The 57,374-nt window shown below is 68.7% G+C and carries 49 protein-coding genes; 24 read left to right on the forward strand and 25 right to left on the reverse strand.

What is annotated here, in order from left to right:
• The first annotated feature begins 95 nt into the window (after window positions 1-95).
• Complete coding sequence (locus KEG38_RS46040; protein WP_272427146.1) at window positions 96-3,362, forward strand: DUF4215 domain-containing protein; 3,267 nt, start codon at window positions 96-98, stop codon at window positions 3,360-3,362.
• 86 nt (window positions 3,363-3,448) lie between these two features.
• On the opposite strand, the gene KEG38_RS46045 is transcribed toward KEG38_RS46040, so the two are convergent.
• The 3 genes from KEG38_RS46045 to KEG38_RS46055 all read right to left on the reverse strand — a co-directional run bounded on the left by KEG38_RS46045 (window position 3,449) and on the right by KEG38_RS46055 (window position 6,750).
• A complete protein-coding gene (locus KEG38_RS46045) occupies window positions 3,449-5,674 on the reverse strand; it encodes an FG-GAP repeat domain-containing protein (protein ID WP_272427147.1) in 2,226 nt (741 codons plus the stop codon).
• Window positions 5,675-5,757: 83 nt separating this feature from the next.
• Window positions 5,758-6,039: a hypothetical protein gene (locus KEG38_RS46050; protein WP_272427149.1), complete on the reverse strand. Its 282-nt coding sequence runs from the start codon at window positions 6,037-6,039 to the stop codon at window positions 5,758-5,760.
• Window positions 6,040-6,384: 345 nt separating this feature from the next.
• Window positions 6,385-6,750 (reverse strand): hypothetical protein, encoded by a 366-nt coding sequence (locus tag KEG38_RS46055; RefSeq protein ID WP_272427150.1) that lies wholly within the window; start codon window positions 6,748-6,750, stop codon window positions 6,385-6,387.
• Window positions 6,751-6,866: 116 nt separating this feature from the next.
• Here KEG38_RS46055 and KEG38_RS46060 point away from each other — a divergent pair, with 116 nt between their 5' ends.
• From KEG38_RS46060 to KEG38_RS46070, 3 genes are all read left to right on the forward strand, one after another.
• Window positions 6,867-8,372 carry a MopE-related protein gene (locus tag KEG38_RS46060; RefSeq protein WP_272427151.1) on the forward strand — a complete coding sequence of 502 codons (1,506 nt, stop codon included), beginning with the start codon at window positions 6,867-6,869 and terminating at the stop codon, window positions 8,370-8,372.
• A 291-nt stretch (window positions 8,373-8,663) separates the two neighbouring features.
• Window positions 8,664-10,493 (forward strand): HTH domain-containing protein, encoded by a 1,830-nt coding sequence (locus KEG38_RS46065; RefSeq protein WP_272427153.1) that lies wholly within the window; start codon window positions 8,664-8,666, stop codon window positions 10,491-10,493.
• 378 nt (window positions 10,494-10,871) lie between these two features.
• Window positions 10,872-11,762, forward strand: coding sequence for a LolA family protein (locus KEG38_RS46070; RefSeq protein ID WP_272427156.1), 891 nt, complete (start codon window positions 10,872-10,874; stop codon window positions 11,760-11,762).
• Window positions 11,763-11,771: 9 nt separating this feature from the next.
• Here KEG38_RS46070 and KEG38_RS46075 read toward each other — a convergent pair whose 3' ends face one another.
• The 3 genes from KEG38_RS46075 to KEG38_RS46085 all read right to left on the reverse strand — a co-directional run bounded on the left by KEG38_RS46075 (window position 11,772) and on the right by KEG38_RS46085 (window position 15,100).
• Window positions 11,772-12,524: a glycerophosphodiester phosphodiesterase gene (locus tag KEG38_RS46075; RefSeq protein WP_272427157.1), complete on the reverse strand. Its 753-nt coding sequence runs from the start codon at window positions 12,522-12,524 to the stop codon at window positions 11,772-11,774.
• Window positions 12,521-13,498, reverse strand: coding sequence for a hypothetical protein (locus tag KEG38_RS46080; protein WP_272427158.1), 978 nt, complete (start codon window positions 13,496-13,498; stop codon window positions 12,521-12,523). The genes KEG38_RS46075 and KEG38_RS46080 overlap by 4 nt, the downstream gene beginning before the upstream one ends.
• A 186-nt stretch (window positions 13,499-13,684) precedes the next feature.
• Window positions 13,685-15,100: a serine/threonine-protein kinase gene (locus tag KEG38_RS46085; RefSeq protein WP_272427159.1), complete on the reverse strand. Its 1,416-nt coding sequence runs from the start codon at window positions 15,098-15,100 to the stop codon at window positions 13,685-13,687.
• Between the two features lie 101 nt (window positions 15,101-15,201).
• Between KEG38_RS46085 and KEG38_RS46090 the strand changes: the two genes are divergently transcribed.
• Window positions 15,202-16,155 (forward strand): hypothetical protein, encoded by a 954-nt coding sequence (locus KEG38_RS46090; RefSeq protein WP_272427160.1) that lies wholly within the window; start codon window positions 15,202-15,204, stop codon window positions 16,153-16,155.
• 10 nt (window positions 16,156-16,165) lie between these two features.
• On the opposite strand, the gene KEG38_RS46095 is transcribed toward KEG38_RS46090, so the two are convergent.
• The 3 genes from KEG38_RS46095 to KEG38_RS46105 all read right to left on the reverse strand — a co-directional run bounded on the left by KEG38_RS46095 (window position 16,166) and on the right by KEG38_RS46105 (window position 18,656).
• Entirely contained in the window at window positions 16,166-16,618 is a 453-nt protein-coding gene (locus tag KEG38_RS46095; RefSeq protein WP_272427161.1) for a PaaI family thioesterase, read from the reverse strand.
• Window positions 16,615-17,232 (reverse strand): TetR/AcrR family transcriptional regulator, encoded by a 618-nt coding sequence (locus KEG38_RS46100; protein WP_272427162.1) that lies wholly within the window; start codon window positions 17,230-17,232, stop codon window positions 16,615-16,617. Before KEG38_RS46100 ends, KEG38_RS46095 begins: the two co-directional genes overlap by 4 nt.
• A gap of 65 nt (window positions 17,233-17,297) precedes the next feature.
• The gene (locus KEG38_RS46105) at window positions 17,298-18,656 is read right to left on the reverse strand and encodes a DUF2330 domain-containing protein (protein ID WP_272427163.1); all 1,359 of its coding nucleotides are present in this window, start codon (window positions 18,654-18,656) and stop codon (window positions 17,298-17,300) included.
• 105 nt (window positions 18,657-18,761) lie between these two features.
• Here KEG38_RS46105 and KEG38_RS46110 point away from each other — a divergent pair, with 105 nt between their 5' ends.
• Window positions 18,762-19,997 (forward strand): acetyl-CoA C-acetyltransferase, encoded by a 1,236-nt coding sequence (locus KEG38_RS46110; protein WP_272427164.1) that lies wholly within the window; start codon window positions 18,762-18,764, stop codon window positions 19,995-19,997.
• Window positions 19,998-20,000: 3 nt separating this feature from the next.
• On the opposite strand, the gene KEG38_RS46115 is transcribed toward KEG38_RS46110, so the two are convergent.
• A complete protein-coding gene (locus tag KEG38_RS46115; protein ID WP_272427165.1) occupies window positions 20,001-20,831 on the reverse strand; it encodes a homocysteine S-methyltransferase family protein in 831 nt (276 codons plus the stop codon).
• Window positions 20,832-20,894: 63 nt separating this feature from the next.
• Between KEG38_RS46115 and KEG38_RS46120 the strand changes: the two genes are divergently transcribed.
• Both KEG38_RS46120 and KEG38_RS46125 read left to right on the forward strand, forming a co-directional pair.
• Window positions 20,895-22,820: a hypothetical protein gene (locus KEG38_RS46120; RefSeq protein ID WP_272427166.1), complete on the forward strand. Its 1,926-nt coding sequence runs from the start codon at window positions 20,895-20,897 to the stop codon at window positions 22,818-22,820.
• Window positions 22,817-23,974 carry an outer membrane beta-barrel protein gene (locus KEG38_RS46125; RefSeq protein WP_272427167.1) on the forward strand — a complete coding sequence of 386 codons (1,158 nt, stop codon included), beginning with the start codon at window positions 22,817-22,819 and terminating at the stop codon, window positions 23,972-23,974. Before KEG38_RS46120 ends, KEG38_RS46125 begins: the two co-directional genes overlap by 4 nt.
• On the opposite strand, the gene KEG38_RS46130 is transcribed toward KEG38_RS46125, so the two are convergent.
• Window positions 23,975-25,120, reverse strand: coding sequence for an ABC transporter substrate-binding protein (locus KEG38_RS46130; RefSeq protein ID WP_272427168.1), 1,146 nt, complete (start codon window positions 25,118-25,120; stop codon window positions 23,975-23,977).
• A 159-nt stretch (window positions 25,121-25,279) separates the two neighbouring features.
• On the opposite strand from KEG38_RS46130, the gene KEG38_RS46135 reads away from it, so the two are divergent.
• Window positions 25,280-25,783, forward strand: coding sequence for an acyl-CoA thioesterase (locus KEG38_RS46135; RefSeq protein WP_272427169.1), 504 nt, complete (start codon window positions 25,280-25,282; stop codon window positions 25,781-25,783).
• An 88-nt stretch (window positions 25,784-25,871) separates the two neighbouring features.
• On the opposite strand, the gene KEG38_RS46140 is transcribed toward KEG38_RS46135, so the two are convergent.
• Window positions 25,872-27,278, reverse strand: a complete 1,407-nt coding sequence (locus KEG38_RS46140) for a hypothetical protein (RefSeq protein ID WP_272427171.1) — start codon at window positions 27,276-27,278, stop codon at window positions 25,872-25,874.
• A gap of 46 nt (window positions 27,279-27,324) precedes the next feature.
• Here KEG38_RS46140 and KEG38_RS46145 point away from each other — a divergent pair, with 46 nt between their 5' ends.
• Window positions 27,325-29,136 (forward strand): hypothetical protein, encoded by a 1,812-nt coding sequence (locus KEG38_RS46145; protein ID WP_272427173.1) that lies wholly within the window; start codon window positions 27,325-27,327, stop codon window positions 29,134-29,136.
• Here the strand turns inward: KEG38_RS46145 and KEG38_RS46150 are convergent.
• The 4 genes from KEG38_RS46150 to KEG38_RS46165 all read right to left on the reverse strand — a co-directional run bounded on the left by KEG38_RS46150 (window position 29,035) and on the right by KEG38_RS46165 (window position 32,517).
• Complete coding sequence (locus KEG38_RS46150) at window positions 29,035-29,664, reverse strand: hypothetical protein (protein WP_272427175.1); 630 nt, start codon at window positions 29,662-29,664, stop codon at window positions 29,035-29,037. The genes KEG38_RS46145 and KEG38_RS46150 overlap by 102 nt on opposite strands.
• Before the next feature lie 628 nt (window positions 29,665-30,292).
• The gene (locus KEG38_RS46155) at window positions 30,293-30,553 is read right to left on the reverse strand and encodes a hypothetical protein (protein ID WP_272427177.1); all 261 of its coding nucleotides are present in this window, start codon (window positions 30,551-30,553) and stop codon (window positions 30,293-30,295) included.
• A gap of 70 nt (window positions 30,554-30,623) precedes the next feature.
• Window positions 30,624-31,790: a hypothetical protein gene (locus KEG38_RS46160; RefSeq protein ID WP_272427178.1), complete on the reverse strand. Its 1,167-nt coding sequence runs from the start codon at window positions 31,788-31,790 to the stop codon at window positions 30,624-30,626.
• Complete coding sequence (locus KEG38_RS46165) at window positions 31,747-32,517, reverse strand: hypothetical protein (RefSeq protein ID WP_272427180.1); 771 nt, start codon at window positions 32,515-32,517, stop codon at window positions 31,747-31,749. The genes KEG38_RS46160 and KEG38_RS46165 overlap by 44 nt, the downstream gene beginning before the upstream one ends.
• A gap of 338 nt (window positions 32,518-32,855) precedes the next feature.
• Here KEG38_RS46165 and KEG38_RS46170 point away from each other — a divergent pair, with 338 nt between their 5' ends.
• The 6 genes from KEG38_RS46170 (at window position 32,856) to KEG38_RS55865 (ending at window position 38,808) form a co-directional block, all read left to right on the forward strand.
• Entirely contained in the window at window positions 32,856-33,173 is a 318-nt protein-coding gene (locus tag KEG38_RS46170) for a hypothetical protein (RefSeq protein ID WP_272427182.1), read from the forward strand.
• 163 nt (window positions 33,174-33,336) lie between these two features.
• Window positions 33,337-34,824 carry a vWA domain-containing protein gene (locus tag KEG38_RS46175; protein ID WP_272427183.1) on the forward strand — a complete coding sequence of 496 codons (1,488 nt, stop codon included), beginning with the start codon at window positions 33,337-33,339 and terminating at the stop codon, window positions 34,822-34,824.
• Window positions 34,825-34,914: 90 nt separating this feature from the next.
• Complete coding sequence (locus KEG38_RS46180; protein ID WP_272427184.1) at window positions 34,915-36,006, forward strand: hypothetical protein; 1,092 nt, start codon at window positions 34,915-34,917, stop codon at window positions 36,004-36,006.
• Window positions 36,007-36,048: 42 nt separating this feature from the next.
• Window positions 36,049-36,984 (forward strand): hypothetical protein, encoded by a 936-nt coding sequence (locus KEG38_RS46185; RefSeq protein WP_272427185.1) that lies wholly within the window; start codon window positions 36,049-36,051, stop codon window positions 36,982-36,984.
• Window positions 36,972-37,760 (forward strand): molybdate ABC transporter substrate-binding protein, encoded by a 789-nt coding sequence (gene modA / locus KEG38_RS46190; RefSeq protein ID WP_272427186.1) that lies wholly within the window; start codon window positions 36,972-36,974, stop codon window positions 37,758-37,760. The genes KEG38_RS46185 and modA overlap by 13 nt, the downstream gene beginning before the upstream one ends.
• Before the next feature lie 157 nt (window positions 37,761-37,917).
• Window positions 37,918-38,808, forward strand: coding sequence for a type II CAAX endopeptidase family protein (locus KEG38_RS55865; RefSeq protein WP_272427187.1), 891 nt, complete (start codon window positions 37,918-37,920; stop codon window positions 38,806-38,808).
• A 4-nt stretch (window positions 38,809-38,812) separates the two neighbouring features.
• Here the strand turns inward: KEG38_RS55865 and KEG38_RS46200 are convergent, their stop codons facing one another.
• Both KEG38_RS46200 and KEG38_RS46205 read right to left on the reverse strand, forming a co-directional pair.
• Window positions 38,813-39,334, reverse strand: a complete 522-nt coding sequence (locus tag KEG38_RS46200) for a cyclic nucleotide-binding domain-containing protein (protein ID WP_272427188.1) — start codon at window positions 39,332-39,334, stop codon at window positions 38,813-38,815.
• A gap of 16 nt (window positions 39,335-39,350) precedes the next feature.
• Window positions 39,351-40,598 (reverse strand): metalloprotease, encoded by a 1,248-nt coding sequence (locus KEG38_RS46205; protein WP_272427189.1) that lies wholly within the window; start codon window positions 40,596-40,598, stop codon window positions 39,351-39,353.
• Window positions 40,599-40,770: 172 nt separating this feature from the next.
• Between KEG38_RS46205 and KEG38_RS46210 the strand changes: the two genes are divergently transcribed.
• Both KEG38_RS46210 and KEG38_RS46215 read left to right on the forward strand, forming a co-directional pair.
• The gene (locus tag KEG38_RS46210; protein WP_272427190.1) at window positions 40,771-40,989 is read left to right on the forward strand and encodes a Franean1_4349 family RiPP; all 219 of its coding nucleotides are present in this window, start codon (window positions 40,771-40,773) and stop codon (window positions 40,987-40,989) included.
• A gap of 109 nt (window positions 40,990-41,098) precedes the next feature.
• The gene (locus KEG38_RS46215) at window positions 41,099-42,952 is read left to right on the forward strand and encodes a prenyltransferase/squalene oxidase repeat-containing protein (RefSeq protein ID WP_272427192.1); all 1,854 of its coding nucleotides are present in this window, start codon (window positions 41,099-41,101) and stop codon (window positions 42,950-42,952) included.
• Here KEG38_RS46215 and KEG38_RS46220 read toward each other — a convergent pair whose 3' ends face one another.
• Entirely contained in the window at window positions 42,953-43,990 is a 1,038-nt protein-coding gene (locus tag KEG38_RS46220) for a hypothetical protein (RefSeq protein WP_272427193.1), read from the reverse strand. It lies immediately after the preceding gene.
• Window positions 43,987-45,378 (reverse strand): adenylate/guanylate cyclase domain-containing protein, encoded by a 1,392-nt coding sequence (locus tag KEG38_RS55870; RefSeq protein WP_272427195.1) that lies wholly within the window; start codon window positions 45,376-45,378, stop codon window positions 43,987-43,989. Before KEG38_RS55870 ends, KEG38_RS46220 begins: the two co-directional genes overlap by 4 nt.
• Before the next feature lie 467 nt (window positions 45,379-45,845).
• On the opposite strand from KEG38_RS55870, the gene KEG38_RS46230 reads away from it, so the two are divergent.
• From KEG38_RS46230 to KEG38_RS46240, 3 genes are read left to right on the forward strand one after another with little or no spacing between them, the layout of a single operon-like run.
• Window positions 45,846-47,030, forward strand: coding sequence for a GNAT family N-acetyltransferase (locus KEG38_RS46230; RefSeq protein WP_272427197.1), 1,185 nt, complete (start codon window positions 45,846-45,848; stop codon window positions 47,028-47,030).
• Between the two features lie 19 nt (window positions 47,031-47,049).
• Window positions 47,050-48,294, forward strand: a complete 1,245-nt coding sequence (locus KEG38_RS46235; RefSeq protein WP_272427199.1) for a carboxylate--amine ligase — start codon at window positions 47,050-47,052, stop codon at window positions 48,292-48,294.
• The gene (locus tag KEG38_RS46240) at window positions 48,291-49,073 is read left to right on the forward strand and encodes a metallophosphoesterase family protein (RefSeq protein ID WP_272427200.1); all 783 of its coding nucleotides are present in this window, start codon (window positions 48,291-48,293) and stop codon (window positions 49,071-49,073) included. The genes KEG38_RS46235 and KEG38_RS46240 overlap by 4 nt, the downstream gene beginning before the upstream one ends.
• Here KEG38_RS46240 and KEG38_RS46245 read toward each other — a convergent pair.
• The 5 genes from KEG38_RS46245 to KEG38_RS46265 all read right to left on the reverse strand — a co-directional run bounded on the left by KEG38_RS46245 (window position 49,026) and on the right by KEG38_RS46265 (window position 54,277).
• Window positions 49,026-50,408, reverse strand: a complete 1,383-nt coding sequence (locus KEG38_RS46245; protein WP_272427201.1) for a VanW family protein — start codon at window positions 50,406-50,408, stop codon at window positions 49,026-49,028. The genes KEG38_RS46240 and KEG38_RS46245 overlap by 48 nt on opposite strands.
• Window positions 50,409-50,525: 117 nt before the next feature.
• Entirely contained in the window at window positions 50,526-51,434 is a 909-nt protein-coding gene (locus tag KEG38_RS46250; RefSeq protein ID WP_272427203.1) for an SH3 domain-containing protein, read from the reverse strand.
• 70 nt (window positions 51,435-51,504) lie between these two features.
• Window positions 51,505-52,233, reverse strand: a complete 729-nt coding sequence (gene phoU / locus KEG38_RS46255; RefSeq protein WP_272427204.1) for a phosphate signaling complex protein PhoU — start codon at window positions 52,231-52,233, stop codon at window positions 51,505-51,507.
• A 23-nt stretch (window positions 52,234-52,256) separates the two neighbouring features.
• Complete coding sequence (locus KEG38_RS46260; protein WP_308216899.1) at window positions 52,257-53,042, reverse strand: phosphate ABC transporter ATP-binding protein; 786 nt, start codon at window positions 53,040-53,042, stop codon at window positions 52,257-52,259.
• A 29-nt stretch (window positions 53,043-53,071) separates the two neighbouring features.
• Window positions 53,072-54,277, reverse strand: coding sequence for an ABC transporter permease subunit (locus tag KEG38_RS46265; RefSeq protein WP_272427205.1), 1,206 nt, complete (start codon window positions 54,275-54,277; stop codon window positions 53,072-53,074).
• 619 nt (window positions 54,278-54,896) lie between these two features.
• On the opposite strand from KEG38_RS46265, the gene KEG38_RS46270 reads away from it, so the two are divergent.
• The 3 genes from KEG38_RS46270 (at window position 54,897) to KEG38_RS46280 (ending at window position 57,050) form a co-directional block, all read left to right on the forward strand.
• Complete coding sequence (locus tag KEG38_RS46270) at window positions 54,897-55,256, forward strand: hypothetical protein (protein ID WP_272427206.1); 360 nt, start codon at window positions 54,897-54,899, stop codon at window positions 55,254-55,256.
• A 465-nt stretch (window positions 55,257-55,721) separates the two neighbouring features.
• Window positions 55,722-56,354: a hypothetical protein gene (locus KEG38_RS46275; RefSeq protein WP_272427207.1), complete on the forward strand. Its 633-nt coding sequence runs from the start codon at window positions 55,722-55,724 to the stop codon at window positions 56,352-56,354.
• A 225-nt stretch (window positions 56,355-56,579) separates the two neighbouring features.
• Window positions 56,580-57,050 carry a hypothetical protein gene (locus KEG38_RS46280; RefSeq protein ID WP_272427209.1) on the forward strand — a complete coding sequence of 157 codons (471 nt, stop codon included), beginning with the start codon at window positions 56,580-56,582 and terminating at the stop codon, window positions 57,048-57,050.
• Window positions 57,051-57,374: the final 324 nt, after the last annotated feature.

A 57,374-nucleotide genomic window follows, 5' to 3' on the forward strand; every position in this document is an offset into this window, starting at 1 on the left:
ACGTGACGAACACGACGATGAACGGGAACGGCACCGCAGCCAGCGTGTACGCGGCGACGGGGTCGAGCGCGACGTTGAACGTCAAGAACTCGATCGTGACGAACAATTCGACGGGCGTGTACCGGCAGACGGGGCAGGGCACGACGAACGCCGTGGTCACGTATTCCAACGTGTGGGGGAACTCGACGAATTATTCGAGCGTGACGGCGGGGACGGGGGCGTTCAGCAGCAACCCGCTGTATACGTCGGCGCCGTCGAACCTGCGAATCACGTCGAACTCGCCGTGCCGCTTCGCCGGTGAGATGGGCGGTGACATCGGCGCGCTGCCGTACACGAGTGACCCGACGAGCGGGCTGCTCGGAACCTTGTGGACGAATACGACGCTGAACCTGGCGGGGTCGCCGTATTCGGCGACGGGCGATCTGACGGTGGCGCCCGGGGTGACGTTGACGATCGAGCCCGGCGTCGTGGTGCGGTTCGCGACGACGGACGCGATGGGGGCGGGGGCCGACACGACGGAAGTGGAACTGCTCGTGAAGGGCACGCTGAAGGCCGGCGGGACGGTCGCGCAGCCGGTGCTGCTGGAGTCGTCGTCGACGGGCACGGCGCAATGGTGGGGCGTGCATCTGTTCGCGTCGTCGACGGGGAACGTGCTGTCGAACGCGGTGATCACGGAGGCGTTTTACGGCCTGTGGATCCCGGACGGGACGCAAGCGATCGACGGTATCACGCTGCACACGAACTATTACGGCGCCTACTTCGTCCAGAAGGGCAGCGGTTCGCTCACGAATTCGATTGTCCGGAACAACTCGTACGACGGCGTGCGAGTGGACACGTCGAACTCCTCGACCGTCACGGTGAACGTGACGAACACGACGATGAACGGGAACGGCACCGCAGCCAGCGTGTACGCGGCGACGGGGTCGAGCGCGACGTTGAACGTCAAGAACTCGATCGTGACGAACAATTCGACGGGCGTGTACCGGCAGACGGGGCAGGGCACGACGACCGCCGGCGTCACGTATTCCAACGTGTGGGGGAACTCGACGAATTACTCGAGCGTGACGGCGGGGACGGGCTGCATCAGCACGAACCCGCTCTATGTCGGGGCGCCGACGAACCTGAAGCTCCAGCCGTCGAGCTTCTGCATCGACGTGGGCACGGCGATGGGCGCGCCGAACAAGGACATCGAGGGCACGATCCGGCCGCTCAACGGTGACGGCCTGAATGGCGCCGAGTTCGACATGGGCGCCTACGAATACGCGCCCGCCTCGGTCTGCGGCGACGGGGCGCTCGGCGCGGGCGAGATGTGCGACGACGGGGTGGCGAACGGGCAATACGGCAAGTGCAAGGCCGACTGCTCGGGCCCCGGACCGTATTGCGGCGACGGCCTGACGAACGGGCCGGAGCAATGCGACGACGGAAACGCGTCGAACAACGACGCCTGTCTCGCGACGTGCATGGCGGCGGCCTGCGGCGATGGGTTCGTCCGAACGGGCGTCGAGCAATGCGACGACGGGAACGCGTCGAACACCGACGGCTGCGTCATGGGCTGCAAGACCGCGGCCTGCGGCGACGGCTACGTGCAGGCCGGCGTCGAGCAATGCGACGACGGGAACATGTCGAACATCGACGTGTGCACGAACACCTGCAAGCCCGCGGCCTGCGGCGACGGTTACGTGCAGGCAGGCGAGCAATGCGACGACGGGAACACGTCGAACAACGACGCTTGCCTGAACGCCTGCACGAATCCGAGCTGCGGCGACGGCTACGTGCAGACCGGCGTCGAGCAGTGCGACGACGGGAACATGATGAACACCGACGCCTGCGTCATGGGCTGCAAGAACGCCGGTTGCGGTGACGGCTACGTGCAGGCCGGCGTCGAGACGTGCGACGACGGCAACCAGAACGACAATGATGCCTGCCTGAGCACGTGCCAGGCCTCGAAGTGCGGCGACGGCGTCGTGCAAATGGGCGTCGAGCAGTGCGACGACGGCAACATGAACAACGACGACGGCTGCCTGAACTCGTGCACGACCGCGAAATGCGGCGACGGGTACGTGCAGACGGGCGTCGAGCAGTGCGACGACGGCAACATGGTGAACACGGATGCCTGTCTGAACTCCTGCGTGCAAGCGAAGTGCGGCGACGGCGTCGTCCGCGCGGGCTTCGAGCAGTGCGACGACGGCAACCAGAGCAGCAACGACGCGTGCTTGAACACGTGCGTCACCGCGAAGTGCGGCGACGGGCAAACGCAGACCGGCGTCGAGCAATGCGACGACGGCAACGTTTCGAACACGGACGCATGCCTGAGCACCTGCGTGCAGGCGAGCTGCGGCGACGGCTTCTTGCAGGCCGGCGTGGAGCAATGCGACGACGGCAACGCGAGCAACACGGACGCGTGCCTGAATCAGTGCGTGCAGGCGACCTGCGGCGACGGGTTCGTCCAGATGGGCGTCGAGCCTTGCGACGATGGCAATGCGAACGATACGGACGCGTGCCTCGTCGGCTGCAAGGCGGCGAGCTGCGGGGACGGCTTCGTGCAATCGGGCGTCGAGGCCTGCGACGATGGCAACATGGTCGATGACGACGCCTGCCGGAACAATTGCTCGCTGCCGGGCTGCGGCGATGGCATCGTCGGGCCGGGCGAGGCCTGCGACGACGGCAACATGTCGAACACGGACGCGTGCCTCGGCACGTGCCTCTCGGCGAGCTGCGGCGACGGGTTCGTGCAATCGGGCGTCGAGCAATGCGACGACGCAAACACGAACGACACCGACGGTTGCGTTTCGGGTTGCAAGAAGGCGAGCTGCGGCGACGGGTTCGTCGAGGACGGCGTCGAGGCCTGCGACGACGGCAACCAGGACGACACGGACGGCTGCAAGAACGACTGCTCGTTGCCGACGTGCGGCGACGGCGTGGTGCAGGCGGGCGAGGCGTGCGATGACGGCAATGACGAGGACACGGACACGTGCCTGTCGACGTGCGAGAACGCGAGCTGCGGCGACGGGTTCGCGCAATCGGGCGTCGAGGAGTGCGACGACGGCAATCAGGCGGACGGCGACGGTTGCAGCGCGTCGTGCGCCGATGAGGGCCAGGGCGGCGCGGGCGGCGGCGGCGGCGCAGGCGGCGGCGCAGGCGGCGCAGGCGGCGCGGGTGGTGCCGGCGGCGCAGGCGGCGCGGGCGGCGACGGTGGCGCCGGCGGCGATGGCGGTTCGGCCGGCGCGGGCGGCGGCGTGACCGACGACGGCGGCTGCGGCTGCCGGACGGCGCCTGGTGCGGATGAGGGCCACGCGGGATCGCTCCTCGTGGTGCTCGGCGCGCTCGGCCTTGTGCTCGGGCGGCGGCGCAAGGTCGCGTGAAAAGGCGCGGGCCCGGAGAGGGCCCGCGTTGAAATGAAAAGGGCGGGCCCACGCGGGTCCGCCCTTTTCATTTCAGGCAGGGGATATCAGTTCGCGCTGTCGCACTCGACGCCGCCGAGCGTGGTGCCGTTGTTGTCCTCGAGGCACTCGTTCAGGCCGCTCTGCCCGCCCTCGTCCTTGTCGACCTCGACGTAGAACGACATGACGATGTCGCTCGGCATCAGCTTGTATTGCACGGTGACGAGCTCGTACTGGCCGGGCAGGAGCGCCTTCGTGGTGGTCGCCTCGCCGATGAACGTGCCGCTCGGGCCATCGCCTCGGTAAAACCTCACCTTCACGCCGGGCGGGACGCCGTTCGTGCCCTTGTTTTGCACGAACGCCCGGAGATCCACGAAGCCGTCCGTGCAGGGGGCGAGCGACGCTTCGAGGCTGACCTGCAGGTCGGGCGCATTGAAGACGCCGGCGCCCTGGTTCGACTGGCGGTAGTTGTTGAGGCCGAAGGGGCCGATCCAGCTCGCGGGCTCGGGGGAGGGCACGCTGCCGTTCGCGTTCACGTTCGTGAGGTGATAGGCGTGCTGGTTCCAGATCTTGCGCGTCCGGACCCAGTTGTCGCCCGCGTCGCCGTAGACGTAGACGCCGTGCCGCAGGCCGTTCATGCCGTAGGGGCAGCTGTTCTGGCTATTGAGGTCGTTCGCCGCGAGCACGACCTCGGTGTTGTTGTCGCCGTCGACGTCCACGACGACCGGGTACTCGTGAATGGTCGCCGACGGGTTCTTTTCCTCGTAGAGCGTATCCCCGGTCGCGCCGTCATAGACGCGGAAATAGCATTCGTCGTTGTAGACGACCTCGGCCGCGCCGTCGCCCTGGAAATCGAAGACGCTCGATCCCGTGCGGTTCGACGAGCCGTCCTGCGTCGTCTTTTGCCATTTCACGGACAGCGTAGCCGTCTCGCCGGCCTCGAACTCGAAGACGGAGTACGCCGTGCCGTTCGCCGCGGCGATCTCGGGCAAGCCGTCGGCGTCGAAATCGGCGATGGTCGGAGGGCCGCCGAGGCCGGTCCCGGGCATCGCGACGGTGGCGATGACCGCGCCGGTCGTCGGGTTCTGGACGCGCACGGTGCCTTGCGCGATGACGACGAGCTCGGGCTTGCCATCGAGGTCGAGATCCGCAATGGCGGGATAACCGTCGACGAGCGCGGCTTGCTCCCAGTACGTGGTGCCGTCGGCCCGGAGCGCTTTCTTGCCGCCCACGATTTCCTGCGGCATCACGCCGTCGAGGTCGGCGATGATGCTGACGGCGCCGTAGGTGCCGGTGTTTGCCCCGAAGAACGCGCCGCCGTTGAATCGGAGGACGCCCGCCGCATCGAAGACCGCGCCGCCGACGACGATTTCGGGTTTGCCGTCGCCCTCGAGGTCCGCGATCGCCACCGTGGCCGAGTCGAGGCCGACGTTCCAGGCCGTGGTGCCGTCCGTTTGCTTGGACGTCCACTTGACCTTGCCGTCGTGCTCGAACGCGATGAGCCCGCCGCCCGCCTTGCCGGTCACGATTTCCACGAACCCGTCGCCGTCGATGTCCGCCGCCGCCGGCGTCACGCGCGGCTGCACGCGGTTCGCGTCGGCGTACACGTCCACGTTCGCGTCCCATTTCTCGACGCCGTCCTTGCCATTCAAGGCGCGCAGGTAGGCCGTCTGGCTTGCGTTGAAGTTGTTGGACGTCACGATCACCACGTCCGGGGTGCCGTCGTTCTCCAGGTCGACGACGACGGGCATGTTGATGACCTGGCGGAACTCCGGGAAGATGGGACTCTCCGTCCAGGACCATTCGAGCACCGGCGTGAGCGGGCCGGGCGGCGGCTTGTATTCGCAGGTCGCGGAGCCCGGGGGCGGCTGCGGCAAGCACACGCCGAGCGTCGATTCGCAGAACTCGCCCTCGGCGCAATCGGCCCAGTCGAGGCAATTGCCGCCGGGTTGCTCGCATTTGTCCGCCACGCAGACCTCGCCTTGCCCGCAGCAAACGGAGAGATCGGCGCCGCAACGGACGTTCGTGGCGCAGGCCGGCAGGCAGGCGTCGATCACGCACTCCGAGCCCACGGCGCAGCAATCGCCGGCGCCGCAGACGATTCCGGACGGGCATCCCGGCACGAACACGCCGCCCGTCCCAGCGTCGCCGCCCGTTCCGCCCCCGGCACCACCCATTCCCCCCGAGCCCGCCGTGCCCGAGCTCGCGCCGGAACCCGTCGGCTCCGTGCCTCCGCCGCTGCAACCGGCCGCGCTTCCGAGGGCCAGGATCAGAATGGCTCCAAGTGCCTTCATCGTTCTCCGCATCTTCCGACCTCCTAAGAGGCGGAAGGAGAACGGGGAAGGAAGTGCGCGTCAAGACGCCGAAAGTACGTCCACTACGTTCGATCGCGGTCCGGCGGTGTGCCAGGAACCGGGGGCGTCGTACCCGAGAACGTGCTCGTGCGCGCGCGGGGTCGAATCGCCGCGAGTCGGGCGGCCGCGCCTTCGAGCGTGGTGGCGGCATCATGGAGCGCGGCGGCGGCGCCGGAGAGTGCGGCGGCGGCGTCGGAGAGGCCGGGCGCGGGTGGCGGCACGCTCGACGAGGGGCGCTTCGTGCGCGCGGGTTCGGCGCTCGGGGGCACGCTCGGCGGACGGCGGTTCGCGCCGGGCGTGGGCATCTGCGTGGAATCGGGCCGATGGGGTCTCTCGGGGGCTGGCGTGGCCCGCGGAGGCGTGACCCTTGGAGGGGATTGCGTCATGGGAAGTAAGCGCGAAGAGCGTCGTTGGGCCCGAAAAGGGTACGGGAGGAGGCGGGCCCCCAAGCTCCCCCGACGCGCCCGAGGCGCGCGTCATTGCGGAGCAACGCGTGTGCCATCCTGGAATCGTTCCTTTTTCGCGCAATCGTGGCGACGCGGAGACCGTGGATTTCGCGCCCGGCGGTCCGGAGCGTGATCGTGCCGTCCTGCACGCGCCGGCGATTGAGGCGCTTTTGGCTCAGCGTGCGCGTGGACGCCGCGTGGGATTCAGGGGTCTTCGTCGTCGGGGCGGCGGAGCCGCGCGCGCACGGGCGGCAGCGGGACGGTCGCATTCGGGACGGGGCGCTCGGGGGACTCGCGCTGGTAAGCGCCGATGGTCGCTCGGACGATCGGGGGAAGGAAGACGTGCTCGAGGTCGACGCTGGCGAGCGAGGCGGCGACGGTGGCGATGCGGTCGACGAGCGGGGCGCGTTCGTCCACGAGGATGAACCGTTTGCCGCGGATGACACAGAGCCCTCCGCGCCACTTCTTGCCGCCGTCGGAGAGCGAGGGGTCGAAGGACTCGGAGCGCACGGTGATACCCGCTTTGCGTGCGGCGTGGATGAGCTCCTGGAGGAGCCGCCCGAGCTCCATCCCCCGAGCGTACTCCCGTTCGAGGCGGACGGCGTACGTTTCCTGCGTTTCCTGATACTCTCCGGATCGGCGGCGGTGTGTGTCGTCGCCGGGGGTGTTCTCGGGAGGCTTGGGTCGTGCGCTTTTCGTTTCGCTGGGGTCTCGTTCTGGTTGCGCTCGCCGCGCCGGCCGTCTGGCTCGGGCCGGGCTGCGGCGCGCGCACCGACATCGAGGACGAAGACACCCTGGACGAGGACGAAGACGACGCCGGCCCCGACGCGCTCGACGAAGACGCGCAGCCCGACGTCTCGCCCGACGGATCCGACGCGGAGCCCGATGTGTCGCCGGATGTCGTGTTCGACGTGATCGAGGAGATCGTCGAGGACGCGCCGAACGACGTGATCGAGGACGTGCCGATCGACGTGATCGAGGATGTGCTGATCGACGTTCCCGAAGACGTTCCCGAGGACGTGCCCGAAGACGTTCCCGAGGACGTGCCCGAAGACGTGCCGGTGGATGTTCCGCTCGATGTGCCCGAGGACGTGCCGCAAGACGTCCCCGTCGATGTGACGCCCGACGGACCCTGCCCGGACGCCGACGGGGATGGCTACTCGGTCTGCGACGGCGACTGCAACGACGCTGATCCGCTGGTGAACCCGGGCGCATTCGAGTTCCCGAACGGCAAGGACGACGACTGCGACGGCGTGAGCGACAACCCGAACATCGCATGCGGCACGGGCCTTTCGTACACCTCGCAGGATCCGCTCGACTACGCGAAGTCGATCGAGCTTTGCCAGACGACGACGCTGAATGCGACCGGGGCGAACAAGCGCTGGGGCGTGATTTCTGCGGAGCTTCGGCTCGCGGACGGCACGGGCACGCCGTTTCCGCAGTCGCACGCGATCATCACTTCGATGGGCAACGTGCTCGGCCCGCGGGCGAACCAGAACTTCGTCTTCCTCTCGACGGGCCTCGCGGCCACGCCGAGCCAGCCTTACTTCCAGTTCGGCACGCCGCAGGGCGGCACGAACAACAACACGCAGTCGGCCACGCCCCCCGGCTTCCCGACCAACAAATCCGGATGCCCGGTCCCCGACGCGTCCACCGCGTTCGACCCGGTCAACCTCAAGATTCAGGTGCGTACGCCTACAAACGCGAACAGTTTCGCGTTTGATCATGCGTACTGGTCCTCGGAGTACCCGGAGTATGCCTGCTCGCCGTTCAACGACCTCTGGGTCGTGCTGTTGAAGACGAACGCGTCGGGAATCGCGAACAACCGCAACGTGGTGTTCGACGGCCAGGGCACGCCCGGCTCCGTGAACCTGAATTTCTTCGATCGTTGCGTGGCCGGCCCGACAGGTTGCTTCGGCACGCCGGGCTTCAATTTCTGCTCCGGGGGCAAATCCGAGCTCGCGGGCACGGGCTACGACGACTTCGACTCGCCCTGCAACAACACGCCGAGCTCCATCGGCGGGAGCACGGGATGGTTGACCACCGAGGCGCCGATCGTTCCCGGCGAGATCGCGACGGTGGAGTTCATCGTGTGGGACTCGTCGGACGGCATCTTCGATTCGTCCACGATCCTCGACTTTTTCCGCTGGTTGCCGGGCAAGCTCGCGACCCCGAAGACCTACCGGCCGTAGCGGTAGCAAGCGGGCGGCGCATGTTCGTCGGGAAAAAGTCCGTCCAGGGTGTTCGCACGGGTCGTATTCGTGCGGGTCGGGACGTTCGTTCGGGCTGCCGCGGTTGACTCGTCGATCGTCCCGTGTTATGCGGCTGTTCAGTAGCGTGTCCGGCCGAGTGGGAGCGAATGTGCGCTTCCCGGTCGTGGCGGGCAGAGGCCCAGCGCGTGGCGTCGAAACTAGGACGGCACGTGCGACGCGCACCAAGAGGAGCGCCCAAGTGATGGGAGCGCCCGAAGGGCTGGACAAAAGATGACGTTTACCGATGCAGCGGCCGAGGTGCTTCGCCTCGTCGGCAGGCCGCTCCACTACAAAGAGATCACCGATATCGCGATAGAGAAGAACTTGCTCAGCCACGTCGGGAAGAGCCCCGAGGTCACGATGGGCGCCCGGCTCGCCGCGATGCTCAAGAAGGACTCGTCCGACACGCCGCTCATCCGGGTCAAGCCCGGCGTCTTCGCGCTGCGGGAGTGGGACGAGAAGACGCTGCGCGCAGGTCTCGACGGCAAGAAGGGCAAGCGCGGCGGCAAGCAAGAGCCCGCCAAGGCCGCCCGGCACGAGGTCGAGGAAGAGGCCGCCCCGGAGGTCGCCGAGGAAGAAGAGGCGGAGGCCGAGACGGAGGCCGCGGAGGCCGAGACGGAAGAGGCGCCCGAGGAGATCGCGGCCGCCCCCGTCGCCCCCGCCGAGGTCGCCCCCGCCGCCGAGGAAGAGGCCGATGAGGACGACGAGACGCTCGTGTCCCCGGTCCCCGCCAAGCTGTCTCCGCCCATGCCCCGTCCCTCGGCTCCATCCTACGCACGCGCGGAGGAAGAGGACGAGATCGACGCAGGCCCCGCCGGCCCCGACGACGTGATGCGCGCGGAAGCCGCCGCCGGCGCCGCCGAGATGTTCGACGAGGAAGAAGACGACGACCAGCCGATCCTCGGCGGTGGCGACGAGCGCGCCGGTGGCGGCGCTGCCGAGCCCGGAGGAGAAGGCCGCCGTCGTCGTCGCCGCCGTCGCCGCGGTCGCAGCACGAACGGCGAGGCCCAGGCCCTGCCCACGAGCGGTGGCGGGCTGCCCTCGTACACGGCGACGCCCGCGTTCGAAGTTCGTCGCGACGGACGTGATCGCGATCGCGACCGCGACGTCGGCCGCGATCGGGACCGCGACATCGGCCGCGACCGCGACCGCGATCGGGACATCGGCCGCGATCGCGAGATCGTGCGCGAGGTGGCGCCGACCGAGGCCGTCTACCGCGGCCCGCAGGTCATCGAGCTGACCCCGGGTGAAGGTCATCCGGCGCTCGACGATCTCGCCGGGCGCGAGCTCGCCGACGCGGTGGCCGCGATCCTGTCGACGTTTGATCGCAACGCCGGCGCCGTGTCCCTGCGGCAGATCGCCGAGACGGCGCAGCGCCGCGGCCGCCTCTCGGGCGACGCGCAGCTCGTGCAGTCGCAGGTGGCCGCCGCCGTGCGCGCCGACAACGCCCGCCGGATCGCGGCCGGTCAGCGCCCGCGCTTCCGCTTCGCCGGCGGCCGCGTGGCCCTGACAGACTGGCTGCTCGGCGGCGATCTCGCGCGCCTGGAGCAGGAGGCCCTCGCCGCGGTGGAGCGCTACCGCGACGCGGCCCGCCGCGCCTTCGCCCGCAAGCTCGGCGAGCTGCCCGGCCACGCGTTCATCGAGGTTTGCGTCCTTGCGCTCGAGCGCATGGGCGTCGGCCAGCTCCGCGCGGTGCGCCGCGCCGGCGCGCCCGGCGGTGAGTCGCATTTCTCGGGCGTCCTGCGCATGGGCAACGACGAGATCCGGGTGGCGATCGTGATCCGCCGCGACGGCCGCGAGGTCGGTCGCGAGCGGGTGACGGAGCTGCGCGGCTCGCTCCACCACTACGGGCCGGCCACGGTCGGATGGATCTTCACGGCCGGGCAAACGCTGTCCGGCGCGCGGGAAGAAGCGTCCGTTCCGGGGACGGCGCCGATCGCGCTCTACGACGGCCTCGCGGTGGCGCGTCTGTGCGAGGACAACGACGTGGCGGTGATCCGGGCGCGGCTGCCGATCGCGATTCCGGACGTCGATTTGCTCGACGCGCTGCGCGCCTCCTGACCCTGGGTGGGGGGCCGGTCGCGGGGCTTTGCCCCGTACCCCAGAAGGGGGCTGTCCGCCCCCTTCACCCCGGACCAGGCACGGCCTGGACCGAGGGCCGAGAAACCGCGCGATGCGCGGTTTCTCGGACGGGCCCGCGACAAGACCCTCCACGATCTTGCCAGCCAAGACAGCAGCGCTCCTCATCGCTGGTCTTGACCTGGCCTGTTCGATGAACTGCGCATCGCGCAGTTCATCGACCCCGGGTCCAGCGCTTGCGCTGGTTCGGGTCCAGGGGTGAACAACCCCTGGTCGGGGTCCGGGGTGAAACCCCGGCGCTACGCTGTGGAACCCCGCCACGTTGACGGGCTCGGACTTTCCTGCAACGGTCCAGCCCGCATGCGCGCCCACGTCGCACGGTTTTCCCTCATCACGGCCACCCTCCTCGCCACGGCGTGCGGCACGCGTCCGCCTCCGTCCGTTTTTCCCACGGGAGACGACGCGCTCGGCCGGATGAAGGCCACCTACGCGTGCGTCAACGGCGTCCAAGGCCAGGCCAAGATCGACCGCTTCGCCCCTGAAGGCCGCGTCCGCGGCGAGGTCCACCTCTTTGCCGTGAACCCCGACCGCGTCCGTTTCGACGTGGTCAGCCCCTTCGGGGCCATGCTCTACACCCTCACGGCTGACGGCGAACGCTTCCAGATGCTCGACGTGAAGGAGAAGCAATTCCTCTTTGGCCCGGCGAGCCCCTGCAACCTCGCGCGCATGACCCGCGTCCCCATCCCCGGGCACGCGCTCGTATCGCTCCTCCGCGGCGAGGCGCCCGTCCTCCTGCACCAGCCCGGCGCCCCCACGATCAACTGGGACACTGACAAGGGGTTTTACCGTGTCCTCGTGCCGAGCACGCGTGACGCGCAGCAGGAGATTCACCTCGGCATCCGGCCCGAGGACTGGGACAAACCCTGGTCTCAGCAGCGCGTGCGTGTCCTCTCCGTCCTCGTCTCGCAGCGCGGCGTCGACCTCTACCAGGCCGAGCTCTCGAACCACGAGGCCGCCCGCACTGCGCCGCCGCGGGTTGATCCCGACGGCATCGAGGACCCGATCCAGCCCATCGGCGGCGCCTGCGACGCGGAGCTGCCGCGCTCGATCCGCATGCGCGTCCCGCACACCGAGGAAGACGTGATCTTCCAGTACAAAGAAGCGCGGTGGAACCCGCCTCTCGTGCCCGGTGCCTTTCAGCAGACCGAGCCCGGCGGCGTGCGCAAGCTCTACGTCACCTGCGACAAGTAGACCACGCGGCTACCCAAGCGCCCCGCGGACGAGCCCCGGCACGTCCGTGATGATCCCGTCGACGCCGAGCGCTGCGAGATCCATCGCCTCGCGCGTGTCGTTCACCGTCCACACGTTCACCACGAGCCCGCTCTGCAAGAGCCGCCGCACCGTGCTGCCTTGCGTGAGGATCCGCTCCACGTGCGCTGCCTGCGCGAGGCCCCGGGCGAGCTCGAGCGCGGCCCGCGACCAGCGCGTGCGATGCACCAGGAGCGCCCGCGGGATCCGCGGCGCGAGCGTGCCGAGCGCCGCGACCATGCGCGGATCGAACGACGACACGATCACCGGCACGCGTGGATCGAAGGCCCCGAGCTTGCGCGCCGTTGCTCGCACCACGGCCGCTCGATCCGGCACGTCGTGCTTCATCTCCACGTTGACGCAGAGCTTGCGCGCCTGCGCCAGCGCGAGCACCTCCGTGAGCCGTGGCGCGCGCTCCCCGCTCCCCACGTCGATCCGCCGGATCTCCTCGTATGGCAGATCCGCCGCGGCCCGCGTGTCCGCGCCGCTCGTCACGCGCTCGAATGTCGGATCGTGCAGCACGACGAGCTCGCCGTCCCGATCGACGCGCACGTCGAGCTCGATCCCGTCCGCGCCCTCCTCCGCGGCGAGCTCGAAGGCCGCGAGCGTGTTCTCCGGCCGCGCCCCGCGTACGCCGCGGTGCCCGTACACGAGCGGTGGCCGCCCGTTCGCGCGCCGGAAGGCGAGGGCGCCGCGCGACCTCACGTGTCGAGCTCCCGCGCGATCGAGAGCGCCACGGTGCGTGCACGCGTGATCTCCGACAGCGGGAACGACGCCGCCCCCACGACCGGATGCCCGCCGCCGTCGTAACGCCGGCAGATCGCTGCGATGTCGTGCCGCCGCTCCTTGCCGCACCAGGGGTTGTACCCGACCGACACCTTGCAGTGCTGCTTCTGGCGCGTGAGCGTCACGGAGTAGACGGCCTCGGGGAAGAGGGCGTACGTGACGAACTTCGCCGCCGCGTCGATCGGCGCGTCGCTGAGATCCACGAACACCACGCTTCCCATCATCGTCCCGACCTGCTTCACGCGGCGGATGAACGTCTCGCGCGCCGCTCCGAGCGGGCGGAAGAGCTCGGCGATGTCCGTTCCGCGCGCCACCTCCTCGAGCGGCCGTTCGAGCAGCCGCGGCACGATGTCCTTCAGGAACGGCCCGTCGCCGTGGTGCTCCACGACCGACGCCAGCTTGAGCACGGGTTCTTCGCGATCGACTGCCGCTTCCGCCGAGGGAAAACGGGCCGCGTCGATCACGTCGGCCCAGGCGACGAGCGGCGTGAGCGCCTCGCTCCGGATGCCGAACCGGCTGCTCGCCACGTCTGCGATGAGCTTCGTGCACGAACCGTACGTGGGCTCGTAGAACACGTGGTGCGACGCGTCCTCCGAGGCGAGCGCCTCGCGTTGCTCCTCGGCCGAGCCGAACGCGGTGATGTGGTGATCGAAGTACCACGTGAGGCGCGTGCTCTTCGTGTAGCGAAAATCCAGGATCGCGTTCTCCTCGCCGTCGAGCCACCCTTCCGGGATCGTCTGCATGCCGGGGCCGTAGCCGCACGAGCGGTACCGGAACGAGAGCGGCTGCCTGGGGGCGAGGGAGCGCGCGAGGTGGGTGAACACGGCGGCGCTCGCCATGCCGTCGAAGCAGTGGCCGTGCGTGGCGACGACGATATCGCGGGGCTTACTCACGCGGGACAGCGGTAGCACGGCCCCCACGACCGAGCACCGCGCGCCTCGGACGTTTTTTCGCGCATCGACGCATGGGGGCTTCGGAGCGGGGAACCAAGTAGCGAGCGCTTGCCGAGCAGGCCGTGCTCCCGCCGGGACAGACGCCCCGCCTGCCTCGCCGGCCGCACGGACGAGCGGGCTTTCGGATCAAGCCGTACCGCGCTCGGCGGGCGTCATCACCCAGAGCACCGCTCCTGGCCGGATCCCCGCGGCCTCCAGGGACAAACGTTCTCCGCCCTCGCATGGGTCGTCCTCGACGAACCGCTTCGTCCGCGGCTCGAACAGGATCCATTCGGTCCCGTACGTCATCGGAGGCACCTTCGCGCCTGCGCGGCGTAATGCCTTCCAGATTCGCGCGATCAGACTCGAAAGGTGCGTGTGCACGTCGAGCGAGAACGTCCAGAGCTCGCTCTGCTCCCCGAGGAATCGGCGTGGATCCACCGTCACGTGCCGCCCGGCCACCCGCGTCGGAAGTTTTGGCACCGCCGATCGCGCGGCCGACCGCGGCCCCTCCGAGGGCGCCATCTCCGTGATCGATCCCGCCCATGCCGTTGGCTCGTCCCCTCGAATCGGCCGTTCCGAGGAGGGCGGCACGACGAACCGCGGCGTTGACATCGACGAAGGCGGGCTCGGCGGCGTGCTCGAACCCACGACCCCGCGGGCTCGGTCTCCCGTCGCCAGCAAATCCTCCCGCAGCACCTCGCCGGGCGAAACGAATCTCGCGAGCTCCGAAAGCATCTCCTCGGCGCTCTGGGGCCGCGATTCCGCGGGAATCGCGAGTGCGCGCTCGACGACCGCGGCCACATCCGCGGGCACCCACGGCGCGACCTCCACGAGCGACCTCGCCGGCGTCACGCAAATGGCCACGAGGAGCTGCCCGATCGACGAAAGATGCTGATGGGGCGCCCGTCCGGCGAGCGCCGCATAAAGCACGCACCCGAGCGACCACAGATCCGTCCGATGATCCACATCGCGGCTGTTTTGCACCTGCTCGGGCGACATGTAGAGCGGCGAGCCGAGCAGGTTTCCCGTGGCCGTCAGGTCCGTCGTCTGCCCGAGGCCGAGTGGCTCGGCGCGGACCTTCGCGATGCCGAAATCGAGGATTTTTACGGTCAGCGTGCCATTCGGCTCGCGGGCGAGGAAAAGGTTTGCCGGCTTGATGTCCCGATGCACCACGCGCGCCGCGTGGGCCGCGGCGAGCCCGCGGAGGACCTGGCTCGCGATACCGAGGGCGCCGCGCAGCGAAAGCGTGCCGATCCGGTCGATGAGCCGCTGCAGGTCCTCGCCTTCGAGCAGCTCCGTCACGAAATAAAGGTTTCTGCTCGGTTCGTCGGTCCCAGTATCGAGGATACGGACGATGTGCGGACTCTGGATGCGCGAGACCGCCTGTGCTTCCCGACGAAAGCGGCGCAGCCCTTCCCCTTCGGCGAGGTGGTGATGGAGCACCTTCACGGCGACCCGCGCGCCCGTCTCGGTGTGCGCGGCTTCGTAGACGGCGCCCATCCCCCCTCGTCCGAGCAGGGAAATGAGCTTGTACTTCTGGCCCAGAGTCTCGCCGATCAAGCCGGGCCAAGGTAAACGACGGTCCTACCGTTGGCAATGAGCAAATGTTCAGTACGTCCGGCGGCCTCGCTTGCCAGGGGAAACCCTGGTAGGCAGCCCTGATGAACCTACGAACGATCCTTCCTCACGTATTTCTGTTCCTCGTCCTCGCCGTCCCGGTCGTCGCCTGCGACGAAGGCGGAAGTGGAACCGGCGCGGGCGGCGGTGGCCAGGGTGGCAGCGGCGGCCAAGGCGGTAGCGGTGGGCAGGGCGGGGCGGGCGGCATGTCCACGTCGAGCTCGAGCTCCGCGAGCGGCGGATCGGGCGGCGCGGGCGGCACCGGTGGCGCGGGCGGCGCGGGCGGCGCCGCGTTCGATTGCTCGAATCTGCCCCTTTGCGACGATTTCGAGGCCGCCACAGCAGGCGAAGCGCCGGATCCGGCACGCTGGGCGGTCGTCATGCCGAACTGCATGGGCTCCGGCACGGCCGCCGTCGACGCGACCCAGGCGCACAGCGGCAAGAACTCCGTGCTCGTGACGGGCAAGGGCGGTTATTGCAATCACGTCTTCATCGCGCATACCGCGGCGTTCGCGGAGCTCGGCGACGTGGTCTATGGCCGCTTCTACCTGCGCATGTCGGACGCGCAGGGCGACGGCCACACGACGTTCATGGCCATGCGCGACGAGAACGACGGCCCCAAGGATCTCCGCATGGGCGGCCAGAGCAAGATCCTCATGTGGAACCGCGAATCCGACGACGCGACCTTGCCCTCGCTCAGCCCCACGGGCATCGGCATGAGCGTCGCGCTCACGGCGAATCAATGGCGCTGCATCGAGTTCCAGGTCGACGGCGCCGCGGGCGCGATCCGGACCTGGGTCGACGGCGCCGAGGTCCCGGGCCTCGTGATCGACGGGACCCCGACGCCCGACGTGGACCAGCAATGGCTCACGCAGAAGCCGAACTGGAAGCCGAACGTCACGGATTTGAAGCTCGGATGGGAGAGCTACGCCGGCCAGGACATGAATCTCTGGTTCGACGACGTCGCCCTCGCCACGACCCGCATCGGTTGCCAATAGGCGGACCGGCTCAGCGACCCTGAGCCGCTTCGCCGCGCAGCACCATGCACGTGCTGGCCAGCCGGCATACGAGCGCCTTCTCCTCGTCGACGATGTCGCATTCGATGTACCCGAGCGACCGCGACCGCTTCACCATCCGCGCCTCGGCGCGCAGGCGCGATTTCCATACGGGCTTGAAATAATTCGCTTTGAGCTCCACCGTCGTGAAGCTCTCGCCCTCCGCGAGCGTGCTCGCCATGGCGAAGCCCATCGCGGCGTCGCCGAGATCGACCAGCACGCCGCCGTGCATCGTGCCCATCGGATTCGCGTGTTTGCTCGGATCGCCGACCAGCGTGAAGACCGCCGAGCCTGCGCCCACGTCGACGAGCTCGAAGCCGATCAGCTTGGCGATCGGCGGCGGCTCGGCGCCCTTCAGGATCGCCCGCATCTTCTTCATCCAGGGGGTCTCTTCGGTCGTCGTCATGATTCGTCCTTCTCCGAGGCCTTTTGCTCGGCGCGATCGAGGGCGGCGTAGGCGAGCGCGCGGCTCGCGGTGAGAATGGCGTCCGAAAGGGGCGTCCCCTCCGTGGCGCGGGCGAGGCTCAGGCCGCCGACCATCAAAGCGAAGAGCCCGAGCGCGAGCTGCTTGCCGCCGATCGGCCCGGCCACCTCGCCGAGCTCCGCGGCGAGCGACTCGACCTCCTCGGCGAACGCCTTCTGATAAGGCGCGCCGAGCACGGAGATGTCGCTGAGCGTGGCGGGCAGCGGGCAACCGGCCTCGGGGTTGTCACGGTGCGAGCGGGAGAGGTAGCGGCGCAGGATCCACGTGAGCCGTTCCTTCGCCGTCTCCCCGCGCGACTCTTGTACGAGCTCGGACCAGTTGTTCCGCAGCGCGTCGCGCAGGGCTTCCTCGAAGAGCGCCTCCTTGCTCTCCCAGTGCCCGTAAAAGCCGCCGACCGTGAGCTTCGCGCCCTTCATGACGTCGGCCACCGACGGCAGCCTGAGGCCTCGCGTGCGCAAAAGACGCGCCGCCGTGAGCCGCAACGTCTCGTGCGTGCGCTCCCAGCGATCGGCCTTGGAGAGGGGCTCCTTCTTCATGCATGATGAATGTCATATGACATTCATCATGTCAACCTCGCGGGCAGGAACCGAGCGAGCGGCCGTCAAGGGCGGCGGCGGCGGCGCACGGCGGACACGAGCGCCGCGCCGCCGAGGAGGGCGAGCGCTCCGGGCAAGCTCGACGCGCCGCTGACGGCGCATCCTCCGCCGCTGTCCCCGTTTCCGTTCCCGTTTCCGCTCCCGTTTCCGCCTGCACCCGCGGCCCCTCCTGCGCCTCCTGCGCCCTCGCACCCCGGTGGCGGCGGCGGGCAGGGCGGGGGCGTACCCGCGGTCTTCGAAACCTGAAGGTAACGTTCGACGTTCACCTGCTCCGCCGCCGCGCCCACGACGAGATCGGCCGCGAGCGCCGGACGCGAGAGCTCCGCGTACATGCGCGTCACCCACAGATTCTGGTCGTCGATCGTGCCGTACAGTTTGTCGAGGTCGGCCTGGCACTCCTCCAGCGCGGTCGGCCCTGCGGGATCGTCCCCGTATCCGCTGTTCGCCGGGTCGTTTTGGGCCGTGTTGAGGAGGCCCTCGGCGAAGTACTTCGAGAAGGGCGCGGCCGTCTCGATCAGCCACGCCTTGCCGCCGGACGCGTCGAAGTTGTTTTGCCGGAGCTCTTTGTAGTTGCTCGATTCCGTGTCCCAGTTCCACACGAGATCCGAGACGCCGATCTCGAAGCGCGGGAAGTTCTTCGGCTCGTACCGGCCTTCGCCCATCACCCAGAGGGAGATCGGGGTCGTGGCACCCGTCCCCGCGGCGACCATGCGCAGCGGCAGAGAGAGCGACGCGCCGGGCCCGGTGACACGCACGGGGCGCATCGCGTTGACGCCCTGGCCGGGCACGAGCTTGAGCGCGAGGAAGTCGAACCCCTCCTGCACGTACGCGTTGATGATCGGCGCGATGTCGGGCGGGATGTTGTAGCCGTTCATCGTGAGCCAGTTCGTCAGCGCGTTCGGGTCTTGCGACTTGAGCTGTACGGTCGCGTAAGGCCCCACGACCTCCTCGGCGATGACCACGACGCCGCCGCCGCCCGTGCTGCTGCTGCTCGCGAAGCCCACGCCCCCGTCGAAGCCGCCGAAGCAACCCGGCGGCAGCGTGCAGGTGATGGTGGGCGAGAGGATCTCCACGCGCGTCCACTGATCGAGCATCCCGAACAGGGCGTCCGACGAGAGCCCGACCTCGACCTCACCCTTGATGGGCAGCACCCACGCGAAGGACGAGGGTTCGCCTGCGTAGGTGATCTGATCCCAGAGGGTCGTCTGCTGCTGGGAGATCGAGAGGATCATCCGGTGGCTCGAGACCTGCGTGGACTCGGATTGGCTGATGATGCAGCCGCCGCAAGCCTCTGCATCACCCGCGCGAAGGACGGGCGCGGCGAGCAGCGGGAGGGACAAAACGAGAGCACGAAAGAGCTTCATCGCGACGTCTCCAAGGCAAGAGGTCCGCACGGCGTCGTCGACGCCGCCTTGACAGGACACATGATGATTATCATATGATGAACGTCATACGAAGGGAGCGACCACATGGGAACGAGCTACATCATCGACACCGCACGGACGCCGCGAGGGCGCGGCAAGGCTGGGAAGGGGGCGCTTTCGGGCGTCCACCCGCAGGAACTGCTCGCGCAGGTGCTCCGGGCGCTTCCGCAGCGTACCGGATTTGATCCTCGCGAGGTCGAAGACGTGATGGCGGGCATCGTCTCGCAGGTCGGCGAACAAGGCGCGAACCTCGCCCGCAACGCGGTGCTCGCAGCAGGGTGGCCTGAGGAGATACCAGGCGTGTCGCTCAACCGCTTCTGCGGCTCGGGCCTCCAGGCGGTGAACTTCGGCGCCATGGCGGTCGGCTCGGGCGCGATGGACCTCGTCGTCGCCGGCGGCGTGGAGAGCATGTCGCGTGTCCCCATGGGCTCCGACGGCGGCGGGCAGGACGGCGGCAACCTCGAGCTCCGCAAGCGCGTCTTCCAGGTCCCCCAGGGCATCAGCGCCGATCTGATCGCCACGCTGGAAGGTTTTACGCGTGAGGACATCGACGCCGTGGCCTTGCGTTCTCAAAAGAACGCGGCGCGCGCCATCCAGGAGAAGCGATTCGCGAAATCGCTGATCCCGGTGACGGATCCGAAGACGGGCGCGACGCTCCTCGTGCAGGACGAGTTTCCCCGGCCGAACACGACGGCCGAGGGGCTCGCCGCGCTCGAGCCCTCGTTCGTCGCGCTCGGCAGCGCGGGGGCCGGTCCGAACGGCGAGACGCTCGATCAGATCGCGCTGGCCGCATACCCGCAGGCGAAGGAGATCCGGCACTTCCATACGGCGGGCAATTCGAGCGGCATCGTCGACGGGGCCGCGGCGGTGGTGCTCGCCTCGGAGCAGTACGTGAAGGCGAAAGGCGTGAAGCCACGCGCCCGGATCCGTTCGATGGCGACCGTCGGGACCGAGCCGCTCATCATGCTCACGGCGCCCACGCCGGCGAGCCTGAAAGCGCTGCGCGCCGCGGGCATGGAGGCGCGTGACATCGACCTGTGGGAGATCAACGAGGCCTTCGCGGGCGTCGCGTTGCAAACGACGCGCGCGCTCGGGATCGACCCGGATCGCGTGAACGTCAACGGCGGCTCCATCGCGCTCGGCCACCCGCTCGGCGCGACCGGCGCGATGCTGCTCGGCACCGCCCTCGACGAGCTCGAGCGTCGCGACGCGCAAACCGCGCTCGTGACCTTGTGCATCGGCGGCGGTCAGGGCATCGCCACGATCCTCGAACGGGTCTGAGGTTCAGCCTTTCGCCCGCATTCGATCCGCGATCGCCCGCACGTGCTGCGGGCCCGTCCCGCAGCACCCGCCGACGATCGTCGCCCCTGCCTGGATCCACGCTTCCGCGAGCTCCGCATAAAGCTCCGCTCCGCGCGCAGCCTCCCCCCAACCAATGCCCTCCTGCACGGCGCCCGCATTCGCATAAACACCGAAAGGAATCCCCACCTCGGCGAGTTTTTCCACGTACGGCAAGGTCCGGGTCGCCTTCGTGCAATTGATGAGCACGGCGCTCGCCCCCCGCTCCGCGGCTTCCCGCGCGCCCGCGAGGACCTCCGCCGGCGTCAGCAAATCCGCATCCGGCCCCGCGGTGAACGCCACCCACACGGGCAAACCCGTCCGCAAAGCCTCCTCCACCGCTATGAGCGCCTCGCCGACGTGCGGGAACGTCTCGCAGAGGATCAGATCCACCCCCGCATCCGCGAGCACCTCGCAAAGCTCACGGTGCTCGGGACGAGGGTTCGTCGGGGAGAGATCCGGCCTGTAACAATCCTCGAGCGGCGCCACGCTCCCCGCGATCCGATGCCCCGGCGGCACGCTCTCCCGCGCGATCACGACCGCCCTCCGCGCGAGCTCCTCCCAGCGCTCGCCCGCGCTCCTCCGCTTGGTCCGGAACGTGTTCGCCGTGTGCACCGTCGCGCCCGCCGCCGCGTAGTCGCGATGGATCGCAGCCACGACCTCAGGCGCGCGATCGAGCGCGAGCGCGCTCCAGAGCGGCGCGGGCGTGGGCACGCCGCGCGCGGCGAGCTCCGTTCCCATCGGTCCGTCGAGGATCGTGCACATCGCGGGGCGCATCTCGGCTTAGGATGGAGCCAAAGGCGCGCCGCGGGCAGTGCCGCGGCCGGCCCGACCTCCACGATGAGCGCACCTGCCCCGAAAAACGTGCCCCGCCATGCGACCCATGGCTACCACACGATGCTCGTCGTCATGGGCGGGCTCCTCCTGCTCCTGGGCGTCTTGAGCCTCGCGCTGTTCGTCCTGTCCGGGCTGCCTTCCGCGGGGAGCATGATCCTCGTCTCGGTCTGCGCCGTGCTCGGCGGGGTGTTCGCCTTCTTCGGTCTCGTCGGTCGCCGGGTCGGCGCGGGGGTGCAGGTCGTCAACACCTCGTTCGACCTCATCAACCGCGGCCGCCTCGCCGAGGCCGAGGCGCACCTCGATCTCGTCGAGCAGGGCCGCCCCGCTCCCCTCATGACATGCGTCGCTGCCGTGCAGCGTGGCCTCATCGGCATGCGCAGGGGCGACATCCCGGCGGCGCTCGCCGCGCTCGATCGAGCCATCGCGACCCCGCACGGCGTCCTCCACCGCGCGCAGATCCGGATCCAGATCGCGGCGGCCCGCGCCATCCGCGCCTTCTTGCGCGCCGCGAGCGGCGATCGCGCGGGCGCGCGCGAGGACATCGACGTCGTCCGCGGAAGCCCCGACGCCCTGCCGCAAGCGCTCGGTCGTGCCGCCCTCGCCGAGGCGATCCTGCTCGAACGATCGGGCGATCGCGACGCCTTGCGCGAGCACCTCGTCACGCATCACGAATTGCTCTTCGACGCCACCGATCGCCGTGAGCGCACGATCGTCCGGGCCTTCCAGCGCATGCTGGAGACGACCGCGACGAGCGTGTATCGCAAGGGCGCGAAGCGTGACGCGGACAGCGAAGAGCCGCCGCTCGCCGACTGGATCGCGCAGGTCGTGCCCGAGGCCGCGCCGTTCGTCGAGGTGGGCGGTGCACGCCCGGAGAAGACCGGCGAGCTGCCCGCGGCCGAGGCCACCGAGGCCGCGAAAAAGGCCGTCGCGGAGGCGCGCAAGGCGGCCGAGAAGAACGCCGCGCCCAGGAAGGCCGTACGCAAGGTCGGCCGGGTCGTCGTGCTCTGGGCCGCGCTCGTGGCCGTGTTTGTCGCCGTTTATAACGCGCTCGCGCCCTCGGGCGCGGGGAGCGGGGGCGGCTACGAAGACGTCCCCGAAGAGCCGATGGATCCGATCCTCCCGTTCGGCCTGATCTTCCTCGTGGTCTTCGCCGTGCTGATCGGCACCCGTGTCTACTGGTTCCTCCGGGCGCGCAAGGAATCGCAGGGTCTCTTCGCCGCGCTGAACCTCGTCGCCAAGGGGAATTTTGCCGAGGGCGGCGCGGCGCTCGAACGACTCACGTCGAGCCGCCTCCCGATCCTCGCCGCGCAGGCCGAGCACGCGCTCGCGCTCCTCGCCGAGAAGCAGAGCGATCTTCGGGGCGCCCTCGATCGCTGCGATCGTGGCCTCGCGCGGCTCGTGAAGTACGCGATCCGCATCTCGGCCTCCGACATCCTCCTGCCCGATCTGATCAGCGAGCGCGCCTTCCTCCTCGCGGCCATGGATCGACACGCGGAGGCCGAAGCCGAGCTCGCCTCGTTGCCCCCGGCGTACCCGTACAAGAGCCGCGCCCTCTTCCGCGTGCGGCTGCTCTCGCGCATCCGGCAGGGCGATCTAAAGGGCGCCGCGGAGCTCGCCACGCGGGCGGGGCTCGATCTGCCGCTCTCCGCGCGCGACGAATTGCTCGTCGATGCCGTGCGTGCCGCGACGAACCCGGAGACGGCCGGCGCTGGAGAGATTCCGCGGATCAAGCGCGAGCTCCGCACGTACGCGCCGATGCGACGTTGGATGGAGACCGTCGCACCGGGCGCGCTTACCGCGCTCGAACGGACGCCTGAGGACACGCCCCTCGAAGCGACGAACGATCGAGACGCGCGTGCCGAAGAGGAGGCCCTCGCCGAAGCCGAGGCGGCGCGCGCCGCCAAGCGTGAGCTCGTGGTGCCTTCGTGAACCTGCGCGGCGCCGGCGCCCTTCTCGCGGTTGTCCTGGCCGCACATCCCGCCGCCGCCTCCGGCCCCGACCTCGGTCGTTTCACGCCCACGGGATACGTCGAGGGGTTTTTCCAGTACAACCTCGGCGCGCCGTCGAATGGAATCACGCATTACCGCGGCTTCGACAACCGGCACGCCTCGTTCACGCTCGCCAACGTCGCGCTCGGCGGCGACTGGGAGCGTGGCGCGGCGAGCGCGCGGACCGTCTTGCAGATCGGCCACACGCCGAACACGTATTACCTCGCCGAACCCTCGCTGCCCGGCGCGCCCGGCACCTCCGCAAGTAATGCGGAGACGACCTGGAAATACCTCCAGGAGGCGCACGTCGGGTATCGCATTCCGATCGGCCGCGGCCTCACCGTAAAAGCCGGGCTTTTCCTCTCGCCCATTGGCATCGAGGGCATGGCCGTCAAGGACAACGGCCATTTTTCGCGCTCGAACCTCTTCTTCGGCCTGCCGTTTTACCACACCGGCGTGCGCGCCACGTACCCGCTCTCCCCACGCTTCAAGCTCACGCTCGCCGCCTACAATGGCTGGAACAGCGTCGTCGACAACAACACCGAAAAATCCGTCTCCGCGCAGCTCGCGTACGAAAACGAGCGTTTGTCCGGGGCTCTTCTTTATTTCGGCGGCGTCGAGCGCGGCGAGGGCGCGCCCGAGGGACGACCGTTTCGCCACCTCGTCGACGCCTGGGCCCGCGCCACGTGGTTCGATCGCCTCACGCTCGCCCTGCACGGCGACGTCGGCTTCGAGGTGAACCACTTCGGCCGGAGCGGCTGGGCCGCGGCCGCGCTTTACGCCCGTTTGCGCGCCGTGGGGCCGGTCCACCTCGGGGCGCGGGGCGACGTCTTCCGCGAATGGCGCGCGAGGAGCGCGCGCGGCGAGGCGTCCGCGATCTTCTGGCCCGTCCCGTGGATGGCCTCCGGCACCTTCACGGTCGACGTCCGCCCGCGCGACGACCTCGCCGTCATGCTGGAGCTCCGCCACGACGCCGCCGCGGGCGACGTGTTTTTCCGCGGCGCCGTGCGTGGCGCGGGCACGCCGGACGATCCTTTCGTCCCGAATGCCCGCGCCCAGACCTCGATCACGCTCGGCGCGACCGCCTGGTTCTGATCACTTCACGGAGACGGTGTCGAAGTACGTGAACTTCTTGCCCTTGACCTGCACGATCACGATGGGCTTCTCGGCGTTGCGGTTCGCGTCGATGGTGATCGAGCCCGTCGCGCCCGGGAAATCCTTCGTCTCGGCGATCGCGTCGCGGATGGCCTCGGGCGTATCGCCCTTCGCGCGGCCCATCGCGTCGAAGAGCAGCATCGCCGAGTCGTAGCCTTGCGCCGCGAGTGCGCTCGGCTCGCGCTTGTACTTCTCCACGTACTTCTTCACGAACGTCTGCGAGCTCGGCGACGGCATGTCCGGGGAGAAGTGGTTCGTGAAGTACGCGCCCTCCATCTCCTCGCCCGCGTCGGTCACGAGCGAGTCCGAGTGCCAGCCGTCGCCGCCGACGAACATGTTCCCCGGGATCCCCGCGGCCTTCGCCTGCCGCGCGATCGGCACCATCGCGTTGTAGTAGACCGGCGCGTAGATCACCTCGGGCTCGGCGCTCTTGATCTCGTTCAGGTACGTCGTGAAGTTCGTCTCGCTCTTGAGGAAGCTCTTCTCGGCCACGATGGTCATGCCGAGCTTCTTCGCCTCGTTCTTGAACTCGTTCGCGAGCCCCGACGAGTAGAGGTCGTCCGAGGCGTAGAGCAGCGCGAACTTGTTCTTGTTCAGCTTGTTCTTGACGAACCGCGCGCCCATCTGGCCCTGCACGTCGTCCGTGAAGCAGACGCGGAAGACGAACGGGCCGACCTTCGTCACGTCCGGGTTCGTCGACGAGGGCGAGATCATCGGGATCTTGTTCTTGTTCGCCACGATGCCGGCGGCCTTGGAGCGCGACGACGCGACCTCGCCGAGCAGCGCGACGACCTTGTCGCGGTTGATGAGCTGCAGGACCTTGTTCGAGGCCTCCTGCGGGTTCGACTTGTCGTCCTCGAAGAGCACGCGGACCTTCTTGCCCTTCACGCCGCCCTTCGCGTTGATCTCCTCGACCGCGAGCTCGGTGCCCTCCTGCGTGTCCTTGCCGAACTGCGTCTCGGCGCCGGAGAGGCTGAGGTAGGCGCCCACCTTCCACTCGTTCGAGGCAGGCTCTGGGCCCACGCCACCGTTTTCCTTCTTGCCGCATCCCACCCCGAGCGCCGACAGCAAACAAAGGCCGGCCACAGTCCCGATCCAACGACGTCGTCCGAGCATGGTCCTCGCTACTCCCTGCGGCGGAGCATGCCACAGGCTTGACGCCGCGGAAACTACGCAGCCACGCTCTCTCTACTCGCGGGGGGCGCTGACGGCAGGCGAACCCGGCATCTGATCCACGAGGTCGCCTTGTCTTCTACCGATCGCTTCGAGAAGCCCACCGGGCGCAGCTCCACGACCTTCGCGCCCCCCGCTCCCGCGGCGGGCACGCGGTTCTCCGTTTGCCAGGAGATCTCCGTGCTCTGGGGCGATCTCGACGTGATCGGGCACGTCAACAACACGCGCTACTTCGCCTGGTTCGAGGAGGCACGGCTCGCCTACCTGCGCTTGATCGGCGTCGACATGTCGAGCGACGCGACGCAGAAGGCTGTGCTCGCCTCGACCACCGCCGACTTCCTCCGCCCTGTCTTCTGGCCCGACACGGTGCGCGTCGAGGGCAGGACGACCCGCCTCGGCCGCACGAGCCTGACCATGGACTACCGCGTGACCTCGACGTCCCAGCAGGCCATCGTGGCGACCGGGAGCGCCGTCGTGGTGCTGGTTGCCTCGAGCACGAACCGGCCCGCCCCCATCCCGGACGTGATCCGCGACGCGATCCGCAGGATCGATCCGGACGCGCGCGACACGCTCTGATCGCTCGGGCATCCAAACGTTGGACGTCCAAAGGTTCGACGTCCGACGGTCACGCGCGAGCGGGGCGCGCCGAGGGTCGGCCCAACGCTCACAGGCACCTCCGGAACGGCATCCCCTCCACGTTCGGCGAGGCACCGCCAGCGTTGGTGCACGTCGTTCCATTCGGACAGACGCCGTCGGCCGTGCAATCGCGGCTGCATTTGCCGCTATTGCAATGCCCGAACACGCATTGCGTGTCGTTCGCGCAGGCCGCGCCCACCTCGCCCGCGCCCGTGGGCAGGCAGAGGCCGATGCGCCCGCCCTGGATGTTGCCCACGGCCGTACAGGAATAACCAAAGGCGCAGGCGCCCTGATACCGGCACGAATTCACGCACGCGTCGCCGGCCTGGCCCTGGAACGTGACGGACGAGGCGCAGTTCACGGCCGGCGGCGGCGGGATCGTGAACGCCTGGAAGTTCATGTGCTGGGCGTCGTTGCAGAGGTTCACCGCGTTGCCGAACGGATCACAATGCCATTCCGTGGGCACGCTCCCGCCGGGCATCGGACCGTACACGTCGGGCGGCCGCGTGCAGAGGCCGTTCGAGCAGGTCCAGGGCGCGAGCAGCGAGGCGCGCTGCGGGCAATCGGCGTTCGTCGTGCACGCGAGCGTGCAGGCCCCGACGAGCAGCGAGCTCGTATCACACGCGGCGGGCACGATACACGCGGACGTGTTTCCGGATTCGCAGTACGCCTCGGCCTTCACGCAGACCTTCGTGGGCGGGTTGCCGACGGGCATGCACCCGTATCCGTTCGGGCAATCCGATCCCGTCGCGCACGCCACCGTGCAATACCCCGGGCCTTCGAGGCAGCCGAAATTGCAGGTCGAGGCGTTCGCGCACGCCTTCCCCACGTCGCTCGTCGTGCAATATTTCTCGGCGCCCACGGCGCTGCAGCGCATCCCGCTCGGGCAGCCGCCGTCCGCGATGCAGGCGCGCGTGCAGCGCTTCGGCCCGTTCTTCCACATCGGCTCGCACGTGAGCCCCGCCTCGCATTCGCCGTCGGCCGCGCAAAGATCGAGCTCGCCCTTCGTCGGCCCGCCGCCCCCGCCCCCGGAGCCGCTCGAAGCGCTGCTCGACGATGCGCTGCTGCTCGAGGACGAGCTCGCGCCGGACGAAGCGCTCGAGCTCGTCGCGCCGCCCATTCCGCCGGTGCCGCCCATGCCGCCCATGCCGCCCACGCCGCCCATACCGCCGGAGCCGGGCCCGGCGCCGCCCTGGCCCTCGTCGGGCAAACACTGCCCGGCATAACACCGGAATCCGGCCTCGCAGTCGCGCTCGGTGTCGGCGCACTCGCGCTTGCACTCGCCGGCGATGCACGCGCCCTCGATGCAGTCGCTGTTGATCTCGCAAGGCGTCGCGCTGGCGCACCCGGACTCCGTGGTCGCGACCCCGAAGATCGAAGCGGCGAGCGTGACGATGGACAGAAAGGCAAACGAGGTCGTCCGGGCGTGACGCATGATCGCCGACGCTATCACAAGCCGAGCCCGTGCTACAAAGCACGGCATGCCGGACCTCCGAGGGTTCGCCCGCGTCGCGCTCGCCGCCCTCCTCCCGCTCGTGCTCCCCGCCTCCGCGTCCGCTGGTTTCGAGGACCTCGCGGGCACGAAGCCCGGAGAGCTCGGCCAGGGCAGCCTGTTCGAGGGGGCCGACGGCTGCGCGTTATGCCATGGCGGTGGTCACGACGGAGACCGCACGTACCTGCCGCACGACGGGTGGGCCGGCACCATGATGGGAAACGCTGCGCGAGATCCCATCTTTCGCGCGGCGCTTTCGATCGCGAACCAGGACGAACCCGGCGTGGGCACGTTTTGCTTGCGTTGCCATTCTCCGATCGCGTTCGTCCGGGGACACGCGACTCCGCCGGACGGGAGCGCGTTCGATGCCGTCGACATGCAAGGCGTCGGCTGCGACACCTGCCACCGCGCCGTGCCCTCGGGCCCGCCCGAGGCGCCGTATTACCGCGGCGATGCGCAGATCGTGTACGACGACAACCTCGACAAACGGGGCCCCTATGCCGACAGCGTGGCAGAGGTGCACGGGACGGCCGAGGATGTCGCGCTTTCGAGCTCGGCGTTTTGCGGGCAATGCCACCAGGTGACGAACCCCGGGCGGCGATTGCGTGACGCGGACGGCGTGGAGACGGCCCTCGCGTTTCCGCTGGATACCACGTACGAAGAATGGACGCAGAGCGCCTATGCCCAGCCGGGCGGGCAAAGCTGCGTCGATTGCCATACCCGCCGCACGTCGGGACGATTCCCCGTCGCGACCGTCCCCATCGCGCCGCTTCGCACGGACCCGCGGGATCACGTGTTTGCCGGCGGAAACCTCTTCGGCATTCGCGCCGTCATGGCCAAGGACCCCGCGCGCGCCGCGGCGTTCCCGGACGCCTTCGCGCTCGCCCTCGCGCGTACGGAGGAGACGCTCGCCGCGGCGGCAAACATCGACATCACGAGCACGCCCGCCTCGGCGGCGCCCGGCGAGCCATTTGCGGTCACGGTGCGCGTGGAGAACCTCAGCGGGCACAAGTTCCCGACGGGGTATGCGGAGGGCCGCCGCGCGTGGATTGCGCTCGCGCTCGTCGATTCGACGGGGGAGGAGACGTTTCTGCTGGGCGGATACGACGCGGCGAACGGGGAGATCGAGGCCTCGCCGCCGACGCGGGTGTACCGCGCGCAGCATGGGCGCTGGAATGGATCGGCGGCCGAGCCGGGGGAGGACCTCGCGCGGCACGACATGATCGTGTCGGATACACGCATTCCGCCGAAGGGGTTCGTCCCGACGACCACGACGCGACCGACGGGCGAGATCGATTACGGAGACGGCGCGGGAGGCGTACGCTCCTGGGACGAGGCGACGTTCACGGTGACGGCGCCGGCGGGGGTGACGGGAGAGAGGACGCTTTCCGCGCGGGTGCTGTATCAACCGATCACGCGGAAATACGTCGAGCATCTGGCGGAGGCCAACGCCACGGATTCGAGCGGGCAGGAGCTCCTCGCCATCTATGAATCGGTAGGCGCATCGCCGCCGTTCGTCGTCTCGAAGGCCGAGGTCGTGATCGATTTCGGAGGCGGAAGCGGCGGCGGAGGCGGCAGCGGAAGCGGAAGCGGAAGCGGGCCCGGGGCAGGGGAGGGATGCTCGTGCGGCCTGGCGGGACAGTCCGAATCAAAGGGGCTTCCTGCGGCCTTCGGGCTCCTCGCGCTCGCGCTCCTGGGTTCAGGTGCTCGCGGGCGTCGACACCGGGGGCGTGAACGCGGGGAGCGATTCCACGGTCGGAGAGCTCGGCGCGCCACTCTCCGCGGCCGCGCGGCTTCCTGATCCGGGGGCAAACGGGATCACGTTCACCAAAAGCTCCTCTTCGGTCATCGTCTCTTCGGCGTGGCGGATTTGCCGCAAGAGCGCCGCGTTGCAATAGCTTTGAACCGTCATGAGAGCGCCGAGCGTCCCGCCGAGCCCGCGGTCGGGGTGGTTGGGCAGGTCCGGGAAGCGGGAGAGAATGCTCTCTGCGCCCGCTGCGGCGTAGCGTTCGAGCTCGCTCTCCTGGTGCTCGACGGCCGCGGCGATCCGCGTGAGCGCGTCCGCGATGCGACGATGCCGGTGATCGAGGTCTGCGAGGAGCTGCGCCCGGTCTTCCTCGTTTGCGGCGAGCTGCGCGCGCGCCGCTGCATGCGCCTTTTGTTCGGCCAGGAAGCGAGATGCGAGCTCGCGTTCCCGGTCGAGGATGCGGGAGCGGTCGTCCGAGAGCGCGCGGATTTTTGCGTCCGCGCGTCGCTGCAAAAAGATCGGCAATGCGAGGGCCAAGCTCGCCATCACGAGCGCGAAGATCCACGTGAGAGTTGATTCCATAAATCCCCTCCGAGAACAGCGATACATGCCAAATGAAGGGCGACGAGCCCGCGGAGCACCCACAGGAGGTACCCCGCCCGGGCCTCGTCGGAAGCGAAGAACGGAATCGCAGGAAAAGCGCACATCGGGATCGCGACGATCGCGACCGAATGCCATGGACGCGGCGGCTCACGAAGGCGAGCCCATGACACGAAAGCGGTTATTTCACCGCCGAGCGCGGCGAGGTGGATGGCGCCGGCGTACGGAAACCATGCGCGACCTTTGAGCGCTGGGTGAACGACGATGGGGAGGATCGATGCTGCAAGCCACGCGAGCACGATCGGCCAAGGGTTGCTACGTCGGAACGTCCAGCGAACCCACGCGAGGATCCCAGCGGGCCACGCGAGATAGATGGAGCGTTCTACGTTCAGGAGGACGAGTGTTTTGCGGCTCAAGACAGGTTCGATCTCGGGCGACGGGATCGCGCGCACGATGAAGTCGTGCAGAACGGACAGCCCGAACCACGTACACCAAACCAAAGCGAGGACGTACGCTGCTTGTCGCTCCGGGGAGGCTCGCCGGGCATACGCGTACACGAGGCAGAGCACGCAAGCCACCCCGTGCAAAACTGCGGACGCCAGAGCAAGGCTCACGTGGGGGGCTTCCCGACCGGCGGGTTCGGCGGGGTCCACATATCCGCGGACAACCCCTCCCGAGCACGAATCGCGTCGAGGTCGACGTCCTGCGGTGTCGGGAGCCCGGCGAAGCGCGCCGCGACGACGTGGAGGAGATCGAGCCCGGAGATCGGTCCCAGGCCGGCGCGCTGCCGCGCCTCGTTCTCGTGTTCCGCGAGGCGGTCATAACGTGCGAGCAGCTCGGTCGGGAGTTGGACGGTTTTTCCAGGGATCATGGAGCGACGGTACGACAAACCCTCGCGAGACGTCAAGCCCACGGGCGCCGTCGTTCACGCGCGGTCGCGCTCACGGGCCCTTGCGTTGTGCTTCGAGCTTGTCCCGGAGCTCGCCCAGGGACTTGATCCAATCGCGGTAGAAGCTCGGGGACGGCTCCTCGTGCGTGGGTGGTTCGCTTTTCGCGTGCGCTTCGCGCCGTCGCTCGAGCTCCGCATCGAGCCGCTGCTCGAGCTCCGCGAGCAGCGGTTCGACCACGGCGAGGCCCTCCTCGGGCTTCCGGTTGAGCCCGCAGGACTTTGCGTACATATCTGTCATCCTGCATTGTTCTCCGAAGTCCCTGAAGCCCAGGTGAACCAGCTCGTTCCAGGCATCCCGGCAGGCCTCGAAGGGTTGTTCGAGGCCACAGGCTGCCGTGAGAATATTTTCGGCAACTACTTGCCTCACTTCGAGCACGAAGGGCTGGAAGGCCTCGGCTTCGCCTGCGCGCGCTACGATATCCGCCTCCACCCGTCGGTAGTCGGCGGCGACGTCGGCGAAGCTCCGGTCCCACGATCTTGCGTACGTATTGAAGACGGCGCGGCGTGCCTCCCAGAATGTATCGTAGAGCTCGTCGATTCTCTCTTCTTCCGGGGTCGGCTGGTACGCCTCGTCCATACGCCGCGTGATTCGGCCCGGGCTGAGCTCTCCCCTTTGCTGGGCAAGGAGCTCGTCCCGGAGGTCCCCCAGGTGCTCGATCTCGTTTTCGTAGAAACCCGTAGGGCGCTGCGTCGCCCTGGCTTCTTCGCGCAGTCGTTCGATCTCGGCGAGGAGAGGCTCGAGCACGGCGAGCCCCTCCTCGGGCTGCTCGTCGTACGCGCAGCAATCCGCGTAAAACCAGGAGTGCATGCATCTCGTGTGAAAGTTCGTGAAGCCGAAGCGAACGAGATTGTTCCAGGCCTCCCGGCAGACGTCGAAGGAGGGGTGATGGCTATGCGCTGCACTCAGAATTGCTTCCGCAATGCGTCGCCTCGTTTCGAGCACGAAAGGCGCGTTGTCGTTCATTCGCGCCACGAACTCCGCCTCGACCCGTTGGTACTCGCGCACGGCGTCGGTGAAGTCACCCTTGTGCGTCTGGAGCCACGCTTGATCGATGGCTTTCGCGAGAGCCGAGAACTGCGCCCCCGTGTCTTCTTGCTGCGTCTTCATTGTCGTTCTAGCGCTTCCATTTAGGTAGCCAATATTCACATGATCTGCCATCGACTTGCTCTGGCCATTGGCCCCTCTGTGCATTGCAGACCCGACGGCAGTACTCGCACATCGAGGACCCTTCGATATCGCCGGACTGATCCGCGAGATCGGTCCCGAGACAGTCCGTCCTCCTTTTATTACAGCTCTCCTCCCACCTCGGCCTCTTCTGAATCGTCTCCGCAATATCCTTGCTGAGCTCCAGCTCAGCGGCCATCACGATGATGACAGGACCCACTTCGATGACGAGGTCGGCGAGGGCGATCGCCACCGCCACGAGCACCCCGGGGTGCCCAACGAGCCCACGCTCGCCCGCCGCCTGCCCATTCGCAGGAGCGGGCGACTCGGACAGGCGCAGCTTGCGCAGCCTGAGGAGGTCCTCCGGCACCGTCATGGCGCGCAGCGCGAGCCGCGTGCACCCCGCGAGATCCGCGTGAGGCACGCCCTTCGACGCCACATCGACCACGCGGCCCTCCTCGTCGACCTTCACCGCGTAGTCGAACACGTAATATCCCCCGCGAAGATCACCACCGAACTCATCCACGCACGCTCGCAGGCGCTCGGCGGTGGCACCCGGCACACGTGGGCCCTCGCTCGCCGCCGGATAGGTGATCTTGGCCCCGCAGCCGAGCGGCACGAGCGCCAACGTCGCGCAGCCGAGGAGCCCGAAGGGGAGGAGGGGGCGCACGCGGTAGAACGCCATGAGCGAGATGCGATCAGAGCTCTGGAAATACGTCAACGTGGTTCGGGTGCACCATCACCATCCGCCACGCGGCCGACGCTCCACCCCCCTCGCCCTCCTCCTCGACCATGTCCCGAAGACCCCCAGAACCCCCCGGACGTGTCCTGTCCAATGACCCGCATGCTCCCCAAACCCCTGGCGCGCCTCATGCCGGATGACCCGCGTGCTCCCCAAACCCCTGGCGCGCCTCATGCCGGATGACCCGCATGCTCCCCAAACCCCTGGCGCGCCTCATGCCGGATGACCCGCATGCTTCCCAAACCCCTGGCGCGCCTCATGCCGGATGACCCGCGTGCCCTCCAAACCCCTGGCGCGCCTCATGCCTGATGACCCGCATGGCCTCTTCACCCGCCGTCCCCCTCCTCCCCGATGACGCCCGCGGGGCCCTCGTGGGCAAGCTGAAGGATGCCGCCGAGCGCGCGCAGAAGGCAATCGAGGCGAACGACGGCGCGCAGATGGGCTGGTCGAAGGAACGCTCCGAGGAGCTCGTCGCGAAGGGCCGATTGCGATTGGAGCTCGAGCGCGTGCACCGATCGCTCGGCGCGCTTTTCCCGGGGCAACGTGATTTCGTGGAATCGTTCTTCCTGAAAGGCGAGAAGCCGAGCGAAGGGACGAGCGAGGACGAGGCGACCGGGACGAACGAGGAGCCGTGATCCGGGCCGCACGACGCTGAACCGCGGCTTCCTTGGCTTCCCTCCACCTGACACTTCTTCACATCCGGAAGATCGTTCGCCGCTCTCGTCCGTAAGAGGTCGGGCCGCCGCGCCCGAGGAGCTGGCCACTCCCGTGAGGCGCGCGCCCAACGAGGAGCCGACGATGCTACCGAAGCTGATTGCTTTGTTCACGGCCACCCTGCTCGCCGGGTGCGCCACCGCCGCCCCGCAAGCCCCCGCCGCGAGCCCGGCGCACGAGAGCGGCGCCGCATCCGCGCCAAAGAAGTCCGAGCCGACGACGCTCGTCGTGGCCTCCGGAGGCGACGCCCCACAGGGCGCCGCGAGCGACGCGCCCCGCGAAAATGCCTCGTGGATCGGCGCCGCCCCCGCGAGTGATTTCATTCTTCGCAGCCAGCGCGAGACCTTGCTCGGCGTGTGGGTCGACGTGCCCACGGGCGCAAAGATCGCCCGCGCGAAGAGCGCGCTCGCGCTCGTCATCGATACATCCGGCTCCATGTCCGGCCCCAAGATGCAGCATGCGCGCGCCGCCGCGCATCGCATGGTCGACAGCCTGCCCGACGGCGACATCGTCTCCATCCAGGCCTTCTCGGACACCGCCGAGGACCGCATTGCGCCCTTTCCCCTCGACCCCGATGCGCGCACAACCATGCACGCCGTGATCGACCACCTCAGCGCGGCGGGCGGGACCAACCTTTTCGATGGCCTGCGCCTCGCCGAGCTGCGCGTCGCGTCCGCACCCGCGTCGCACCCCGTTCGTCGCGTCGTCCTCATCTCCGATGGCGTCGCCACCGTCGGCCCCACCTCGCCCGAATTGCTCGGCGCGATCGCGGAGACCGGCGCCGAGCGCGGTATCCAGGTCACCGCCCTCGGCGTCGGCCTCGACTACGACGAGCGCACCTTGAACACGCTCGCCGTGCGATCGAGCGGTCGCATGCATCACCTCGCCTCGCCCGAGGACATGGCGAACGTGCTCGCCGAGGAGACGCGCCTCTTTGCTGGCACGCGCGCCACCGATGCCGTCGTGGAGATCGTCCCCGCGCCGGGCGTCACGATCCTCTCCGTCGCCGGCGCCCGCGCCATGCCCGTCGCGGGCGGCGGGATGCGCGTGCCCCTCGGCGCCATGTTCGGCGGACAGCACCGCGAAATGGCCGTGCGCGTGCGCGTGGATGATCCGACCGCGAGCGGCGCGCGTCCCCTCGCGAGTGTGCGCCTGCACTTCCGCGATCCGGCGGAGCAGGGTTTGCCGCGCGTGCAGGAGGTCGTGGCCCGGTTCGATCTGACCGACGATCCCGCCGTCGTCGCTCACCACGAGAATGCTCGAGCTCGCACGATCGCCGCCGTGCACGAGGCCTCGGAGATCTCGATCGCCGCCGCGCAGGACGTGAACGCGGGCCGCTTCGAGGATGCCTCGAAGGCCCTCGCCCAGGCCGAACAGCGTCTCAACGCGGTCGCCGCCTCTGTCCGCGACGAGAAAGAGAAACAGCGCGTCCTCGCCGCCGCGCGCAATGTGAGCGCCGCGCGCAAGAGCGCAGGCACCGCCGCCGCCGCGCCCGCCGCCGCCGCGCCCGCCGCCCGCCGCGCCCGCGCCCTCGAGATCAACGCGGCCGCCATGCACGACGCGGGCTACTGAGCCGCCCGTCATTTTGTACGGCCCGGACGAACGTTCTGTTCATCCAGAAATAGTGGATCAATTCGGGGAGCCGCGGGATCATGCGCGATCATGGGTACCCGAATCATCGCTCCCCTCCTCGCCCTTGCCGCGCTCTCGTCCGGATGCGGAGGAGAGCCCCTCTGTCTCGGCAGCGAGGTCCTCTTCCGCGGCGCCTGTGTCGATCCCGTTCGACGTTACGAGCCCGCCGCGCAGCTCGACGCGGACAACGTCGTCGCCTACGGCGAGCCGCTCCAGGATCTCGACCTCCCGCCCCCGCCGAAAAGCGGCTTTCGTATCGTCGCCCCGCCGCGCACGCTCGCGCCCGGCGAGGAGGTCTCGTTTTGCCTGTCGTGGCCCATCCCCGACATCACGAACAAGGTGGTGCACGGCGGCCGCCTTTACACGACGCCGGGCCTGCACCACTCGAACATGGTCGCCAAGCCCCTCGAGGCCGATCTCGGCCCGAACCCGTATCCCGACTGCCATCCCGGCGCCGGGGATCCCTTCTCGAACGTGGGCGCCGGGATCCCCGACGTGCTCTTCGCCAACTCCACGCAGGTGGTCGGCGAGGAGTCCATCCAGTTTCCCGAGGGAATGGGCTATGTGCTCGACACCACGCGCGAGATCTCGACGAGCATCCATTTCCTGAACACGAAAACCGAGCCGCAGCGGATCGAGCTCGCCTACGATTTCTTCACGATGCCCGCGGACGAGCTCACCCAGGAGGTCGCGCCGTTCGTCATGCAGATCTCGGACTTCTCGATCCCGCCGCACACGACCGAGACCGTCGGCACGACGTGCACCGTGTTCGGCGGGCACGTCGTCTCGCTCATGCCCCACACGCACGACCTCGCGCAGGGTTTCACGGTGGATTTCATGACGGCGGACGGCGCCGCGCAGCGCGTCTACGATGACGGCGCCTACGATCTCGCGAGTGACATCCGGAGCTACGATCCGCCGCTCGATCTCGAAGGCGTCACCGCGATCCGCCACGCGTGCCTGTTCGACAACACGCGGGACATCGAGGTCCACTACGGCCTCGGGCTCAACGAAATGTGCATCCTCTTCGGGTACATTTATCCGCCCGTGAAGCAGTTCGCCGGCGTCGTCTCGAAGGACGGCGCGGCCTGCTCGTCGCTGCAGCTCGGCCTCTTTCGTTGACCCCCGCGCGGGGATCGGGCCATGATCCCCGGCGGGAGTGACATGAAACAAGCGACCGCGTGGTTCGTCCTCGCCTTGATCCTGGCGTATGGCTGCGTCGCGCCGCCGACCGGCACCCTCGGGCCCACGCCGTCCGGCAATGGCGGCTCGGGGGACGCAGGCGGGCCGCCGGACGATTACTTCACGGCGAAGGAGCTCTTCGACCTGAACGTCTACCCGATCCTCGCCAGCAAATGCACGCCGTGCCACACGCAAGGCGCGAACAGCGCGCCCATCTGGCTCGGCGCCGAGGAGAGCTCGTCGTACGCGAAGATCGAGGGGTACCCAAAGCCGCTCATCGCCCACCCCGACAACAGCCTGCTCCGCCTGAAAGGCGAGCATACCGGCCCGGCCCTCGCGGTCGAGGACGATACCCTCCTCACGGAATGGCTGCTGAAAGAGGTCGACGAGCGCGGGCTCTTCGGTGATCCCACGTTCGAGCCGGATCCGGGCGCGGGCGGCGCGGGCGGCGAAGGCGGGGCGGGAGGCGCGGGCGGCGGCGGGGGCGGTGGGCCGGTGAGCGACACGACGCTGCTCGAAGCGCTCGAGGAGTTCGGCGCGTGCATGCAGTGGAAGGATTGGGAGTCGACCGGAATGGTGAACCTGCCCGATCAGCCGACGGCGGCCGGCGCCTGCAAAGCGTGCCATTTCGCGGGGATGGGCGGCAATTGGCTTTCCGGCGACTCCGCCGCGACGTTCGAGAAAAACCGGCTCTTTCCGTACATTCTGAAAATCGCCGTCGGCACGGTCGACGAGACCGGCGCGTTCATGGATCTCGTGCCCGCGCGGCGCCACATCGACAAGGGCAAGGAGAGTCAGATGTGCGACCAGGAGCCCTGCCATCCGATGTTCTTGCTGTCGCCGGAGATGGAGACCGCGGTCGAAAACTTCTTTTTGCTGTCGTACGCGCGGTGGAAGCAGGGGCTTTGCGAGCCCTAGGCCGGAGGGCGTTCGTCCTCGCGTTCGCCCTCGGTGCACTCGTCGTCGCAGGCTGCAAGCGCGAGCCCGCGGAGGGCGGGGAGGTGACGGTCGCCGCGGCGACGAGCCTGCGGAAGGTGTTCCCCAAGCTGAGCGAGGGGTATGCCGCGACGCATCCAGGCGTCCGCGTGAGCGCGACGTACGGGGCCTCGGGCGAGCTCGCGCGGCAGATCGAGGGCGGCGCCGGGGTCGATCTGGTGATCGTCGCGGCCCGCGATCCGATCGACCGGCTCGCGGCCGGCGGGCACGTGGACGCCAAACGGGCGCGTGTGGTGGCGACGAACGAGCTCGTGCTCGTCGGGCCGAAGGGCGGGCCGAAGCTCACGTTCCAGACGCTCGGGACGGCGTTACCGTCGGGCGAGAAGATCGCGATCGGGGAGCCGGGCGCGGTGCCGGCAGGTCGTTACGCGCGCGAGGCGCTGGAGAAGCTCGGGGTGTGGAAGGCGCTCGAGGGGCGCGTGGTGCTCGGCGGGAACGTCGCGGCCGTGCTCGCCTACGTCGAGCGGGGCGAGGTCGCGGCGGCGATCGTTTATCGTACGGAGGTCCCCGGCGCGGCGGGGATCGAGGTGCTCGATGGCGGAAAGGGAGAATGGGCGCCGAGGCCCGAAGTCTGGGCTGCCGTCACCACGAAGGCCCGCGCGCGGGTACGGGCAGATGCCGAGGCGCTGCTCGATTTCATCGCGGGGCCCGAGGGGCAGCGGATCCTCGCCTCGTACGGGTTTGGCCCGATTCCCTAGGCCGATGCGTCCCCGGGCCGCCTTCCCGGATGCGCCGGACAAACACGCGATACCACAGAGGTGTCGGGACGCCGACGCCCCGGCCCGCGACGGAACACCGCGCGAGGTCTGCCTTGTCCCTATCCGCGAGGCTCGACCCCGTATAAGCTCGCCGTCGGTGCACGAGGCGATGGACAAGGTTCGGCGCGCGCGCAGAGGGCTCGCGATCTACTTCGGGGTTCTCCTCCTCGCGAGCGCGCCGTTCCAGGTGGACATTGCGCTGCACGGCCTCGCGCCGAGCAGGTTCCTCCCATTCGTATGGGTCCCCTGCCTCGCGTCCGTGGTCGCGCGGTTCGTCCTGCGCGAGGGGTTTGGCGACGTATCGTTCCGCTTCGACCGACGCGTGGCGTGGTCCATGGTGCCGGCGCTGATCTATCCGGTGGTGATCGCCTTGCCTGCGTATGGGCTCGCGTGGGGCACGGGCATCGCCGCGTTCGAGCCCGCGGCGGTGCACCCGCTCGGGTTCCCCATCCCCGGGGGCACACCCGGCGAGCGGTTCGTCGCGGGGTGCATCATCGCGCTCACGATCGGCCCGGCCGCGATGGCGGTGCTTGCGATCGGCGAGGAGATCGGCTGGCGTGGCTACCTCCTGCCGCGCCTCATCGACGCGGGCGTGCCGTATCCGGCGCTCGTGACCGGCGTCGTGTGGGGGTTGTGGCACGCGCCGCTCATCCTGAGCGGGCACTACAACCCGAGCCCGTCGCCGCTCCTTGCGCTTCTGCTCTTCGTCGTGTCCATGTGCGGGCAAAGCTATTTCGCGGCGAGGCTCCGGCTCGACACGGGGAGCGTCTGGCCACCCGTGGTGATGCACGCGGCGTGGAACGCAATCGTGGTCTCGTTCTTCGGCGCCTCGACCACGGGCGAACACGCGCCGCTCTGGGCGAGCGAAGGGGGCGTGCTGGTCGCGGCCTCGACCGTGCTCATCACGTTCCTCCTCTTGCGCTTTCGGCGCGGGCAGGAGAGCGCGCCGAGCAGCCGTTCGTCCGCGCTCGGGACCGTTCGTCTCTGAACGATCAGCCCGTGTCGAGCGACGTCGCGTCGATGCCCCAGAGGATCGCGTCGATGAGCCGCTGGTTCGTGGTGCGCAGGCGCTTGGCGACCTCCTTGAGGAGGGCGAGCAGGAACTTCGAATAGACGCGCGGGTTCGCCTCGAGCTCGCGGTAGAGCGTGTCGCGATCGATCGTGTAGAAGAGGCACTGCGTCTCGGTCTGCACGTTCGCCGAGGCCGACTGGTCGTCGATGACGTCGAGCTCGCCGAAGAAGTCGCCCGCGTGCAAGCGGCAGATGACGGTCTCGACGTCGCCCTTCAGGCGGCGCGACACGACGACGCTGCCCTCGGCGATGATGTAGAGCACGTCGCCGGCGTCGCCCTCCCAGAGCACGACCTCCTGCGAGGGGAAGGGCAAGAGCTGGACGTGCGCGGCAAACTCCTCGATCTCGTCGGGGGACCAGGCGGAGAACAAGGTGACGCGCCGGAGCATGCGGGCGCAGTCCTTGATTTGGTCCTTGCGGAGCGGTCGCGGGGTGAACTTCATCAGGTCTGGCCTCGGATTAGCGCGTCAGGCGGTGCGCGGCGATCACCACGATCGTGGTGGCGACGGCGGTGAGACTGACGACCGAAGCCAATCCATACAGGAAGTACGTGCGTTCGTCGCTCGTCATGGGCCGCGTTCTACGGGCGCGTACGATATCGCGAAGCTTGTCGCGCAGGACACGGCGGCTGTGCTCGCGCAGGGCGGGCATGCGGAGCCAATCGCTCAGGATGTGGTAGCCGTCGGACTCGATGAAGAGGCAAGGGTAGAGGCTGCCGAGCGAGAACGCGACGATCGTGATCCCGACGAACCAGAAGAACGACGAGGGGATGCCGGCAGGCAGGATCCACGCGAGGATCGCGCTCGCGCTGCCGAGGAGCAGGCCCGAGAGGGGGCCCGCGAAGCTCACCGCCATACGCGCCTTGCGGGTCGACATCCACATGTCCGTCACGTCCGCATACACGCTCGGCATGAGCCGGTTCATGAAGGTGAAGCCAAACGCCTTCACTTCGCGGCCGAAGTGCTTGCACGCGAGCGCGTGCGCGAGCTCGTGCACCACGACGGCCATGACGTGGAAGAGCAGGAAGACGGGCACGAGCAGCGCGTGCCCCGCGTGCAGGACCTCGGCGCCCGCTCCGCGGCCCGACTGCTTTACGAACGCCACGCCGCCGAGCACGAGCAGGAGCGCGTAACACGCGAACGCGGGGCGCGTGAAGAAGACACGCATCCGCTGGTAAAGGACCGCGAGCTTTTGATCGACGTTCGGCAAACGCAGGTCGAGCCCGCGGAGCTTCGTGAGAAAATGCGAGCGCATCGACACGGGCTCGTCCGCGAGCGAGCGCCGGACGAGATCGGTCTGCGGAATGACGATCAGCTTGTTCTCGCGGGCGCGAGAGAGGAACCGTTGGATGACGCGGAAGTCGAACGATCCGAACTTGAGGAAGTACGCCGTCGCGACGTCGCGCAGCGTGTGGAGACCGTCCATCTTCTGCCAGAGGAAATACTCTTCTTCGTTCAGGAAGAGGTATTTGTCGGCCTCGAGCTGCCGGATGACGTAAAAAAGCTTGCGATCCTTCCTCGACTGCGCCTGGATTTCGTAGCTCTCCTCCGGGATGCGGCGAGGCCTCACCGTAAGCGCGACCTGGTTCGCGACGTACCGCCGCGTGACGAAGCCGCCGCTCGAACCGCCGGATCCAGTGGCGGATCCAGAGCCGCCGGGTCGGGACCGAATGAGGAGCTCGAGCTCGGGCTTCGCTTTGTCGCTCATGAGCTCCGGCACAACGGCCCGTAAGCCCCAGACTACCATGGAGGCCCTGCTGGGCAAAGATCCGCGCCCGCCACTCCTTGACAGCAGGGTCGATCCCGCTGTATCCGATTGTACATTCGATCTCCAGCGTCCAGCATTGATTCGGGCCGCGGAGCAAACGTGAGGTGTTGTCATGTCGAAGAAGAGCGTTGAAGAGCTCATCGGTCGCGCGCTGACGGATGTGGAGTTCCGGAAGAAGTTGCTCGCGGCACCCGAAGCCACGCTGACCGCCGAGGGATACGAAGCCGTTCCCGAAGTGATCGAAGCCATCAAGAACGCCAATCCCGATGAGGTGAATGCGATGGCGCAGGGCCTCGAAAGCCAGATGGCCAACCGCAAGGCCGCGAGCTGAGCGGTTCCCAAAACGGTCGCGCGGGGACGCGCGACGTCGCGCAGCCCCGCATGCGAGGCGGTCCATCGGACCCCACGCGCCCCAACGTTCTTCTTCGGATCCTTGCTTCGTGGATGCGCTGAACCCTGTCTGGAAGGGTTTGCCTCGCGCCGAGGCCGAGCGGGCCAGGGCCTCCCTGCAGACGCTCGGCCACGAAGAAGCCGCGCTTCGCGCAGCGGCGACGCTGCTCGGCCGCATCGCCGACGAACATAGGCCCGAAGCACACGCCCCCCTCGTTCGTACCTTCCTGCTCCTCGCCGCAGCCATCCACGCCGCGGCAGGTTTTTCCGCGCCGCACGATCCCATGCCGGCCGAGGACGCGGTGGCGCCGTTTTCCCCCTCCGCATGGCTTCTGCTCGCATCACGCGAGGGGGCCCGCCGCTCGATCGATGCCTCGATGGGTGAGGTCATCGATTCCGTGATCGTCGCCGTGGGGGATGCCCTCGCGGAGGCCGGCGACGCGGCCGTGATCCTGCCGTCCTCGCCGCTCGCAGACTACGGTTTGTCCCACCTCCTGCCCGCCCTGGTCGGTCGTCCGGACGAGCCCGGCCTCTGTCGCGCAGCAGGCGCCCTCGGGAGGCTCGTTCGCCTCGCGCTCGAAGCCCGCTCGCTCACCTTCGCCGGCGCGAGCGCGCCCCGGCCGCAGCTCCTCGGCTCGATCGCGCAGGGCAGAGGGGAGCTCGGTCCCGCATTCGATCAGGCGATCGCCGAGGCGGCCAAACCCGCGCCAGACCGGACGCCGCTGCTTCGGCTCGTCGGAGACCCGAGGCTCGCGGCGCCGCTCGAAGCGACGTGCGCCGCCTGGGCAAACGAGGTGCACGAGGGGCTCGACGGAGAGGACACGCGGGCCCTCGTGGAGTTGACGACCGCGCAGATCACGCGTGCGTCGCGGGCCGCCCGCCTGTTCGGGTTCACGCCCCGAGGACCCACCCCCGCCGAGGCGCTCGACCGGGCCATCACGCTCGCCCGGGACGCCCTCGCCGCCGACCCCGAGCTGCGCGAGTCGTGGGAGATCCAGCGCTGGGGAGGGCCGTTCGACGCGACGTACGTGGCGCGGCTGTTCCCGGTGGGGCTTTGCCTGCTCGCGCTCTCGGGGGCGGGCGAGGACATCACGCCGCGTGTCGAGGCGCTCGTCGCGCAGCGCGGGGTCGACGGGTTCCGCTACTTCGAAGGTTTCGCGGGCATCCCGCCGGACGCAGACGATCTAGGGCTCGCGCTTCAGCTCATCGCACGCTCGGTGGACGGGGCCGCGCGGACACAGGCGCTCGCCTGGCCGATCGAGGTGCTCGTGCGCAACACGGCCGAGGATGGGGCGATGGCGGTGTGGCTCGAGCGGCACCTGCACGAGCCCATGTCCGAGGGAGCGCCGAAGTGGCTCGGATCGCGGTGCGTCGCGGTGGCGGCGAACGCGATGATCGGGCTCGCGGAGGCCCATGCGCCCCTGCCCGAGGGGTACTTCGATCGCACGCTCGCCTGGATCGCGCGGGTCTGGGAGGCGGAGGGGGCGAAGGCCGTGCATTTCTACCCCGCTCCGTTCGCGCGGTACTTGCTCGCGCGGCTCGCGAACGTCGCCGAGGAAACGCCGGGCGAGCCGGCGCCGCGCGCCCATCTGCGCGCGCTCGTGACCGACATCGAGCGGCAGATCGTGGCCTCGCGGCGGGCCGACGGCGGCTTCGGGGGCGTGATGGCGACCGCGTGCCAGCTCGGCGTGCTCGCGTGTGGGCGAGAAGAGCCCTTTGATCCCTGGCCCGCCGTGACGTTTCTCGCGTCCCGTCAGGACTACGATGGGCTGTTTCCGCGTGAGCCGTTTTACCGCACGCCGGGCAAGGACTTCGCGTTCGCGGCGCACGGGGCACGCTCGATCACGGCCGCGCTTTGCCTCGATGCCCTCGTCCGGACGAGGGCGCGGCTCGCGCGTGGCTGATCAGCGGGATCGCGCCCCGAGCGCGCGCTTCATCGACATCGCGAGGATCTCCCGGTCGAGCGCGCCGAGCCACGCGAGGCGATCCGCGGTGTACACGTCGAACCCGTGGAGGCCGAGCTTTCGGGCGTCCTCGGCGGCGCGCGCCTGTTCCGCGATGGCTCGCTCGATCGTACGGTGCAGGAGCATCCCCTCGTAAAGCGTCACGCGGAGCCGCTCGGCGAGGGCCTCGTGGGCCTCGGCCCTCGCGTGTTCGTCCGCGAGCGTGGCAAGGTGATCCAGGTCGGCGCGTGAAAGGTGCGCCTGGGCGAGCAGGTGGGTGCGGTGACCTGCGCGGAGATCACGGGGCCAGCCGAGCACGTCGTTCGCGAGGCCGTACGTGACGCCGAGGCGATCCACGAGGGTCGTGATCGAGGCCTCGAGGTGAAGCGCGTCCGCGAGTGCAGCGATGGCGAGCAGGGGCACGCGCGCGAAGGCGACCTTCCCGGCGTGCTCTTCGAAGAGCGCCTCGGCGTAGGGCCCTTCGCCACGAACGACACGCAGCTCGGCGAGCGTGAGGCGGGAGAAGGCGGCGATGGCTCGATCAAAGGCCTGGAAGAAGGCCGGGGCGCGCGGGCCGAGGGCTTCCGTGTAGGCGAGGGCCATGCCGGCGAAACAGGCGTTGCCGAGGAGCAGGAGCTCGGGATCGGCGCGTGCAGGATCGTCGAGCAGATCGTCCTGGATGCGCACGTAGAAGTAGCCCTGCATGGTGGCCGCGAGGATGGGCACGATCGAGGCCTGCGCGCGCGCGGGGAGCGCGCCCTCGGAGGCGAGGCGATCGGCGAGCCAGAGCGGCATGTAGAGCAGCGGCGGCGCGAGCGGGCCGGAGAAGTAGCTGCGATGGGAGGGGGTTCCTTCCGCGATGGCGTGCAGGAATCGCGTGGCGAGCGTGTCGAGCGGGGACGGGAGCCCGGCGAGGCGTTTTTCGCAGAGATCCCAGGCCGCGTCGATCTCCGCCTGCTTCGCGAGGTAACTCGGGAAGGCGGTGTCGAGGAGGTTCACGGGTAGGTGGTCGAGGGCGGGAGGAGCGAGATACGCGTCGGCTCGGGCACGACGTCGGAGGGCATGATGGCGAAGACCTCGACGGGCTCGGGTTTGCCGCGGATGCGCAGCGGCCCGAGCTGCCGCGTGCGGAAGATTTTTTCGACGGCGTGGTGCACGGTGGCGGACACGAGGATCTGCGTGCGTGTTTCTTTGTTGAGCGCTTCGAGGCGCGCGGCGAGGTTCACCGTGTCGCCGATGACGGTGTACTCGTGGCGCTGCGAGGAGCCGATGTTGCCGGCGACGACGGGGCCTGCATTGATGCCGACGCCGATGTCGAGGCGGAGCATGCCTTTGGCTTCGAGCTCGCGGTTCATGACCTGCAGGGCGTCGAGCATTTCCAGCGCGGTCCGGACGGCGCTCTCTTCCGGGTGGTCGATCGGGTAGGGGACCCCGAAGAGGGCCATCAAGCCGTCGCCGAGGAACTTGTCGAGGGTGCCGCCGTTCTTGAAGACGATGTCGACCATCGTCGAGAAGTAGCGGTTCAGGAGCTCCACGATCTCCTCGGGCTGCATCATCGTGGAGAGCTGCGTGAAATTGCGGATGTCGGCGAAGAGCACCGTGGCCGTCATCCGCTGTCCCCCGATGGCGAGGCTCTCGGGGTTGTTCAGCACGAGGTCGACGACGTCCTTCGAGAAGTACTTGGCGAGCCGGTCTTTGTCCTGCTCGACCCGCTCGCGCGCGAGCGAGTCGGTGGCCGCCTGCAGGATGAGCTTGCGCGAGTTCCAGGCGATGACGGCCGCGAAGACGCCGTTCGTCGCGCTGAACACGAGGGCCATGACACACTCGTCGATGTTCAGGCCCGGGCCGAGGTAGACGGCCTTGTCCACCCAGGGGACATCGAGCCGCATGCGCACGTAGACGAGCATCGCGGCGGCGTAGAGCACGCCGAGGAACGACGAGTAGAGGCCCGCGAAGACGCTGTAGCGCAGCCCCGCCATCACGTTGAAGGCGGCGAGGACGAGCCACGCCGTGGGGGCTCGGTAGACCTCGTAGACCCCCGAATGGTTCTGCAGGCCGCCGATCATCCCGAGGCAAACCGCCGAGATGTCGACCGTAATGCTGAGGTACGTGAGCCACTTGAAGTAGCGATCTCGCCGCCGTAGCAGCAGCCACACGATCACCGAGTAGGCGAACCAGGCGCCCAATACGAGCCGGAAGGTGCGCAGCGCCTCGGGAGCCTGCGCCTCCGACGACACGAACATCATGCCCAAGGAGAATGCGGAGAAGACGCTCCTCACGTAGTTGACGAGCCGCTCGCCACGCATCTCCTGATTCTGGAGGATGATCCGGATGTCGTCGGGGAGCCGATCACGCGAGAATATTCGCTTCTTCAGGTTGTCGACCACGGCTCTCTCGGACCGGTTACGGGGGGGCTCGATGGGACAAGGAAGTGCTGCCCGCGTCAAGGGGCGAGTGCACGCGCCGGGGCTCTTCGGGACAACCCCCGAGCTCGCGAGACCGCTCCTGTGCGCGGCGATGTGCTCGCGCCGCACGGCAGCGTGCAGTTTGTCGGGCCCTCGTCGACGCGGACGGACGCACGGTTGGGCGAGCGCCGCGGCGGATTTTCCGGGCCGTTGGGAAGGCGGACGGAGGCGAGTGTCCGGCAGGTACGTGAGGGCCGTCCCGGGTCGAGCGAGTGGGGAGCGAGCGAGCGGGGGACATCGGTGTGGGCGGAAGGCAGGGTGGGGCGCAGTCCGTGCCTACACGTGGCTCGCGCGGCGCGCGTGGGGCGCGCGCGGGATCTCCATACGGCGAAGGTCGCGGTTTTTCGGGGGATGCTCGAAATGGCCGCGCGGCGTGGGAGGCATTTGCCATGGAACTCTGCTGCACCGTCGTCTCCGATATCGCCGGGCTCGAGGCAATGCAGGGTGACTGGGAGGCGCTGCTCGATCGCAGTGATTGCAACGAGCCCACGCTTTCCCCTTTGTGGATTCTCGCCTGGTGGCGCGTGTTCGGCGGGACGGACGGGAGAAGCCTCCGTGCGCTACGGATCACGCAAGGGGAGCGGCTCGTGGGCCTCTTGCCGCTCGTCGCGCGGCGCGTGTGGCATCGAGGGTTTCCGTTCCGGCGGCTCGAATCGCTCCCGTCGGGGGAGGACGAGGCGGACGAAATCGTCTCCGAATACATCGGGCTCGTGGCCGAGCGGGGCGCGGAGGAGGCCGTCGCGGAGGCGGCCGCGCGGGCGCTCGCGGGGGGCCTTTTGGGGGGCTGGGACGAGGTCGTGCTCCCGGCGATGGATGGCAGCAAGCGCGCGCCCTTCGCGCTCGCGGACGCCCTCGGGCGCAGGGATCTGATGGTGACCCTGACGGAGCGCGGCCGGAGTCCGTACGTGACGTTGCCAGGGTCGTTCGAGGCGTATCTCGCGGCGTTGCCTTCGTCGCGGCGGTACCTCGTGCGGCGATCGATGCGGGATCTGGAGAGCTTCGGGCGGGGCGAGCTCGTCCTCTCGGTCGCGCGTACGCCGGAAGAGCTCTCCGAGGCCCGCGCGACGCTCGTCTCCTTGCACGAGGCGCGCTGGCAAAAAGACGAGCGGAGCGGGGTGTTTTCCTCGGCGAAATTCACGGCGTTTCACGACGCCGTCATGCCCGCGCTGCTCGAACGGGGCGCGCTCGAGCTTTCGGTGCTGCGGGCCGGCGGTGAGCCGGTGGCGGCTCTGTACAACCTGGTCTGGAACGACAAGGTGTATTTTTATCAGAGCGGCCGGCGCGCCGATTTGCCGCCGAAGCTCCGCCCGGGGATCGCCGCGCACGCGCTCGCCATTCGAATGGCGATCGACGCGGGCCGGCGTGAATACGATTTTCTCGGCGGGGACGTGCGTTACAAGCTGGATCTGGCGCTCGATTCGCGGCCGATCGTGGAGATCCGGGCGGCGCGGCGGACGCTGCGGGAGGCCTTGCGCGATCATGCCGAGCGCGCCGCGCGCGAGATCGCACGGCTGCGCGGGCATCCGGAGACGAAGCGGCGTCCGGTGGAAGCGTTCGCCGAAGAAGAACCTTGATTCGACAGGGGAGGGAATGATGCCCGAAGAATCGCTTGTCCCGGCCGTCCTTTGCGGGGATCTCAACATGGTCCGGTGTTTTTCCGGGAATGCGCCGGCCGAGGCGGGCCTGTCCCAACGGCAGATCCCGTTCGTCGTGGCCTCGACGCGCGCCGGGGATCCGACGTTCGGATCGCGGCACGTGGAGCAGACGGCCGTGATCTCGGATCCCGCGACGAACCCGGACCAGACGACCGAGGATCTCCGGATCGTGGCCGAGCGGACGGGCGGGCGGCCCGTGCTGTTTTACGGGACGGACTCCATGCTGCTCTGCGTCTCGCGGCACCGGGAGATGCTCGCGCAGCATTACCGATTTTTGATGCCGCCGGCCGAGCGTATCGAGGACCTCGTCGACAAGGCGCGCTTCGCCAAGCTCGCGCGGCGGCTCGGCCTGCCCGTGCCCGCGACGGTGACGTCCGAGGAGGCGAAGACGCGTGAAAAAGTGCTTTCGCGCGTTTCCCTGCCATGCGCCCTGAAGCCCGTGAACCACACGTCGTTCCGCAAGTCCGCGGCCGTTCGGGAGGAAGGCGGTTTGCCCCGCAAAGCGCTTTTCGCGCGGACGCCGGAGGAGCTCGACAAACGGCTCGAACAGATGCAGCGGTCGGGGACGGCGTTCGTCGTGCAGCGGTACGTGCGCGGCGGCGACGATCACATCACGAGTTTCCACGCGTGGATGAATGCGCGCGGCGAGCCGGTCGCGCATCACGTGGGCAAGAAGATCCGGACGTACCCTGCGGGCTCGGGGGAGAGCACGTTCATCGAGATCGTCGAAGATGACGAGGTGACGCGGGTCGGGCTCGAGGTCGTGCGGGCGCTCGGGCTCGTGGGCGTGGTGAAGCTCGATTTCAAGCGAGACGCGGAGACGGGCGAGCTCTTTTTGCTGGAGGCGAATCCGCGGTTCAACCTGTGGAACCGGCTCGGCGCGGCGTCGGGCGTGAACCTGCCGCTCTTCGCGTATGCCGAGCTCGCGGGGCTGCCCCTGCCGAGCGCGGGGCCGGTTCGTCCGGGATTGCGCTGGGCCTCGGTCGAGGAGGATCTGCGGGCGTTTTTGCTCGATTACGGGCCCTCGGGAGCCATCTCGCTCCGCGACTTCGTGGCCTCGTACCGCGGGCGGAAGGTGTTCGACGTGTTCGCCTGGGACGACCCGTGGCCGCTCGTGCTGACGCTGGCGAAGCGCGTGGGGCAGCGGGCCCTGCGCGGGGTGGGGAAGGCAGGTCGGCCGTGAGATACGCGGTCCTTTCGGACGTGCACGCGAATCTCGAGGCGCTCTCCGCGGTGCTCGCGGCGATCGACGTGGAGCGGGTCGATACGATCCTGTGCCTCGGCGACGTCGTGGGATACGGGGCGAACCCGAACGAATGCGCGCGGATGCTCGCTTCGGCCGGGGCGAAGTGCGTCGTGGGCAATCACGATCGCGCCGCGCTCGGGCTCAGGGACACGGCGCATTTCGGCCACAAGGCGCAGCAGGCGATGCGATGGACGCAGCGGATGCTCGGCGGGCCGGCGCACGATTGGCTCGCGTCGCTGCCGCTCCTCCGGAAGGCGTCGCCCGAGCTCTTGCTGTTTCACGCGGCGCTGCATCCGGTGCCGAACGACGATCTGCATCTGTCGAGTTTGTCGCGGCTGGAGAAGAGCCTGCGCGCGCTTCGGGACGGCGGGTACGGCACGCGGATCGGGCTCTTCGGGCACACGCACCACGCGGGGGCGTGGCGCGCGCGGGACGGCGCGTTCGGGCCGGCGCCGGGCGAGATGGTGAAGCTCGACGACGGGGCGCATTACCTGATCAACCCGGGGAGCGTGGGACAATCGCGGGACTCGGATCCACGCGCGGCGTTCGCGATCCTCGACATGGATCAGGGCGTCGTGTGGTTCCGGCGCGTCGCGTACGATACGACGCTGGCGATGGCGAAAGTGGCGGCGCTGGAAGCGAAAGAGCGGTGCGGGATCGCGGCGTGGTTATCCGCTCGATTGCCGCTGGGCCTCTTCGCCGGGCAACGGAGGTAACGTCGCGGGATCGAGGCCGGGCGGGACGATCAGGATCTCGAAGGTCGGCGGATAGACGTCGGTCTTCTCCTCGACGCGCGCCCGGCCGTCGTCCGATTTCACGACGCGGGTCTTCTTGATCTGGTAGCCACGAATGCCCTTTTGCTTCAGGACGACGTGCCCCTCGGTCAGATACGCGCTCTCCTCGATCTTGCGTTTGTAGGGGGAGACGCCGATCGTCGCGCTCGACCACTCGACCTCGGCGGGCGTGCCGCTGCCGCGGATCTCGATCGTGAGAATGCCTTTGTCCGCGACGGCATGCACGACGACGGGGAACGTGTAGGGGTTCTTGAGCTTGAGGTCGACGTGCGGGTAGACGACCGTGGCGTCGAGGCCCATCGGAATGTAGCCGCTCGGCCGGGAATGGTTGATCCGCTCGGTGATCTCGAACCCGCCGAGATACGCCGCGGCGTGCAGCGTGCTCGCGACCTGGCAGGTGCCGCCGCCGATGCCCTCGCGCATCTCGCCCTTGAAGATCTCGGGCGCCGTGGTGAAGCCATTCTCCTTCGTGCGGGCGCCGACCTCCGTGTTGAAGCTCTTGATCTCGCCCGGGAGGAGCACGATGCCGTCGATGCCGGCCGCGGCGCGCGCGACGTTTTGCGCGCGGTTCGCCTGTCCGCCGAGGTACCCGAAGCGGGTCTCGTATTTCGTGACGACGTGGGAGACGTCGATCGACGCGACGACCTCGCTCGACGCGTCGGGCAGGATCTCGAAGGTCGGGACGGGCACGCGCGTCTCGCCGTTCTGCGCGGCCCGCTCGATCGCCGAGGCGGCCGCATACAGGTCGAGGTATTTTCCGGCGACGTGCGGCGTGGGTTTTCCCGTGGCGAAATCGAGGCGCGCGCCACGCGGCGGCGTGTCGGCCTCGTCCTTGCGGCGCTCCAGCGCGGCGGCGAGGGGCTCGATCGGGAGCGTGACGAAGACGGGGACCGAGACGTCGCCGCGCCGCGCGGTGAGCGCGTCGGCGAGGCGCGTGAAGAGGTCTCCTTCGCGGCCCACGGACGAAAGCCGCGCCGCGAGCCGCTCCTCGTCGACGGTCGCGCCAAGCTCGGCGAGCGAGGTTTCGAGGGCGACGTCTTCGCCGAGGACGAGCGTCACGCGCCGATCGAGCAGCGCGCGTGCTTGCTTCTCGGCCACCTCGCGCGGCGACCCCGGACCGGCCTCGGCGCCGCCGATGCGCACGCCCTTCGCGACCGCGTTTTCAGCGGGCAGGAGAGATCGACAAGCGGCCGAGGCCGCGAGCGCCGCGGCGCCGGTGACGAGCACGGCGAGGGCGCCGCGGAGGAGGAAGTTCACGCGGGGGCGTCGCGTGGTGGACGAGGGGAGCGCGCTTGCGTGTGACATCGACCCGAGAACGCCTCGGGCCCGAGCTTATCGTCCGAGCGGGCTCGATTTCCAGATCCGCGTGGAAAATCAGAGTCCGATGGCGCCGCGGTAGATCCAGCCGGTCTTGCCGTTGGTCTCGATCTTGAACCAATCGTTCCGGCGGCCGACGATCTTGACCTTCGTCCCGCGCACGAGCCGCACCACGACCTCGCCGTCCTTGGGATCCTTGCGCACGAGCGCCGTATCCCAGCTCACGGTGCCTGTGCCATTGGCCTCGGCCTCGCTCGTGGTGCTGCCGGCGGCGTCTTCGCCCTCGCCGGTGGCGGGGGCCTCGGCCTCCTCGGGCGCCTTTCCGGGCGGGTAGAACGTGAGGCCGTATTGCACCGTGTAATGGCGGTACTTGTTGGGGACGTCCTCGAGCGGGAGGTTCGCGAAGGCGCGCGAGGCGCACTGCACGATGCCGGTGACGGTCGAGGTCGGGATCGTCGTCTTGTCTTTCTTGTTCTTGACGACGTGGACCTCTTTTTTCTCGAAATCGATCTCCAGGCCGAGCGTGAGCTTGCCCGCGAGGCCGACCGCCGAGGGGCACTCGGCGAGGCCCTGGAGCTTGGGGACCGCGACGGGGTCGAGCTGGAGGGCCCCGCAATCGGTGACCTTCTTGTTCTTCTTGTCCCAGCAACGGCTGATCTTGCCCGGGCCGACGACCACGGTCTGCTTGTTCGGCGGGGGCGCCGCGGCGGGCTCGGCCGTGGGGGCGGCCGTGGGCGGAGGCGCGGCGGGCGCGGCCTGGGCGGACGCGGTCGGGGGCGCGGTGACCTCGGCCTGGGCCTTGAGATCCCCCGGCACGTTGGGGCCGACCTTCACGCCCGCGAGCTTGGGCCAGGCGATGCCCAGCACGAAGCCCACCGCGGCGACGATCCCGACCCGGGACCAGGCGGGCCTTTCGTCGGCCGGCGAGGGCCTCTCGATCGTGACGGGGCGCGTTGACTTCGCCATGCGCCGTGCCGTAGCACAAGTTCCCGGGCTCTCAGCAAGTTTTGCGCGAGACACGGGGCGCGAAACGCCCTCAGTCAGGCTTCACTTCCGCGCCGTCGTTCGCCGGCGGGGCGCCGGTTTCGTAGCGCCGATTCCGGTGCCGGATGTCCTTGCCGGTGACCAGGAAAACCACCGTCTCGGCGATGTTCATCGCATGATCGCCGATACGTTCGAGGTACTTCGCGATCGATTGGATGCGCGTGGCCCGGTAAATCGTGGTCGGGTCCGAGGTCATGAGCTCGAGCAAGCGCTTCCAGATCTCGCTGTAGTGCTCGTCGATCGCCTCGTCCCGCGTGAGCAGCTCCGTCGCGCGGTCGACGTCACGCTCGACGAGCGCGTCGAGCGCCTCGTGCACGACGAGCGTCGCCTCGTCGGCGAGGGCCACGAGATCAAACGTGGCGTCGAGCGGCGGCTCTTCGTTGAGCTCGGCCACGCGGTCGCAGATGTTCACGCCGAGGTCGCCGATGCGTTCGAGGTCGGTGACGATCTTCAGCGCCTTCGTGACGAACCGCAGGTCCGAGGCGACGGGCTGACGCATGGCGAGGATGCGCATGCAGAGGTCGTCGATCTCGCACTCCAGCCGGTTGATGCGCCGGTCCATCTTCATGGTCGAGCGCGCGAGGGCCGTGTCCCGCGTGGCGAGGGCCTGCATCGCCTTGCCGATCATCTCCTCGACGAGGCTGCCCATGAGGAGCAGCCGATCGCGCAGCGTGCGCAGCTCGTTCTCGTAGACGCGGCTCGTGTGCTGACCCTGGGGCATCGACCTCGAAAAATCCTTTCAGCTCAACCGAACTTCCCTGTCACGTAGTCCTCGGTTCGTTTTTCCCGCGGGTTCGTGAAGATCCGATCCGTACGATCGAACTCTACCAGATCTCCCTCGTGGATGAAGGCCGTGTAGTCGCTGACCCGCGCGGCCTGCTGCATGTTGTGCGTCACGATGACCACGGCCACGTGCTCGCGCAATTCGTGAAGGAGGTCTTCGATGCGGCTCGTGGCCACGGGGTCGAGCGCGCTCGTCGGCTCATCCATGAGCAGGACCTCGGGGCCAAGCGCGAGCGCGCGCGCGATGCAGAGGCGCTGCTGCTGGCCACGCGAGAGGCTCGTGCCGGGGCGAGCAAGGTCGTCGGCGACCTCGTCCCAGAGCGCGGCCTGGCGCAGCGAGCGCTCGACGAGCTCGTCGGGCCTTTCGGCGCGGAGGCCGTTCAAGCGGAGGCCAGCGAGGATGTTGTCCCGCACGGACATGTGCGGGAACGGGTTCGGCTTCTTGAAGATCATGCCGACGCGGCGGCGGACCTCCGTGGGGCTCGTGCCGGGGGCGTAGATGTCGACGCCGTCGAGCAGCACGCGGCCCTCGACGCGGCTGCCCGGCGTGATCTCGTGCATGCGGTTCAAGCACCGGAGGAGCGGTGATTTGCCGCAGCCGGAGGGGCCCATCAGCGCCGTGACACGCTTGTCCGCGATGCGCAGCGTGATCCCGCGGATGACCTCCTCGCGGTCGGTCCACGCGCGAAGATCCTCGGCTTTCATCTTCACCGGGGGCTCGCTGTCGTGCGGGTGGTCGGAGGTCATAGGGGCTTCCGTGGGGTTCGTCGCGGGCGCTAGGCCGCGCCAAGGAGCTTCCAGGGTAACGCCGAGAGGGAAGCCGCGCCGATCCACGCGAGCGGGGCCGTCTCGATGGCGGCGCGGGCGAGGGAACCGAGGGCGCCGCGGAAGATCCCGGGCATCGCCGCCGGCAACACGACCTCGCGCAGCGTGCGCAGCCGATCGGCGCCGAGCGCGAGGCAGGCTTCCCGGAGCGATGCGGGCACGTCGCGGAGCGCCTCGCGGAAGGCCGTGGTCATCCGCGGCAACAGGAGCAGCGCGAGCATCACCGCGCCCGCGAGCGTGCTCTCGCCTTGGCCGAGCACATGCACGAAGATCACGAGCCCGAGCAGGCCGTAGACGATCGGCGGGGCCGCGGCGAGCGTTCGGGTGATCCGCTCGACGCGCGACATGAGCCGGCCGCGAGGCGCGTACTCTTCGAGCCACGACGCGGCGCCGACCGCGGTGGGCACGGCGATCACGAGGGCCAGGGCGACGAGCAAAAGGGCGCCCTCGATCGTGGCGGAGAGCGATACGCGGGCAGGCTGGCTCGACGCTGCGAGGACCCACGCGTCCCACCCACCTTGCGACGCGTGGCCCGTGACGATCATCAGGATCATGACCTCGCCGAGCGCACGCGCGACGGCGAGCAGCAGCGCGGCGCCGATCCCGCCGAGCGCTGCCTTGAGGACGATGCGGTTCACCGCGATCTTTCCTGCGCCGAGCGCATACGCGCCCTCGCGCAGGTTGTGCGGGACGGCGGAGATGGCGCGCTCGCTCCGCGACGCGAAGTACGGAAGCATCATCACGCCGAGGGCCACGCCCGAGAGGAGCACGTGGTGCTCGGCGAACGCAGGCCCGAGCAGGGCGATCGCGAGGTAGCCGAGGACGACCGTGGGCAGGCTGGCGAGCACGTCGAGCCCCGGCGCGAGGACGCGGCGCGCGCGTGGTCCGGCGAACTCGCTCAGGTAGATCGCGGCGACGAGGCCGATCGGGAGCGCGACGAGGACGGCGACGAACGTGGCGAGGACGGTGCCCGCGAGGAGCGACGCGAGGGCGCCTGCACCACCCGCGGACGTGCCGAGGGTCCGGACGAACGCGAGGGCTTCCGCGGCGAGCAGGCCGGCGATCACGAGCGTGGCGAGGACGCTCGAGAGCGCGCAGAGGAAGAGGAGCTTCGGGACGACGGCGTCCGCGAGCGAACGCGTGACGCGGGTGCCCACAGGGCCGTCGTACCTGCGCTGTGTGACAGGACCGTGACAGAGGGGTGGAGCGGTGAAAAAAAGGGTCTGCGGGAGCGGGAGCGGCTTTCTCGGGCTCGGACGGGAGAGGTGGTTCGCGTGGACGGGAGAGGTGATTCGCGTGGACGGGAGAGGTGGTTCGCGTCGTAGCGAACGCGGAGGGGCGAGGGCGCGAGAGGGATTCACGTCCACGCGGGAGGGATTCGCGTGCACGCAAGGGTGGTTCGCGTCCACGCGAGCAGTGTTCGTGTCGGAGCGAACGTGGAGGGGCGAGGGCGCGGGAGGGATTCGCGTGCACGCGAGGGTGGTTCGCGTCCACGCGAGCAGTGTTCGCGTCGGAGCGAACGAGGAGGCCGAGGGCGTGAGAGGGATTCGCGTGCATGCGAGCGGTGTTCGCGTCGGAGCGAACGCCGAGGGCGAGGGCGTGAGAGGTGGTTCGCGTCCACGGGTAGTGCGGTCATTTGGCCGAAACTGCGGTCATTCGACCGATTCGTGACCGCGACCGCGTAGGATGTGCGTCGTCCGAAAGACGCCGCCCCGATGGCGCTAGACACACCACCGGGGCGACTTGACGCAACCACGCTGTCACGAGGTCACGCCCATGCACGATCTGTCATGGCCCGGTAGCTACGGCCAAAAGAACGATCCGCCCTGCCCGCCCGATCCTCCCGCCACGCCTGAGAGGCGCCGCCGCTCGGACGCGCTGAAGCTCTCCGACGAGGAGGTGAAGGCGGTCCGGGTCGCGGTCCGGAAGCTTCGCCGCGCGTTCGGGAGCTTCAACGCGCTCGCCGCCATGCTCGACGTCCCGGCGAACACGCTCCGCCGCTTCGCCAACCCGAAGGGCTCGCCGCCCACCGGCACCTTCGCGATCCACCTCGCCGCAGTGGCGAAGGTCCTCGTGGAGGTCCTTCTCGGCGGCAAGATGGTCGTGACGACGCCCGTCATCGGGAGGGCCGCATGACCCGCTCGCGTATTCGGGAACGGGCTCGCCTACGGGCGCCCATCGAGACCACCGACCCGGTCGCGCTGGCGGCCTTGCCGTGACATCTCATCGCGCGCCATCTCGCTTTCCGAACGCGCCTCGGTTGCTCACGGAGGCCGCACGGATGCTCGTGGCTGCCGCGCTGCGCTTCGTTCGGCTCGGGTTTCTCATTCTCTTTGCTGCTTGCGTGCCGGCGTTGCTCCTCGGGTGCGGCGCGACGCACGTGAACACGCAGGCGTGGGCGCAAGCGACGGCGGACGGAAAGCACCTGTTTCGCGTGTGCCGGCGCCATCCCCGCGTCGAACCGCATGCGCGCGCCTGGTATGACCTCGGCGACGGGGTCCCTCGAACGACGTTCCAGCCGATCGAGCGCTCCTGGAGAGTCGCTCGGTCAAGGCCGTTTACTTTTATGACCCCCACGCGCCCTCCGAGAGCCGGAAGCTTTTGGGGATCGCGTATCAGGATCTGCCCTGCGACAAACCTCCGCCGCCACCACCTCTGCCGAAGAAGCTGATCGCGAAAGCCCCGGCTCCCGCGCCTGCCGAGAAAGCGGAGGAGCCGCGCGGCACGACACGCACGACCGTCCGCATCGCGACTCGGCGGGCAGGAAAGAGGCCTCCGGAACAGCGTTTCATCGGGCAAACGGCGCCCACGCCCGCGCCGCCGCCGGTCCACGAGGACAAACCGCCCGAGTCCGTGGCGCAAGCGGAGAACCTCTGGGGGCTCAGCCCCGAGGAGATCGCCGCGCTCCTGGAAGATCGAGGCAACCAGTGCCAAGGACCTTGCCATGCGCGGCATCCCAACTTCCGGAAGGACGCCAAGAGGAGGCTCGCCGCCGGGAAAAACGGGCAGTCGTTGTCCACGGGGAGCGGCAGCGGCGGGGGCGCGAGCCAGCCGAAACCTGCGGCCCAGCCCACGCCGAAGCCCGCGGCGCAGCCCGCGCCGAAGACGACGACCAAGACGACCACCACCACCAAGACTGACGACGCAGCCGCCGGCGAATGGAGGTGGGGGAAGTGCGAGCGTACCGGCAGCCAGCGCGAATGCAGCAAAGGCTACGCCACGGGTGCCAAGTAAAACGCTTCGCAAGCAGTGGGATGCCGAAACCGGGCAGCCCTGGCCAAAGGACCCCAAGACTGGCAGAAACCAAGACGTCGCACATAAGAAACCGCTCGCCGATGGCGGTTCAAATGGCACGGACAACGTAGAGCCCATGCCACACAGTGAGCATGTTCGTCAGCACAGCCAAGCAGGCGACTTCAAGAGATGGGGAGCCCAGGGAGCCGAAACGAAAGGAACGAAATGAACAGCCATGTCGACCGCTCGACGATTCGGCCAACAACTGAAATGCGCGGGGAGGATGATGCTGAAACGAGCGAACTGCAGGTAATGCTTGAAACCGCTCGTAGTTACGTCACGAGTTTTGGCTGGTGCGATGGTATCGAGGAGGAGTTCTTCGGTTTGGGCATTGGCGGGATTGTCGGAGTGTTCTTGTTCCGAATTCGACCCGTCGGTGCGATCGATGAATGGCTCTGGGTCATCGCCGGCGACTTGCCATCTGCGTATCTGGTTACCGATAGAGCTGCATCGCCCACGGAAGCGCTCGAAGTCTACTGCGAGCTGATGGAGGACTGGATTCGCGTGGTGCGACGCGGTGGCGACCTTCGAGACGCGTTTCCTGTGTTGGCGGAGCCCAATCCCACAAATGCAGATCTGCTGGAGAGGCGCGTTGTATTCTTGCGAAATAGGATCATTACCCCCGGCGGCCGTTGACACACGACATCCACCCTCGTTCCCGCCTGTTCTCCGCGCCGACAACCCACGTCCCCGCCGCGGGACCTCTGGCACGAAGCCGAACGAGGCTCATCGGCGTCGGGACGCGATCGTCTCGCCGCCGAGCACGGGGCGGGGCGTGTTCCCCCGGGAAGGTCGAACCTCCAAACACGAACCCTCAACGTCGGATGTTCCTTGTCGAGCTGCCGAACAAGCAGCGTCGACCTTCCACGGGCCGTGTTCCGCCCCGGGACCGACCCGCATCCGGGCGAGCGTCGCCGGGCGGGCGCCGTCCCACGCGCCCTTGCCCGGCGATATCACCTG

The organism is Polyangium jinanense (assembly GCF_028435265.1).
GTDB classification, from domain to species: Bacteria; Myxococcota_A; Polyangia; order Polyangiales; family Polyangiaceae; genus Polyangium; species Polyangium jinanense.

What these genes read in the sequence shown, in the direction of transcription:
- KEG38_RS46045 (WP_272427147.1), bottom strand. Translation starts at nt 5,674, where the DNA reads ATGAAGGCACTTGGAGCCATTCTGATCCTGGCCCTCGGAAGCGCGGCC.
- KEG38_RS46050 (WP_272427149.1), bottom strand. Translation starts at nt 6,039, where the DNA reads ATGCCCACGCCCGGCGCGAACCGCCGTCCGCCGAGCGTGCCCCCGAGC.
- KEG38_RS46055 (WP_272427150.1), bottom strand. Translation starts at nt 6,750, where the DNA reads ATGGAGCTCGGGCGGCTCCTCCAGGAGCTCATCCACGCCGCACGCAAA.
- KEG38_RS46065 (WP_272427153.1), top strand. Translation starts at nt 8,664, where the DNA reads ATGACGTTTACCGATGCAGCGGCCGAGGTGCTTCGCCTCGTCGGCAGG.
- KEG38_RS46070 (WP_272427156.1), top strand. Translation starts at nt 10,872, where the DNA reads ATGCGCGCCCACGTCGCACGGTTTTCCCTCATCACGGCCACCCTCCTC.
- KEG38_RS46090 (WP_272427160.1), top strand. Translation starts at nt 15,202, where the DNA reads ATGAACCTACGAACGATCCTTCCTCACGTATTTCTGTTCCTCGTCCTC.
- KEG38_RS46095 (WP_272427161.1), bottom strand. Translation starts at nt 16,618, where the DNA reads ATGACGACGACCGAAGAGACCCCCTGGATGAAGAAGATGCGGGCGATC.
- KEG38_RS46100 (WP_272427162.1), bottom strand. Translation starts at nt 17,232, where the DNA reads ATGAAGAAGGAGCCCCTCTCCAAGGCCGATCGCTGGGAGCGCACGCAC.
- KEG38_RS46105 (WP_272427163.1), bottom strand. Translation starts at nt 18,656, where the DNA reads ATGAAGCTCTTTCGTGCTCTCGTTTTGTCCCTCCCGCTGCTCGCCGCG.
- KEG38_RS46110 (WP_272427164.1), top strand. Translation starts at nt 18,762, where the DNA reads ATGGGAACGAGCTACATCATCGACACCGCACGGACGCCGCGAGGGCGC.
- KEG38_RS46115 (WP_272427165.1), bottom strand. Translation starts at nt 20,831, where the DNA reads ATGCGCCCCGCGATGTGCACGATCCTCGACGGACCGATGGGAACGGAG.
- KEG38_RS46120 (WP_272427166.1), top strand. Translation starts at nt 20,895, where the DNA reads ATGAGCGCACCTGCCCCGAAAAACGTGCCCCGCCATGCGACCCATGGC.
- KEG38_RS46140 (WP_272427171.1), bottom strand. Translation starts at nt 27,278, where the DNA reads ATGCGTCACGCCCGGACGACCTCGTTTGCCTTTCTGTCCATCGTCACG.
- KEG38_RS46145 (WP_272427173.1), top strand. Translation starts at nt 27,325, where the DNA reads ATGCCGGACCTCCGAGGGTTCGCCCGCGTCGCGCTCGCCGCCCTCCTC.
- KEG38_RS46150 (WP_272427175.1), bottom strand. Translation starts at nt 29,664, where the DNA reads ATGGAATCAACTCTCACGTGGATCTTCGCGCTCGTGATGGCGAGCTTG.
- KEG38_RS46155 (WP_272427177.1), bottom strand. Translation starts at nt 30,553, where the DNA reads ATGATCCCTGGAAAAACCGTCCAACTCCCGACCGAGCTGCTCGCACGT.
- KEG38_RS46160 (WP_272427178.1), bottom strand. Translation starts at nt 31,790, where the DNA reads ATGGCAGATCATGTGAATATTGGCTACCTAAATGGAAGCGCTAGAACG.
- KEG38_RS46170 (WP_272427182.1), top strand. Translation starts at nt 32,856, where the DNA reads ATGGCCTCTTCACCCGCCGTCCCCCTCCTCCCCGATGACGCCCGCGGG.
- KEG38_RS46175 (WP_272427183.1), top strand. Translation starts at nt 33,337, where the DNA reads ATGCTACCGAAGCTGATTGCTTTGTTCACGGCCACCCTGCTCGCCGGG.
- KEG38_RS46180 (WP_272427184.1), top strand. Translation starts at nt 34,915, where the DNA reads ATGGGTACCCGAATCATCGCTCCCCTCCTCGCCCTTGCCGCGCTCTCG.
- KEG38_RS46185 (WP_272427185.1), top strand. Translation starts at nt 36,049, where the DNA reads ATGAAACAAGCGACCGCGTGGTTCGTCCTCGCCTTGATCCTGGCGTAT.
- KEG38_RS46200 (WP_272427188.1), bottom strand. Translation starts at nt 39,334, where the DNA reads ATGAAGTTCACCCCGCGACCGCTCCGCAAGGACCAAATCAAGGACTGC.
- KEG38_RS46205 (WP_272427189.1), bottom strand. Translation starts at nt 40,598, where the DNA reads ATGAGCGACAAAGCGAAGCCCGAGCTCGAGCTCCTCATTCGGTCCCGA.
- KEG38_RS46210 (WP_272427190.1), top strand. Translation starts at nt 40,771, where the DNA reads ATGTCGAAGAAGAGCGTTGAAGAGCTCATCGGTCGCGCGCTGACGGAT.
- KEG38_RS46230 (WP_272427197.1), top strand. Translation starts at nt 45,846, where the DNA reads ATGGAACTCTGCTGCACCGTCGTCTCCGATATCGCCGGGCTCGAGGCA.
- KEG38_RS46235 (WP_272427199.1), top strand. Translation starts at nt 47,050, where the DNA reads ATGCCCGAAGAATCGCTTGTCCCGGCCGTCCTTTGCGGGGATCTCAAC.
- KEG38_RS46250 (WP_272427203.1), bottom strand. Translation starts at nt 51,434, where the DNA reads ATGGCGAAGTCAACGCGCCCCGTCACGATCGAGAGGCCCTCGCCGGCC.
- phoU (WP_272427204.1), bottom strand. Translation starts at nt 52,233, where the DNA reads ATGCCCCAGGGTCAGCACACGAGCCGCGTCTACGAGAACGAGCTGCGC.
- KEG38_RS46260 (WP_308216899.1), bottom strand. Translation starts at nt 53,042, where the DNA reads ATGACCTCCGACCACCCGCACGACAGCGAGCCCCCGGTGAAGATGAAA.
- KEG38_RS46270 (WP_272427206.1), top strand. Translation starts at nt 54,897, where the DNA reads ATGCACGATCTGTCATGGCCCGGTAGCTACGGCCAAAAGAACGATCCG.
- KEG38_RS46280 (WP_272427209.1), top strand. Translation starts at nt 56,580, where the DNA reads ATGAACAGCCATGTCGACCGCTCGACGATTCGGCCAACAACTGAAATG.